We start from the raw sequence: 53,638 nt of genomic DNA, 5'->3' as shown, positions 1-53,638 counted from the left end.
TCACCGACACCGCCACTGGCATTACCTTGCTGCCCGGCTGTTGCAACGGGCTGGAGCAGCGGCGCGACTGGCTAGAGGTCGTCGAAGGCGACGGCGGGGCCTTCTTTGGCCATGCCCCCTCCCCGCTCGCCGAACGCCTCGGCGACACGCTCCGATTGACCGTCGACGCCGAGCAGGACGACAGCCCGGTGATCGAGCTACGCGTCGCCGAGCTGCGCCACCTGCTCGTCGGAGCGGAGCGCGACCTGGCCGACTTCCTCGGGCTGGCTGCCGATTGGGCCGCACAGCACCTGCCCAACCACGCCACCTCGGTCACCGTCGCGCTCGCCCGCGCCTTGGACCTGCCCGCGCCGGTCGTACCGTCGAAGCCGTAGGGCGACGGACCTCGTCGGACACTCAACTCGCAGGTGGGCCGCATCTGGACCGAACACCCGGCCCCAAGCTGCGTGATCGAGCCACTGCGGGACGGCAGGAGACCCGTGCGGTCGCGCCTACGCAGAGGGCGAGTTCACCGAGCGCCACCGCCGTCGAGTACGACTCTGTGGCCGGGCAGATCGACCGCACCACCCAGGGCGCGGGGTTCAGCTGTCCGCGGTGCCATTGGCGCGCAGTTGCTCGGCTGCTTCCCGGTAGGCCTGGGCTGCGCGGGCGAAGTAGTCGAAAAGGACGTCGAGCTGCTCGGGCGAGTACCCGCCGAGGATCTCGCCGATCTTCTGCCGGGCGGGGGCCATGACGTGGTCGAGGTCGGCGGGCCGGCTGACCGGCTCAACGATGACCTTGCGCCGGTCGCCGCGATCGGGCGCGCGGCGGACGTAGCCCGCCCGCTCCAGTCGGTCGATCAGGCGGGTGGTCGGCCCGGTCGTCAGGCCGGTGCGAGCGCCTAGCTCACCGGGGGTCATCGCCCCCGCCAGCTGCAGGATGTTCAGCGCGTAGAGGTCGGTGGCGCCCAGGTCACAGGCTCGGGCGCTCGCGTGGCCGTGCAGCATCACCGCACTCAGGTACTGGCGGTAGATCTGGCTCGCGTCGGGTCGCATGGCTGGCGTTGACACGGACTCCCCCACTCCCTAATCTCTTCCTCAAAGAAGAGAAATCTTCGAAGAAGTAACTTCTCTGGAGAAGTTACCACGAGGGGAACCATGACTGCCATCAGCACCATGTCGCCCGATCCGATCACCGGCCCGGCACCGTCCCGCACGCCTCACCGCCGCCGCGTCAAGATCGTCCTGGGCGCCACCGCACTGACACTGGTCGCGGCCGCCGGCGCCGGATACCTGTGGCTCGACGCCACGGCCGACGTGCAGAACCTCGGGGTGAGCGACTGCACCGCACTCACACCCGTCGTCACAGCCTCGGCAGCCGGGACATCGACCGCCGAGGACCACCGGGCCGTCTGCCGCACGCTGCGCTCGCTGACCGACTCATGGGCCAAGGGCGACGCCACCGCGTACGGCGAGCACTTCACCCCGGACGCCACCTACACCAGCTACGTGGGCACCCACTACCAGGGACGGCGCGACATCACGGAGGGCCACCGCGCCCTGTTCGGCGGGTTCCTCAAGGACACCAAGCTCGCCGACTCGTTCCTCGGCATCCGCTTCTACGGCCCCGACACCGCCGTGGTCACCAGTCGCGGCGACACCTACACCTGCGCCCGCAAGAAGCCGACTGACCTGTCCAAGACCCAGACCTACACACTGATCCGCCAAGCCGACCACCAGTGGCGGATCGCCGCCTTCCACAACACCCAGCGCCAGCGCGTCATGGAGCGCATCTCGTTCCTGTTCTCCCCCAAGACCAAGCCGGAGGCCGAGAAGTGACCACGAACACCCCCGCGGACCACAGCCGCGGCCCCGACCACAGCGCGATCCGTGCGCTCCTCGAGCAAAGCTGCGCCGCCTGGAACCGCGGCGACGGAGCCGCCTACGGCGAACAGTTCACCGGGGACGCCACCGATGTGACCTTCGCCGGCACGGTGTACCACGGGGGCCAGGACATCGGCCGCGCCCACCAGGCCCTGTTCGACAGCTTCCTGAAAGGAACGCGGCTGACCGTCGAGATCATCGACATCCGCCTCTACGGCTCCGACACCGCCGTTGTCGTCACCCGCGGCGACGTGCACAAGGGCCGACCGAAGAAGCTCGGCAAACTCGCGACGTACACCGTCGTCCGTGGGGAGGACGGCCGCTGGCGGATCGCCGCCGTCCAGAAGACCCGGCGCAGGCGCCTGATGGAGGCCGTCTCGTTCAGGCTCCAGCCCGCGACCAGGCCTGCCGCGCAGTGAACTGCGCCCCGCACCCATCCAGCAAGAGGACTACCGTCATGGCCGACCCAAGGCCGCAGAGGAGGGCGGACCGGCCGAGGCCGCAGCAACGGACCGCGCTGGTGACCGGAGCGAGCGCGGGGATCGGCCGGGAGTTCGCCCGTCAACTGGCAGCGACCGGGTACCGGGTGATCGCCGTGGCCCGCGACCCGGACAGGCTGCGGTTACTGACAGGCGAACTGGGTCCGGACCACGAACACTTGGCAGCGGACCTCGCGACCGCCGTCGGCCGGCAGCAGGTCGTCGACGTACTCGCGAACCAACGCGTCCACCTGCTCGTCAACAACGCCGGCACCGCGGTGACGGGCGCCTTCGCAGCAGGCCCGCTCCCTCGGACTCTCGCGATGATGCACCTGAACTGCGAGGCGCTGGTCACCCTCGCGCACCTCTTCCTGTCTCAGGCCGAACCAGGCGACGCACTGCTGAACGTGTCCTCCACCCTGGCGTTCGCGCCTGTGCCGAATCTGAGCGTCTACAGCGCCACCAAGGCGTTCGTGACCTCGTTCTCCGAGTCACTTTGGTACGAACACAAGGACCGGGGCGTCTACGTGATGAGCCTGTGCCCCGGCATGACAGCCACGGAATCCCAGCCGCACACCGGCGAGGACGTACCCGCCGGCTTGGTGCAGACCCCGGAACAGGTCGTGGCAGCAGCCCTGACCGCTCTACGGCACCGCAAACGGCCCACCGTCATCTCCGGAAAGAAGAACGCACTCTTCGCCACGGCAGCGCGCAACCTGCCGCGCAGAGTCGTCCTCGGCATGCTCGGCAACGGCCGGAAACCCAGCCACGACGCGCACCCGCACTGACCCGGAGCGTGGATCAGCGCCTCACCTCGCACACCACATTTCGTCGGTGAGCCCTATTGCCCAACAAGGGCAATCAGCTGCCAGGCCAGCACGGCGTGCAGAAGAATGCACGTGCCCCATGCCGCGGGCCCGCGCGTCCCGTGACGGAAGGCCGTTGTCCATCCGGCTGCCACCAAAAGGGCGGACAGGGCGCAGAGGACCCAGGAAATAGCCAGCCACGGTGTGGAAGGCTCCGTGGTGAGTCTGATCGCCGCCAGCGGCGCAAGCACCAGAAGAGGCAGGGCCCACGTGCCTTCGGTGGCGGTGCGGGGGGACTTGGTATCGGTCATCCGGGACGCTCCGTGTCTCTCTGACCGCGGGCGGCCCCGACAAGGGCCTGCCCGACTTCGGCGCCGCGAGCATCGTCATCGGCCTCCAGCGTTTCCAGCACGCCGATCTGATCGCTCCACTGCCAGGCGGCCCCTGGGGCGTCGAGGACACGCAGCACTGTGGTCAGGGGCTCCCGCAGCCATTCAACGTACTGCCCACGCCGCAGACGCCGGGGCTCCTCGGAAGAGCCCACAGCATCCAACTCCCCAAGATGTGGCGCCTTTTGACTGTGATGCGCCAGCAACTGCCCCCAGAGATCTTCCAAACGGTCGACTTCAGAAGCTGCCAGGACATCAATCACAGGATTCACGCTGCTACCGGATCTCGTACTGATCATGCGGGATAGCTCGCTCCCAAACCACTTCGAAGGCGTCCGAGCACTGCCTGACAATGGCTGGCTCGGTGCGTAGTTCGAGCGGCGGTGAGGCCCAATCCCCTCGGCCTGTGAAGTGGTTGAACAGCACCTGTTCCCCATCGAAGATCCAAAGATCGCAACCTGGAAGCATCAGGTCGACAGCCCCGTGGCGTGGCAGCCAGCGCACCTGCTCGCCCGCATACACGTTGACCTGAGTCCCAGCGTGCTCGTATCGGATGTAGTCGGTGACCGGTTCGGACACGATGCGTACCCGTCGCACCGCGACACCACGGCCCCTCGCGCGGGAGATCAGGTCGACCCACGGTGCCCAATAGGCGGAGCTGGGGTCTCCGTCCCGCTTTCCGGTCTCTCGCCACTGCGTGAAGTCGTCTGCCTCGTCGCCAACTCCGTACTCGTCGCGCATTTCCAAGTGGACAGCGGAGTGCTGCGCGGCTTCAAGTAGGTCGTTGAAGCGCAGCTCGTTCTGTGGCATCACTTGCCTCCTCGAACATGGGGCTAGCGGATCTCGTACTGATCATGCGGGATAGCTCGCTCCCAGATGCGTTCGAAACCGGAGACGCACAACCCAATCAACTTTGGATCGCTGAGGATCTCGTCCTCGATGGAGTCACCGTTGCCGGAGAAGTGGTGGATCTTCACCACGGTGTCGTCGAAGACCCAGAAGTCGTTGCCCGGCAGCAGCAGATCCGACGCATTCCGGCGCGGCAGCCAGCGCACCTGCTCGCCTGCGGTCACGTTGGCGTGGGTGACGTTGTGCTCCCAGCGGATGTACTCAGTTACCGGCTCGGAGACAACCCGGGCTCGCCGGACCGTCACCCCGCGGGCGACCGCGTCGGCGATGTTCTCGTGGAAGGGGCTCCACCACGAGGCGCGGTCGTTCCAGTCGACGCGGTGCCCCTCTCGCCAGGCCTCGAAGCGAGGATTGCTGTAGTAGGTGTCGCGCATCTCCAGATGAACGGCCGACCTCTTGGCTCCGGCCAGTAGGTCGTCGAATGTCGGGGATTTCGACGGCATCGCTTGCCTCCTTCGGGATGTGCGCCATGCGCGGGGGACGCGTTCCTGCGTCCCCGAGTCAATTCAGAGCGTCGATAGCCTTCACGATCAGCGCCCGTGCCGCCTGCCCGTAAACGGCCATCCTCCGCAGCTCCTCGAACGCCTTCAGATACAGGGCGACCTCAGAAGGCTGCGTGACCGTGACACGGGCGGAGAGCAGCTCCACCGACACGAGCCTGTCGTCGTACACGTGAAACGTTTCGATCGGCCAGTGCTTCCGTTCCGCGGTGGTCATCGGGATCACTCCGAGCGACACGGCTGGCAGTGCGCCGGCCGTCAGGAGGTAGCCCAGTTGGGCGGCCATCGCTTCCGACTCCCCGAGGCGGTAGTACAGCGCGGCTTCTTCGACGAGGAGGACGAACCGATGGCCCGGCTCGTGGATGACCCGGGACCGATGGACCCGGGCAGACGCCGCCTCGGCCCCATCGTTGGGGATCTCGCGGAATTCGGCGATGTTGCTCAGCAGTGCAGCCGCGTAGCCCTCGGTCTGCAACAGCCCCGGAACGAGCGTCGAGGAGTAGACACGAAACAGCTGGGTCTCGTGGAAGAACTGAACCCGTGTGTCCTGCAGCTGCTTCAGCCCGCTCCGGACCTGGTGGCGCCACTCGCTGTACATAGACTCTGCGTTGAGGGACTGGGCAATGAGATCGTCCGCCTGATCGACGTCACCGCAAGCACCGCACCACAGCCGTATGTCTTTGGCTGATGGTGCAGTGCGAGCGTTCTCGATGCGGGACGTCTTCGCGTGGTGCCAGCCGCACCGGTCGGCCAGCTCCGTGACCGTCAAACCTGAGGCCTTGCGCAGATCACGCAATCGCCGCGCGACCAATTCGCGGGCAGCCTGCGCGGACGACGACGGTGAGATGGGCATGAGCCGGACTGTCAGATGCTTCCTGCTAGTGGATCTCGTACTGAACGTGTGGGACGGCGCGCGACCATACGGCCTCGAAGGCGTCGGCGCACAGCTTCGCAGCGGCCGGGTCTTCGCTGATCTCCGGCCCCATGGATGAGCCGTCGCCAGCGAAGTGGTTCCAGTGGATCCAGTGTTCGTCGAAGAGCCAGAAGTCATTTCCCGGGAGGGCAATATCCGACGCCTGACGGCGTGGTAGCCAGCGGACCTGTTCCCCGGCCGCCACGTTGGTGAACGTGCCAGAGTGTTCGTAGCGGATGTACTCGGTCACCGGCTCGGAGACGATGCGGGCTCGTCGCACGACGACACCGCGTGACACCGTCTCGGACATGAGGTCGAGCCACGGCCGCCACCACGACGCACGATCCGCCGGATCATGGCGAAACCCGTCCTTCCACGCGGCGATCCGCCCCTTTTCGTTGTCGACTGCGTATGAGTCACGCATCTCCAGGTGCACGGCGGAACGGGTGCAGCTGTGGATCAGCTCATCGAATGTCGGAACGCTCGACGACATCGCACGCCTCCCTGATCATGTTCACCATCCTGGCGGGGATCCGGATAACTGCCTCATGGTCCGGGATGCCTTTCGCGTGTCCGGGGATTTCCGCGGCCGCGCACTCCGCTTCAAGTTCCGGACTCGGCTTCCAGCCCTGGAAGACGAGTTCCTGCTTCTCCTCGTCGACCCAGACCGTGGGGCTCTCCAGGTCGTCGGTGTTGGGATCGATCCCGATGAACACTAATGCCATGTCAGCCTCCGTCAATGGCTGTGCAGTTGTGTGCACCACCTTCGCTGTGGCGGAGTATCGGGTCAAGGGCGCGAAGTAGTCACTGCGCTGCACAGGTGGGCGCGCATGCACACATCTGCACATCCGTAGAGGATGGGCACGCCGGATCCCTACGGTCGAAGCATCGCCGCTTAACGACTCGACGGGGGACTGCCCGTGATGACCATCAAGGTGTACCGGGTGGACGCAACCTCACTCCGTCGGTGGGAGGTCCGGAGGCTGTCGGTCCCGATAGGCAACCCCGAACGCCTCCCCGATTCGCTCGCCTTCCCGCCGTGCGCCTGCCCCCGCTGCCAGGCCGCCCGGTGACCGCGCCCACAACCGACGCGCGCCCGCTGCCCGCAGCCGGAGATCTGAGCTGGGAGCAGTACGCGGGGCGTGCCTGCGTCTGGTGCGGCGAGCCGCTGACCGTCGGCGCACGCAGTGTCGGCACAGCGCGCGGCCGGGAAGGCGTCCACGTCCTCGACATCGAGGTGTACGCGGGTCCGTGCTGCCCGTAGGCCTCGACCGATGAGCCCCGCCTCGGCCGACGACTCCGGCCAGGAAACCCCGACCGAGGCGGTGACGGGCCCCGAGGGGCCCGAGTGCACGACGGCGCGAGGGAAGGCCTCGCGCCGAGGAAGCACCCAAGGAGCATCGTATGACCGCTCTCGCGACAGAACAGACCGCCGGGCGCAGGCTCGTCGACGCCGAACTCTTCGAACGGCTCGTCACCTTCCTCGAGTTCGAGGAAGAGATGGACCGGCCGGAGGCCGAACGCGTGATGGACCAGGCCCTCGCCTTCATCGACATGGCCGGGCACCGGAACGACGTGCCGCTGTCTCCGTCCCGCAGGGTCGATCCCGGCTGGCACGCCTTCCTCCTGCACAGCCGCGAGTACGCCGACTTCTGCCGGCGCCGCTTCGGCACGTTCCTGCACCACAGCCCGCTCAGGGGACAGCGCCTGCGCGACGGCATCACCATCACGCGCACTGTCCAGGCCATCGAGGAGATGGGCTACGCCGTCGACCACGACCTGTGGGGCACGGCCGCGGAGTGCAACCCGCCGGCCTGCTGCGGCGACGGCGACGGCTGCTGACCCGGAACTCTCCCGCGCGGCCGTCGACCAGGCGGCCGCGCACCACCCCCACGGAACGGAACTGCCGCTGTGGCCAAGGCCCTTCACTCCGCCCGCAGCCGCCTCACCGTCTTCCCGCTGGAAGGCCTGACCGTCGCCTACACCACACAGTCCAGCGACTCCCGCGGCCTCGGCGACATCGCCGTCGTCGGAGTCGTCGAGCCGGACAACGCGACCGGCGATCACCTGTGGCGGCTGGCCGCGAGCATGTACGCCAACCCGCCCACCGGACAGGTGCAGGCGCGGTGGATCCTCACGCAGTGCACCCGGGCCCGCATGGTCAGGGCACCCGCCTACCGCGATCTTCCCGGCGCCGAGTGGACCGCCGACCTCAACCGCGAGTTCCACCTGGACGAGCTCTTCGCCAACCACGCCATCCTGCGAACGGGTCGTATCGCCATCTAGCAACGGCTCGGGCAAGCAATCCGTCCGTCCCGCCCGGGTTGCGCGTCCCTCATGCAGCGGGACGGCAGATCCCGAACCGGTCTGCGACCTGCTGTGTCACCGTCGTGTCACAGACGCTCAAGCAACTCAACCCAGGAAGCCGGAGGTGCTCTCTCAGGCCACGAGTGTCGGTGAGGTACCGGCACCCGAACTTCTACTTCGGGGGGCTTCATGCAGTACGGGACAGGTATCCGCAGAGCCGCGATGGCGATGGTCACCGCGTCGGCAGCCACACTGCTCATGACCGGGTGTCAGCCGGGCGGGGACGCGGCAGGGGCGGCCGGTTCGCCGTCGGGTGTGCCGACCAAGGCGGGAGGGTCCTCCTCCAGCGCGCCGACTTCTGCCGCTTCGCGACCTGCGGGGAGCGCCTCTGCGACGGCCCAGGACCCGTCAGCCGGGTCATCGTCCCCCACTGCGAAGACGTGTGCTGCGACGGACCTCAAAGCGTCCATGTACCAGGCCGCCGTCCGGCCCCCGGGCACCGGAATCGGAGCGGTGGTCGTCGAGTTCACCAATGTGTCCGGCAAGCCGTGCGTCGTCCAGGGCCATCCCACCGTGGCGGGTGCGGGCAATGGTTCGCCGCAGCGTAACCGTCCCCTCAAGGTGACCCCCACGGGCTCCGCGTCCGCGGTACGCGTTGCGCCGGCCGGGAAGGCATGGACGAAGCTGACGTTCGTCCAGGTCCAGGGTGAGGCCGACGGCTACTGCGCATCCGGATCCGAGCCCGTCACCTACCCGACACTGGTATTGGGCATCCCGGGTGCCGGAGCACACCAAGTCGCCCTGGAGGACGGCGCTCTGGCCGAGTGCGACAACAAGGTGACCGTCACCGCCGTATCCGCGACGAAGCCCTCCTGACCACGCGGCATGCGGCACGTCGCGTGCCGCATGCCGCGTGCCGCCGCAGGGACGTTCAGGAACGGCTGCGCTGCCCAGCCCGCCGGTAGTGAGTCAGAGGGCCTCGCCCCACGCAGCCTGGATCTCGGCGAACTGTTCAGCGCTCAGCGGCGGGGTGAAGCCCGCTGGGAACAGCATCATGCCGGGCTGAGGCCACATGGTCTCCAGGCCGTGAACCGTGCACTCCAGCGCGATGAGGTGCGGACCGGCCCCGCACGCCCCGCGCCTGTAGGGCTGCTCGTGGGAAAGGCAGGCGTACGAGAACACCGTGCAGTCATCGTCATCGCGCGGCTCATGGAACGCGGGATCGCAGATGACTGTGACCGGCTCCTGTGGGTCGAGGCGAGGGATCGGGCGCGGGTCTCGCCAGAGCAGGCGTGGGGGCAGCACGCGCTCATGCTGCCAGGCCGGCCCCACCTCTCCTCCGAGCGATCGTTCAGGGCGGGTGGGACCGGCGGCATGCTGGGCGGATGCGCAGATCGGTGGCCGCGTTGGGCAGTTCCGTGTTGATGGTGCTCGTGAACTGGGCGAATATGGCCGGCCGGAGCTCATCCGGAGGCTCCCGACAGGGCAGGCCGCCTACGAGTTGACACGCACGGTGGGCGACAATGGCGCCGTGGAGCCAACCAGTCGCGTCATCGTTGCCTTGGATTTCGACAACCGTCGAGCGGCTGCCGAGATCGTCGACCGCCTTGGTGATGACTGCCGTTTCTACAAGGTCGGGATGGAACTGCTCACTGCGGCCGGGCCTGACCTCGTCGAGCACCTCGTTGCCCAGGGCAAGGACGTGTTTCTGGACCTGAAGCTCTTCGAGATTCCCAACTCCGTCGCCGGTGCTGTCCGTGCTGCAGGAGCGCTGGGCGCGTCCATGGTGACCGTGCACAGCATGGGCGGCAGCGGCATCATGGGCGCCGCTGTCGCAGCGGCCCGCGACTTTCCACACCTTCGCGTTCTTGCCCTGACCGTTGTCACCAGCATGACCAACTCCGACCTCGCCGACATCGGCGTCAACGATTCGGCCGAGGCGCAGGTGCTGCGGCTGGCCCGGCTGGCGCAGCACGCCGGTTGCCACGGCGTGATCGCATCGCCGCAGGAGGCCGGGCCGCTGCGTGAGGCGCTGGGTCCCCGCACTCTGATCGTCACGCCGGGAGTCACGCTTCCCGGAGAATCGCCGACCGAGCACGCCCGGCCGGGCACGCCGCGTGCTGCCATCGCCGCTGGTGCGTCACATGTCGTCGTGGGCCGAGCGGTCACCCGCGCCGCGGATCCCGTAGCCGCGCTGCGACTTGTCCACGCCAACCTCGGTATCTGACCGCAAGCGATCGCCAGTTTGGGCGATCGGGCGGCGCCAACCTCGACGAAGGCCGCGATGCTCTGCATGTCCGTGACAGGGATCGGTGTCGACGACGACCGCTGCGGCCAGGGTCACCTGCGCCCGAGATAGACCCCCAACGCCCGCTGCAGCACCTTGCCCTGGCTGCCCACCGGCAGTTCCCACTCCCCGAGGTACTCCACGGCCCGGCCGCCGGTCCCCGTCTTGAAGCTGAGTCGGCCGAGCAGGCGGTCCTCGGTGAGGGCGGGAGTGATGGAGCGCAGGTCGTAAGTCTCCGCGCCCGCCGCCCGTGCGTCACACAGCATGCGCCACAACAGCGCGCTGCTGGGCCGCAGTTGACGCCCTTGGCGGCCGGATGCGGCGTACGAGTGCCAGACTCGGGAGCCGACGCTGATCATGAGGGCGGCGGAGAGCACCTCGCCGTCGTACTGGGCGAGGTAGAGGCGGAGCCGGTCGTCGTCCTCGGCGTTCAGGGCCTTCCACATGCGCCGGAAGTAGTCCAACGGGCGGGCCTTGAAGCCGTCGTGGGCAGCGGTCGCGGTGTACAGGCGGTAGAACTCGGGCAGGTCGGAGGCCGAGCCCCACGAGACACGGACGCCTGCCGTCTCGGCCGTGCGCAAGGACTGTTCCCAATGCGGTGCGAGGGCGCCGCGAAGGTCGTCCACCGAGCGCCCCGCCAACGGGATATGGCAGCCGTAGCGCGGCTGACCGAGGCCGAAACCGCTGCCGTCGTCCTCCTCGCACGGCCGCCACCCGAGCCGCCGCAGCCGCTCTGCGGCGTCGAGCGCGAATCCGTCGATGCCGGCCGCAGGCAGATCGTGCAGATGACGTACGTCGGGGGCGGCGATGCCCGCCGTCACGGTGGCCGCGTCCCAGTGACGTACGACCAGGGGCGGCCCGATCCGTACCGAGAACGCCCCGATCCGCTCCAGATGGGCGACGAGCGGGTCCAGCCATCGCTCCAGACGAGGGGTCCGCCAGTCGATCGCGGGTCCGTCGGGAAGATACGCGAGGAAGCGCCGCGTCCCGGGCAGCGGCCGGTACAGGACGAGCGCCGCCGCAACCATCGCCTCGCCCTCGAACCAGCCGACGCTCTCCGGCAGCCAGTCGGGCTTCACGCCGCCCCACTCGGGGATCTGGAGATGGCTCGCGTCGGGAGACAGCCGCAGGTGGGCCAGATGCTCCTCGCGCGTGATCTCCCGCACGTACAGGCTGGTCATGGGTAGGGTGCTCCTGCTCGGGGCGGCCACCCTAAGCCCGGGATCACCGGACGGGTCAAGAGTTCACGGCAGTGAACTGTGCCCACACCCGCTTGCCGCCGTTCCTGGGCGTGACGTCCCACAGGTCCGCCACAAACGCGATCAGGAAGATGCCCCGCCCGCTCTCCGTATCCCAGTCGGGCTCGGTGTACCAGACCGGCCGTACAGGCGAACGGCCGCCGACGTACACCTGAACTCCGCCTTCCGGCAGCTTGCGCGGTCCCGGCTGCTTCACCGCCGTCGGCGAGCATCACCGCCACGTCCACCGCGATCCTGCCCGGGTTGGCGTGGCAGCGGGCGGCGCAGCGCGTCGGTGAACGCGGCGGTCGGGCGCCGGTGGCGTCGGGTCCCGGGGCGGCGCGAGGCTGTCTCCCGTTGAGCAGTTCGTAGCATTCTTCGACCGTGGTCGATCGGTTAGGCGCGTACTCCGGTCAGTTCCGACCGGAGTACGCACATCTTCATCACAAGTGCGATACAGGATTCCGCAATCGCCTCGGCCGACCAAACCGGAATGTCATGCTCAGCACCCTCGGTTCGGATCCATATGCCTTGGGGGGCACATGTCAGGGATAGGTAGTACAGGCGCAGACAGGCGCTTCGCGTTAGTCGCCGGAGCGGTGGTCATGGCCATGGGGGTCGTGGGGTGCGGGGGCGACAGCCAGGGGGCGGCGAAACCCCTCGCGGCCACGACCACCTCCGCGGCGCCCACGCCGTCCGTCCAGGCCGCCCTCGGGCTCGTCGACGATCAGGAGAGCGCCGACGCGGGGAAGGCGATCGAGGTGAAGGTGCTGGGCAACGACAGCGTCACCCTCAAGGACGGTACGACCGGGAAGGTTGAAACCGCCCTGACCGCAGGACAGTTCACCGTCTCCGTGGACACCGCGCCCACGCACGGGAGCGCCACGGTCGACGGGCACACCATCACGTACACCTCCGGCCCGGGGTACGGCGGCGACGACGAGTTCACCTACCGCGTCGACGTGGCCGGGCAGAGCCTGACCGGAACCGCCGTCGTGCGGATCACCGTGGCCAAGCCCACGCCGACGCCGAGGCCCAAGCCCCCGAAGCCCGCGGTCTCGTACGCCAATTGCGATGCCGTACGGGCCGCCGGCGCCGATCCCATTCACGAGGGGGAGCCGGGCTACGGGCCGCACCTCGACCGGGACGGGGACGGGGTCGGCTGCGAGTCCTGGAGCGGGGGCAGCGGGGGAAGCGGCGGTTCCACCGGAGGGAGCACCGGGGGCAGCACCGGAGGTGGCGGCGGGAGTACGTACTACGACAACTGCGCCGCCGTACGCGCCGCGGGCGCCGCGCCCATCCATGCCGGGGAACCCGGGTACGGGCGGCATCTCGACCGCGACGGTGACGGCGTCGGCTGCGAGTGACATCCGGCAGAACAAGGAGAGCAACACGACTGCGGCGGCCGGGAAGTGGACACGGCCGCCGCAGGTTTATCGGTGGGGCAAGCGAAGAGGTTGAGGAACGGAAATCGATAAGGGAGAGAGACCCTTTTATGAAGGACGCGTGAATTCCTCAAACCGTAAGAACTTCACGCCGCCTTCTTGATCAGCTTGCCGTCCGCCGCGATCACGAACCACTCGCCGTCCAGGCCCTGCCCGTTCACGTCACCGGGCGTCGCGTCGCCCACGTAGTAGTACAGCGGCCAGTCCCCGTACACGGCCTGTTCCGCGCCCTCGCCGAGCTTCGTCTCCTTCAGCAGGGCGGCCTCCGTACCCGACCCGGACTTGACGTCCTTCGACGACGTGAGCGCGGGCCAGACTGCGATGCAGTCGGCGTCGCACTTGCTGGCGCCGGGCTTGTCCTTGGTGAATCCGTACAGCGTACGGCCCGAATCGTCGACCAGGATCTTGCCGAGTTCCGAGTCCGCCGTCTTGACCGAGACGGTCTTCGCGGGCTTGGCCGCAGGCTTCGCGCCGCCGTCGTCCGACGAGTCGGTGGAGCCGCCGCAGGCTGCCAGGGTCAGCAGTGCCGCCGAGACGAGCGGTGCCGCGAGCAGGGCCTTGGGTCGGGTGGTGCGCATGGTTGTTCCCCCGGTTGTTGTGTGGGTGTGAGTAGGTGGTGCCTACGCCGGGTTGTACGGCGGCAACTGACCGGCGGTTCAAGCGAATTAAAAGAAATTTCCCATTGAACAAGGCAAGCGGGAGGCGCGTACTTCATCGCGACCGGCCCAAGAAGGTGCCGGGTCCAACGGGAGGACGAAAACAATGCAGAAGCGTTATCTCGCTGTTACCGCAGCCGCAATTGTGCTTGGTGTTGCCGGTGTTACTCCGGCGGTCGCGCACGGCGGACATGGCGGCCACGACGGCGGCTCCAGCAGCAACGCCGGCGGCAGCGCCGGCACCTTCACCAAGCCCTCCAGCGGGCGCGCCCTCACCTTCGCCGCCCAGCTCTCCGGCACCAACGAGGTGCCCGTCCAGGGTGGCCCCGCCGTGAACGACCCCGACGGCAAGGCCGTCGCCCTCGTCAAGGTGAAGGGTGACCGCGTCACCTTCGCCCTGCAGTGGAAGGGGTTCACTCCGAGCCTCGGGCACATCCACGAGGGCGCCGCCGGGAAGAACGGCGCCGTGAAGGTTCCGCTCTTCACTACCGCGATGCCCGACTCCGTGAACTCGGCGGCCGGGCAGGTCGCCCTGACCGACGCCAAGCTGGCCGACAGCATCCGTCACAACCCCGGCGGGTTCTACGTGAATCTGCACAGCGCCGAGTTCCCGGGCGGAGCCGTACGAGGGCAGCTGAAGCCGCTGCACAAGAACATCAACCCGCTCGACATCATCAAGGGCGGCAAGCTGCGGGCCCTGTCCAACGGCGACCAGGAAGTCCCGAAGAACGACACGTCCAAGGTCGGCGACCCGGACGGGCACGCCATCACCTTCCTGCAGCCCAAGGGCACGTCCGTCGGCTACTCGCTGGCCTGGGTCAACATCAAGGCCCCCGCCAAGGGCCATATCCACAAGGGTGCGTTCGGCAAGAACGGTGACGTCGTCTTCGACCTCCTCAACCGGCCCGTGCCGGACGGGATCTTGGCCGTCTCCGGGAAGATCGAGGGCCAGAACCCCGAGGTCGTGAAGCGCGTCCGCGCCAACCCCAGCAACTACTACTCCAACATCCACACCTCCGAGTTCCCCGACGGCGCGGTGCGCGGGCAGCTCTTCCACTGAGCCGCTGCCCCCGCTGAACACGTGCGCCCTGCCGTACGTACTCCTCAGCACCTCCCCCAGGTCGCTGAGCGCGTGGCCGTACGGCAGGGATCGGTCACGCGCCCAGCGCGTGTGCCACGGTGTAGATGAGGAGCCCGGCCAGCGCGCCGACCACCGTGCCGTTGATCCGGATGAACTGCAGGTCGCGGCCGATGTGCGCCTCGATCTTGCGCGAGGTGTGCTCAGCGTCCCAGCCGGCGACGGTCTCGGAGATCAGCGAGGTGATCTCGGCGCGGTACGTGGTCACCACATACACGGCCGCGTCCTCCATCCAGCCGTCCACCTTCGACTGCAGGCGGCCGTCCGTCGCGAGCCGCGCGCCCAGCGACAGCAGGGAGGCGCGGGCGCGCAGCCGCAGCTCGCTGCGGTCGTCCTCGGCCGCCGAGATGATCATGGTGCGTACGGAGGACCAGGCCGACGCGATCACGTCCTGTACCTCCGAACGCGAGAGCAGATCCGACTTCATCCGCTCCACCCGCGTCCGGGTGTCCGTGTCCGACTGGAGGTCCGCCGCGAAGTCGGTCAGGAAGCGGTCGATCGCGCCGCGAGCGGGGTGGGCGGGCATGTCCCGCATCTCCGTGACGAAGCGCAGCAACTCCTTGTAGACCCGCTCGCCGACCTTCCGGTCCACGAAACGCGGGGTCCAGCCCGGCGCTCCGCCCTCGACCGCGTCCATCACCGAGTCCGAGTGGAGGACCAGCCAGTCGTGGGCGCGGGCGCAGATCAGGTCGACGGCGCGGTGGTGGGCGCCGTCGGCGACGACCTTCTCCAACGTCTTGCCGATGCCGGGGGCGACCTCCGCGCTGTCGGCGCGGCGGGTGATCGCCTCGCCGACGACGGCCTGGACGTCGGAGTCGCGCAGCACGGTGAGCGCACCGCGCAGTGCGGTGGACAGCTCGGCGGTGACCCGGTCGGCGTGGGCGGGCTCGGCCAGCCAGGCTCCGAAGCGGCGCCCGATGCCGAGGGCGTGCAGGCGCTCCCGTACGACGCCCGCGGAGAGGAAGTTCTCGCCTACGAAGGATCCGAGCGTGGTACCGAGCTGGTCCTTCTTGTTCGGGATGATCGCGGTGTGCGGAATGGGCAGGCCCAGCGGATACCGGAAGAGCGCGGTGACCGCGAACCAGTCGGCCATGGCGCCGACCATGCCCGCCTCGGCCGCGGCGGCGACATATCCGGCCCAGGGGCCCGCGCCGGAGTTCTTCGCCCAGGTGGCGAGGGCGAAGATCAGCGCGACGAACACGAGCGCGCCGGTCGCCGTCGTCTTCATCCGGCGGACGCCGCGCATCTTCTCCGCGTCGGCAGCGGTGTACGCGAAGGAGGGGAGCGGCGTGCGGGGGCGGGGGCGGTCCCCGCCAGGCCCGGCGCCTTCTATAGCCTTCGGTTCCGTGCGTTCCGGATCTGAACGTCCCGGATCTGTACGTTCCGGCTCTGTGCGTTCCATACGCTCCACCCGTCCGCGCGCGCCCCGTACGCAATGTCCCTACCTCAGGTACTCCCGGGACGCATTTCGAGTTCCCGCGACATGTCCCATGATGTGCTCATGCACAAGCGACGCGGGTATGCGAGCCTCGCAGCCCTCACCGCCGTGGTCCTCCTGATCAGCGGCGCGATATACGTCGGCGTCGGAGCCCTGCAGGGTCGCGCCGCGGCCCGGACGCCCTCCGCCGCCCGGGCCGCGGTCTGGGTCGGGACGTGGTCGGCGCCGCCCGTCGAGGCCGCGGCGGGGGCCGACCAGAGAGAGCGCGGGGCCCGCTCCGTACGCAATGTGGTGCACACCAGCATCGGCGGGACCGCCGCCCGCCTCACCCTCTCCAACCTCCTGGGGCGCCGCCCGCTCACCGTCGCGCAGGTCTCGCTCGCCCTGCGCGCGGGCAGTGGCGCGGACGCCGTGCCCGGCAGCCTGCGGCAGGTGACCTTCCACGGTCTGCGCGGGGTCACCATCGCGCCCGGCGGGCAGTCCGTCAGCGATCCCGTCGTGCTGGAGATCCCGTACGACGGGGACCTCCTCGTCAGCATCGCCACGCCCGGCGGGCCCGTCACCGTCCATCCGCGGGCGCGGCAGACGTCGTACGTCGCGGAAGGCGACCGTACGCGGGACGTCGGCGGGGAGGCGTACACCTCGCGGATCCACGCCTGGCAGCACGTCACCGCGGTTGACGTGCTGACCCGGGAGGCGGACGGCGCGGTCATCGCGATCGGCGACTCGATCACCGACGGGGCCACGGCGACGGCCGACGCGAACCGGCGCTGGCCGGACGTCCTCGCCGACCGGCTGGGCCGGCGGGGCGCGCCCCGCTACGGCGTGCTCAACGCCGGTATCAGCGGCAACCGCCTTCTCGAAGGGGGCCGCGGTCCCACTGCGCTCGCCCGCTTCGACCGCGATGTGCTCGCGCGGCCGGGGGTGAAGACGGTGATCGTCGCGATCGGCATCAACGACCTGATGCACGCGCCGCGCACGGCGACAGCCGACCGGATCACGGCGGGGCTCGCCGAACTCACGCGCCGGGCGCACGCGCGCGGGCTGAGGGTCCTCGGGGCGACGCTGCTGCCGTGCGGCGGGTACCGGGGGTGTACGCACTCGGTCCAGGCCGTACGGGACGAGGTCAACGCGTTGGTGCGTGGGGGTGGGGTCTTCGACGGGGTCGTGGACTTCGACCGGGTGATGCGGGATCCGTACGCGCGGGGGCGGCTGCGGGCCGTGTATGACAGCGGGGATCATGTGCATCCGAGCGATGCGGGGTATGCGCGGATGGGCGGCGCGGTGGATTTGGCGGGGCTGTGACGGGGGCCTCGCGGGGTGGCACTTCTGGCGGGGGTGCGCCTGTGGCTCGGGCGGTCCCGCGCACCGCTGGGGTTTCCCCCACCCCGCCCCTTCCCGTAACTGGGGCTCCGCCCCAGACCCCGCGCCTCAAACGCCGGCGAGGCTGAAGAAGCTCAGCCCAGTTCCTTGCGGTCGCCCTTCTCGTCCTTCTCCAGGCGGGCCCGCTTTTCCTCTTCCCGTTCCAGCTTGAGCCGCTGCTTCTCCGCCTTCGTGCGCTTGCGCTCGACCCCCACGCCGCCCATCAGCGCGAAGCCCGAGATGACCACGCGGGGCGCCGACGGGTCCGGGTTGCCCTCACCCTCTTCGGCGAAGCCGCCCATGAAGCCGATGCCGTTGACCTCGACGTTCAGGTCGGGCGGTACGACGATGCTGACCCCGCCCATGATCGCGAAGCAGCGGATCACGGTCACCCGGTCCTCGAAGCGGGCCTCGCGCAGGTCGAGTTCGCCGCCGCCCATCATCGCGAAGGTGGTGAACTTCCGGGCCACCGTCCAGGTGCCCTTGCGCCCGAAGCCGCCCCAGAAGGCGAACGCACCCTTTGACGTGGGCGGGCCGCCCACGCGCTGGGCCCAGTTGCCCGAGCCGGTGGCCGCCAACGGTGCGGCCGGGGTCGTGCCCGTCAGCGGGAGGTCACTGACCAGGGGCTCCAGCTCACCGTGCGTACGTGCCGTGTAGGCCGCGTCCAGGCGCTGCCCGAACTCCTCCATGTCGAGCCTGCCCTCCGCCACCGCCTCTCGCAGCCGCTCGGCAATCCGCTCACGCTCGGCGTCTGAGGCGCGCATCTCAGGGAGTTCGCTCATGCGGGAAGAATATCCAGCACCGGCCCCCGGTCGCAGCGCCGGGGCCAAGGGGTGTCTTTTGGATCAGGCCGGATCAGGGAGCGTGCCAGGGCACGCGAGCCCGGCAAGATCCGAAGACACCCCCTAGAGCCCGGAGCGCTCCGCGTACATCTTGGCGATCACGGCCTCGATGTCCGGCTCCCGTACCGACAGATCCACCAGCGGATACTTGTCGGCGAGCGCGGCCACCAGCGGGGCCGCGGACTGGGACGCGGGGAACGCGAGCCACTGCCGGGGGCCCTCGATCTTCACCGTACGGGCCAAGTCCGTGACGATCGGCGGCAGTTCGCGTTCCAGGTCCACCACCAGCGTGCGCTCGCTCTCCCCCACCTCGTGGAGTCCGGCGAGCGCCCCGTCATACATCAGCCGCCCGTGGTCGATGACCATCACACGCTTGCACAGCTGCTCGATGTCGGTGAAGTCGTGCGTCGTGAGCAGCACCGTCGTCTCCCGCTCGGCGTTGAGGTCGCGCAGGAAGTCGCGGACCTTCGCCTTGGAGATCACGTCGAGCCCGATGGTCGGCTCGTCCAGATACAGCACCTCGGGGTCGTGCAGCAGAGCCGCCGCGATGTCGCCGCGCATCCGCTGGCCGAGCGAGAGCTGCCGTACGGGCACGTCCAACAGCTCGGCCAGATCGAGGAGTTCGACACAGCGGTCGAGGTTCTCGCGGAAGCGCTTGTCGGGGATCCGGTACATCCGGTGCACCAGGCGGTACGAGTCCTTGAGCGGCAGGTCCCACCACAGGGTCGTGCGCTGCCCGAAGACCACGCCGATGCGCTGCGCGAGGCGCGTGCGCTCGCGGGACGGGTCAATGCCCGCGACCCGCAGCCGCCCGCCGCTGGGGGTCAGGATGCCCGTCAGCATCTTGATGGTGGTGGACTTTCCGGCGCCGTTGGGGCCGATGTAGCCGACCATCTCGCCGCGCGGCACCCGGAAGCTGATCCCGTCGACCGCGCGCACCTGGTGCTTCTCGCGCCGCAGCCTGCCCGCCTTGCGGCGTACGTCGAAGACCTTCTCGACGCCGTCCAGCTCGATGAAGTCCATGCGCTCTCAGCTCCCCGTGCTGCGGTACGAACGAAGGGCCGTCCGCCATGCGAGTGCGGCGAGCAGACAGCAGGCCGCGGCGACGAACGGTGACACGAAGGCCGTCCAGCCCGGCACACCGGCCGGAGCGTCGCGGCCCAGGACGTACAGCGCGGGCAGCCAGTTGACGAAGGCCAGCGGTACGACGTAGACGACCCCGCGCACCAGGTCCTGCGCGAATATCGTCGGCGGGTACTGCAGCAGCGTATTGCCGCCGTACGTGAAGGAGTTGGTGACCTCCGACGCGTCCTGCGCCCAGAACTGGAAGGACGCACCCGCCACCATCACCGCCGAGAAGATCAGCGAGCCGCAGACCACCATCAGCGGCATCATCGCCACCTTCACGGCCGTCCACTCCACGTCGAGGATCACCAGCGACCAGATCAGCACAAGCAGCCCCTGGCTGATCCGTCCGAGGCGGCGCAGCGCGAACCGGTCCGCCGCCACCTGCGCAAGCACCGGCACCGGCCGTACGAGGAGCGTGTCGAGCGTCCCGTCCCGCACCCGCCTCCCCAGCCTGTTGACCTGCCCCATCGCCAGGTCAGCGAGACCGAAGGCGGTGCTGGTGGTGCCGTACAGGAAGGCCACCTCGGCGAAGGAGAAGCCCCCGAGGCCGTCCACCTGGCTGAACATCAGCACGATGACCACGAAGTCGAAGATCGTCGCGGTGAAGTTGGAGAAGAGGGTCATCACGAAGGAGAAGCGGTACGTCATCGTGGAGCGCATCCACATCGCCGCGATCATCCGGTACGTACGCCAGGACTCACCCACCCTGCACCACCACCCTCCGGGTTGCCGTGGACTGCACGAGCCGCCCCGCGGCCAGCAGGACGACCGCCCAGCCGAGCTGGAACGTGTATGCCTGCACCAGCCCCCACCCCGTGCGCTTCTCCAGGAAGACATCCGCCGGGACCTGGAGCATCGACGCCCAGGGCAGCGCACGCGCGACCTCGCCCAGAGCGCCGGGGAAGACGGTCAGCGGCAGCAGCATCCCGGAGAAGAACATGCCCGCGAGCCATGCGATCTGGGCCGTACCGGCACCGTCCATCGTCCAGAACGCGCTCAGCGCCACCAGGTACCAGACCGCGAAGCTGACGGTCACGCCCAGCGCCACCGACAGGAGAAAGGCCGGCCAGGTGAGCAGCCTGGACGGCAGCGCGAGGTCGAAGGCGAGCGCGCCGACGATCATCGGCACCACGCCGCGCCCGAGCAGATGGAAGGCGGCGCGCCCCAAGTTGGCCGAGAACCACCACAGTTGGAGGTCGACTGGCCGGTAGAGGTCGATGGCGATGTCGCCCGTCTTGATCCGCTCGATCAGCTCGTCCTCGAAGCCGCCGCCCATCAGCCCCGCGGTGGCCAGCAGCGCCTGGCCGATCCACACATAGGCGAGCGCCTCGGGCATGTCGTAACCACCCAGGTGGGGCCGCTCGTCCCAGAGGGCTTGATAGGTGTACGCCAGGATGAAGCCGAAGACGGTGTTCGTGAACACCCCCGCCGCCGTGGCCATCCGGTACGTCGCATGGCGCCGGAAGCCGCCCGCCGCAACGGCCGCGTACAGCCGCACCTGGACTCCCTCCGCGTGAAGGCACCAAAGCGCACGACCCTAGCCCAGCGCCGTGGCCGCCGCGACGGCTTTTACGCCGGAGGTCCGGGCTGCGATGGATAACCCACCCAAAAGGGCAGTATGGGCCTATGAGTGACGAGCCGCAGCAGCAGGGCTGGACACCCCGGGACGCGACCGTCGCCGGACCGGGTCCCGGTCCCGCGCCGGAGAAGAAGGGATCCAAGACCCGTCCCGGGCGCACCGGCTGGCGCCGCGTCATCCCCACCTGGCGGATGGTGCTCGGCGCGGTCCTGCTCGTCGCGCTGCTGCTGATCGGCGGCTTCCTGGCCGGCTACATGCTCGTCGACATCCCGTCCGCCAACGCCACAGCCACCGCCCAGTCCAATGTGTATCTCTACAAGGACGGCACGCAGATCGTCCGCGACGGCGAGGTCAACCGCGAGAACGTGAGCCTCGCGCAGGTCCCGCTGACCGCGCAGCGGGCCGTACTGGCCGCCGAGGACCGGGACTTCTACTCCGAGCGCGCCGTCGACCCCAAGGCGATGGTCCGCGCCGCCTGGAACACCCTGACCGGCAAGGGCAGGCAGTCCGGCTCCACCATCACCCAGCAGTACGTCAAGAACTACTACCTGGGCCAGGAGCAGACGATCTCGCGGAAGTGGAAGGAGTTCTTCATCGCGATCAAGCTGGGGCGCGAGGAGAGCAAGGGCGACATCCTCGAGGGCTATCTCAACACCAGTTACTTCGGACGCAACGCGTATGGCATCCAGGCCGCCGCCCAGGCGTACTACGGCAAGGACATCGCGGACATCGACACGGCGGAGGGCGCCTATCTCGCATCTCTGCTCAACGCCCCGAGCGTGTACGACGTCGCCACGCATCCGGAGAACCGGGCCGCCGCGCTCGCCCGCTGGAACTACACCCTCGACGGCATGGTCAAAAAGAAGTGGCTCAGCCCCGCCGAGCGCGCGGCCGTGAAGTTCCCGGTGCCGCAGACGGCGAAGCCCGCGACCGGGCTTTCGGGCCAGCGCGGCTATATCGTCCAGGCCGTCGAGGACTACCTCACCAACGCCAAGATCATCGATGAGAACACCCTGGCCACCGGCGGCTACCGGATCACCACCACGCTGGAGCGCGACAAGCAGAACGCCTTCAAGGAGGCGGTCGACGACCAGGTGATGTCCAAACTCGACCCGGACCGCAAGGCCGACCGCAATGTCCGGGTAGGCGGCGCCTCCATCGACCCGGCCACCGGCAAGGTCCTCGCCATGTACGGCGGCGTCGACTACACCAAGCAGTACGTCAACAACGCGACCCGCCGCGACTACCAAGTCGGCTCCACCTTCAAGCCGTTCGTCTTCACCTCCGCCGTCGCGCACGACTCCGACACCCAGGACGGCGGGCGCATCACCCCCAACACGGTCTACGACGGCACCAACAGGCGCCCCGTCCAGGGGTGGAGCGGAAAGCCGTACGCCCCCGCCAACGAGGACGACGTCTCGTACGGCCCCATCACCGTCCGCACCGCCACCGACAGGTCCGTCAACGCGGTGTACGCGCAGATGGCCATGGACGTCGGGCCCGCCAGGGTCAGGAAGACGGCGATCGCCCTGGGGATCCCCGCGACCACCCCGGACCTGAACGCCTCGCCCTCCATCGCGCTCGGTCCCGCGACCGCCAGCGTCCTCGACATGACCGAGGCGTACGCGACGCTCGCCAACCACGGCAGGCACGGCACGTACACCCTGGTCGAGAAGGTCACCAAGGACGGCGTCGACGTCCAGCTGCCCAAGGGGGAGCCCGAACAGGCCGTCAGCCGGGACGCCGCCGACACGACGACCTCGATCCTGCAGAGCGTGGTCGACGGCGGCACGGGCACCGAAGCCCAGTCCGCGGGCCGCCCGGCCGCCGGCAAGACCGGCACGGCGGAGGAGGACCAGGCTGCCTGGTTCGCGGGCTACACCCCGGACCTGGCGACGGTGGTCGCGGTGATGGGACAGGACCCGGCCACCGGGGCGCACAAGCCGCTGTACGGGGCGCTGGGTCTGCCACGGATCAACGGCGGCGGGGCGCCGGCGAAGATCTGGGGCCAGTTCACCGGGCTCGCGCTGGAGGACTCCGACATCGAGGAGTTCGACCTGGAGCTGCAGGAAGGCGCGGAGGAGGTCGAGCCCCCGGTGGACTCGGAGCCCCCGGCCGAGCCCTCGCAGGCGCCGAGCTCCAGCCCGCCGAGCCTGCCCCCCGGCGACACGCAGGGCCAGGACCAGGGCCAGACGCAAGGGCAGGACCAGGGGCAGACCGACGGCGGCCAGACGGACGGCGGCACGGACGACGGCGGCACCACGACCGGCGGGCAGACGGACGGCGGGACAGTGGACGGAGGAACCACCGACGGGGGCACGACCACCGGAGGGACGACGGACGGGGGCACGACGACCGGCGGAATCATCGGCGGGACCGACACGGGCGGCGGGACGGCGGACGGGGGCGGGGCCGGGGCCGGGGGCAGCAAACCCACGCCCAGCCGTCAGTGACCCGACGTCGCCTTGAGGCCGACCACCGCGACCAGCAGCAGACAGACGAAGAAGATCCGGGCCGCGGTCGCGGGCTCGTTCATCGCGACCATGCCGACCACGGCGGCACCGGCCGCGCCGATGCCGACCCAGACGCCGTACGCCGTGCCGATCGGCAGGCTCCTGGCGGCGTGCGACAGCAGCATCATGCTGGCGATGATCCCGAGACCGGTGAACACGCTCGGCCACAGCCGGGTGAACCCCTCGGTGAACTTCATTCCGATCGACCAGCCGACCTCGAGCAGACCGGCGACAACAAGCAGGACCCAGGCCATGACGGCACCTCCGAGACGCGGAACTTCGGGCGGTGCGTCGTCTTTGCGGCAACCCGGTACGGCGCGTCTCGTCGGGTGCTCCCACGGTAGCAAAGGGCAGACAGAAGGGCTGGTGACCTGTGCCACCAGCCCTTCGCTCTACGTACAGCTGCCGCTCAGAGATACAGCCCGGTGGAGTCCTCGGAGCCCTGGAAACGGTCCGCGGCCACGGCGTGCAGATCGCGCTCGCGCATCAGCACGTACGCGACGCCCCGCACCTCGACCTCGGCGCGGTCCTCGGGGTCGTACAGCACCCGGTCGCCCGGCTCCACGGTGCGGACGTTCTGCCCGACGGCGACCACCTCGGCCCAGGCCAGTCGCCGGCCGACCGCCGCGGTCGCCGGAATGACGATGCCGCCGCTGGAACGCCGCTCCCCCTCCGGAATGTCGGTCCTGACCAGCACGCGGTCGTGCAGCATCCGGATCGGCAGCTTGTCATGGGTGGTGCTGGGGTCATGGCTCTTGGCGCTCACGAGTCGAACCTACCTGCCCGGGAGCGTTCCGTACGCCCGAGGGTCACCCCCGGCGCCTTCTCGCCGACACCGCGAGCAGCCCCACGATTCCCACGGCCACCAGTGCCACCGGCACCAGGCGCTCCAGCCGCGGGGCCCCGTCCTCCTTGACGAACTGTGCCTTGATGTCGGACACCGTGCGGTTCACCGCGACGACGGCGCGGCCCGCCGTCTGGTCCACGGTCGATGCAAGCCTGGCCCTGGCATCGCCGATGACCGTCTTCGGGTGCACCCGTACGCCGATCTCGTCGAGCATCTCGGCGAGCTGCTCGCGCCGGCGGACGATGTCCGCCTCGATCTGCGCAGGGGTCCTGGCATCCGACACCGCGCTGCCTCCGTCGTCGTTTCCGTTGGTCCTTCGTCGACAGTCTGTCAGCTCGGCAGCCCCCGCACCCCACGGCACCCCTATTACGCTCGACGGCGTACACCCTCACCTCACCCCGAGCACGTCTTTCGAGGAGAACCATGAGCGAGCGACTCCAGCCCGGCGACACCGCCCCCGACTTCACGCTGCCCGACGCGGACGGCAACGAGGTCTCGCTCGCGGACCACAAGGGCCGCAAGGTCATCGTCTACTTCTACCCGGCCGCCCTGACCCCCGGCTGCACCAAGCAGGCCTGCGATTTCACGGACAACCTGGAGCTGCTGGCGGGTGCGGGCTACGACGTGATCGGCGTGTCCCCGGACAAGCCGGAGAAGCTGGCGAAGTTCCGTGAGAAGGAGTCCCTGAAGGTCACGCTGGTCGGCGACCCGTCCAAGGAGACGCTGGAGGCGTACGGCGCCTTCGGCGAGAAGAAGCTGTACGGCAAGACGGTGACCGGCGTCATCCGATCGACGGTGATCGTCGACGAGGAGGGCAAGGTCGAGCGCGCCCTGTACAACGTCAAGGCGACCGGCCACGTCGCCAAGATCATCAAGGACCTCGGCATCTAGGACTCGCGGCTCCCCGAACGGCTCGCATCGATGGCGGTGCGGGCCGTTCCGTATTTCGGACGTGACCATCCGATAAGCCCATTCGCGGCGTGGCCCGCGAACTCGGCGTACCCGACGACAGTCGGTCGCGCGCGGCGCTCGGCAGGATGCTGAGGGAACGGGGCATCAACACCGCTCATTTCCGCAATGCGCGGCTGACAATCCCAGAGGCAGCCTTGCGCGAGGCAGTGCCCGTAGCCGCCAGTTACGCCGACGTCATGCGCACCCTCGGCCTTCCCGTGAACGACACAAACCACCGTCGCATACGCCGGAGAGTGACTCAACTCGGCCTCGACACAGGCCACTTCAAGCGACGCACATGGGGAACGATACGGACGCACGAACCGAAGCCGGTCGCGACGGACACCCTCATCGTTCTGCCCGAGGGTTCGCCTCGCACAAATCGCTCCCGTCTCCACCGGGCGCTCCAAGAGTCCGGCGTCCCATACCGGTGCACGTCGTGTGGGAACACGGGCGAATGGCTCGGTCAGCCGATCACGCTTCAGATCGACCACGTGAGCGGCGACTGGCTCGACAATCGGGCCGAAAACCTCCGCTACCTCTGCCCCAACTGCCACGCCTTGACCGACACGTGGTGTCGAAACCGCACGAAGGAGCGTCCTGTCCCATAGAGGCAGGGCACCCTCCGCCACATCCGGCAGCCCGGTACGATGGCTGTCGGCCGGCGGCCGTGTCGGAACTGGCGAGACGAGCTGGGTTTAGGTCCCAGTGGGTTTATACCCGTGTGGGTTCGAGTCCCACCGGCCGCACACCTTTAGCCGAAGGCCCAGACTCAGAGTCCGGGCCTTCGGCATACCCCGTCGCGGGGTGTCAGCCCAAGAGCTCCCGCACCACCGGGACCAGCGCCCGAAACGCCTGTCCCCGGTGGCTGATCGCGTTCTTCTCCTCAGGGGTCAGTTCGGCGCAGGTGCGCGTGTCGCCCTCCGGCTGCAGGATCGGGTCGTAGCCGAAGCCGCCCGAGCCCTCGGGGGCGTAGCGCAGGGTGCCGCGCAGGCGGCCCTCGACGACACGTTCCGTACCGTCGGGCAGAGCAAGGGCCGCCGCGCACGCGAAGTGGGCGCCGCGGTGAAGTTCGTCGATGTCGGAGAGCTGGTCCAGGAGCAGGGTGAGATTTGCTCGGTCGTCGCCGTGGCGGCCGGCCCAGCGGGCGGAGAAGATGCCGGGCGCGCCGCCGAGGACGTCGACGCAGAGGCCGGAGTCGTCGGCGACGGCCGCAAAGCCGGTGGCCTGGGCGAGGGTGTGCGCCTTGAGCAGCGCGTTCTCGACGAAGGTGACGCCCGTTTCCTTGACGTCGGGAATTTCGGGATAGGCGTCCGCGCCGACGAGTTCGTGGGTGAGGCCCGCGTCGGCGAGGATGGCCTTGAGTTCGGTGATTTTCCCGGTGTTGCGAGTGGCGAGGATCAGTCGGGTCATGCTCCTGATTATCCGGGCTCGCGGACCCTTTATCAGGATGTGCAGACCTTGCCGATCTCGCCCGCCGCGTCGGTGACGGGCTTGATGTCCGGGGTGCTGTCGCCGTTCTCGATCGACTTGCGGACGTTGTCGACGCCTGTGCCCAGATTGTCGACGGCCTTGCTCAGGTCGGCGTTGTCGGTCTTGTCGCTGAGGTTCTTCAGTTCCCGGTCGATGTCGTCGAGCGCTTCCTTGGCCTGCGTCGGGTCGTCGGCTGCGGTCGAGACTGCCTGCTGGAGCTTGTCGACGCTGGTGGCGATGGCGTCGGCGGTCTCGACGCAGTCGAGTGCCTTGTCGATGGCGCTGCAGCCGACCGTGATCGGTACCAGCAGTGCGGCTGTGGCGAGCGTGATTGCTATGCGGCGGCGCGCAGGCATGGAACGGTCCTCCCGGATACGGACGGGCGCACGGTTCGGCCCGTGCGCCCGTAAGTCTGATGACGCCCGGCGGGGCGTACTTGGTTGCTTCTTTACCCTTCGAGTGCCCGCTCGAGGGCATCGCGCTGGAGCGCCGCGAGGTCGGCGCAGCCGCCGGTCGCCAGGTCAAGGAGCGCGCCCAGCTCCTTGCGGTCGAAGGGCTCGGCCTCGGCGGTGCCCTGCACCTCGACGAAGCGGCCGTCGCCGGTGCAGACGACGTTCATGTCGGTCTCGGCGCGTACGTCTTCCTCGTAGCAGAGGTCGAGCAGCGGAGTGCCGTCGACGATGCCGACGCTGACGGCGGCGACGGTCCCGGTGAGGGGCCGGCGGCCGACCTTGACGAGCTTCTTGCGCTGGGCCCAGGCGACGGCGTCGGCCAGCGCGACATAGGCACCGGTGATCGCGGCGGTGCGGGTGCCGCCGTCGGCCTGCAGGACGTCGCAGTCCAGGACGATGGTGTTCTCGCCGAGGGCCTTGTAGTCGATGACCGCGCGCAGTGAGCGGCCGATGAGGCGGGAGATCTCGTGCGTACGTCCGCCGATCTTGCCGCGTACGGATTCGCGGTCTCCGCGGGTGTTGGTGGAGCGCGGCAGCATGGAGTACTCGGCGGTGACCCAGCCTTCGCCGCTGCCCTTGCGCCAGCGCGGGACGCCTTCGGTGACCGAGGCGGTGCAGAAGACCTTGGTGTCGCCGAAGGCGATGAGGACGGAGCCCTCGGCGTGCTTGCTCCATCCGCGTTCGATGGTGACCGGGCGGAGCTGTTCGGGGGTGCGGCCGTCGATTCGAGACATGGCGTCGAGCCTAGCGGCCTGAACTCGGGCGGGGACTCCGCCCCTCAGGACCGGCGGGGGTCCGGGGCGGAGTCCCGGGGGGAGTGCGCTACATCATGTCTTCGATGTCCGCGGCGATCGGGTCGGCGTCCGTGCCGATGACGACCTGGATCGCGGTGCCCATCTTCACGACGCCGTGCGCGCCGGCGGCCTTCAGGGCGGCTTCGTCGACCTTGCTCGGGTCGACGACTTCGGTGCGGAGGCGGGTGATGCAGCCTTCGATCTCCTCGATGTTGTCGATTCCGCCGAGCCCGGCGACGATCTTCTCAGCCTTGCTGGCCATGTCTTTCTCCCTGCGTATCAAGAGCGCCCGTACGGGGCGCTCAGCGCTGCCTCGGCCCACCATTGGTCTGCTTCGTCACGGTAACGCACGGTTGGCCCACCTTCGCGGGCGAGTAACCGCCTCGTACCGAATGATGACGATCACCGGTGTCTGTCCCGCGACCGGGCGCGGGGACCGTACCGCGACTGGTCTACACCAGTCTGCAACACCTGCCAAACCACGGCATGTTCCGGGAGGACGCCGATGAGCTCCGACAGCGTCGCCGCGCCGCAGAAGAAGTGGTGGAGCGGCGCCTTCCAAGGGCTGCAGAAGATGGGCCGCAGCCTCCAGCTGCCCATCGCCGTCCTCCCCGCCGCCGGCATCCTCAACCGCCTCGGCCAGCCCGATGTGTTCGGCGCGGACGGACTGGGCTGGGACAACGTCGCCAAGGTGATGGCGGGCGCGGGCGGCGCGCTGCTGGACGGCAACCTCGGCCTGCCGCTGCTGTTCTGCGTCGGCGTCGCGATCGGCATGGCCAAGAAGTCCGACGGCTCCACCGCGCTCGCGGCCGTGGTCGGCTTCCTCGTCTACTACAACGTCCTGCGCCAGTTCCCCGAGGACTGCGTGGGCGGGGCAAAGGCCGCAGCCCTCGGCTGCCAGGCGCCAGACGGATCGGTCGAGGCGTTCACGTACCAGAATCCGGGCGTCTTCGGCGGCATCGTCATCGGCCTGCTGACCGCCTACTTCTGGCAGCGCTTCCACCGCACCAAGCTCGTGGACTGGCTCGGCTTCTTCAACGGCCGACGGCTCGTCCCGATCATCATGTCCTTCGTCGCGATCGGGGTCGCGGTCCTCTCCCTGTGGGCCTGGCCGCCCCTTGGCGACGCTCTCGAGAATTTCAGCGACTGGCTGGTGGGTCTGGGCGCCTGGGGTGCGGGCCTCTTCGGCCTCACGAACCGGGCGCTGCTGGTGATCGGCCTGCACCAGTTCCTGAACGTGCCGATCTTCTTCCAGTTCGGCAGCTACACCACGCCGGACGGCACGGTCGTGCACGGCGACATCACCATGTTCCTGGCGGGCGACCCGAACGCGGGCCAGTTCACCACGGGCTTCTTCCCGATCATGATGTTCGCGCTCCCCGCCGCCGCGCTGGCCATCACCCACTGCGCCAAGCCGCACCGCCGCAAGGAGATCGGCGGCCTGATGCTCTCGGTCGCCCTGACGTCGTTCGTCACCGGGATCACCGAGCCGATCGAGTACTCGTTCCTGTTCGTCGCCCCGCTGCTGTACGCGGTCCACGCGCTGCTGACCGGTGTCTCGATGGCGGTGAGCTGGGGACTCGGCGTCCATGACGGCTTCAGCTTCTCGGCCGGCCTGATCGACTACGTCATCAACTGGGGCCTGGCGACCAAACCCTGGCTGATCATTCCGATCGGGCTCTGCTTCGCGGTGGTGTACTACGCGATCTTCCGGTTCGCGATCACCAAGTTCAATATCCAGACGCCGGGGCGCGAACCGGATCAGATCGGGGACGAGCTGGAGCGGGAGAACATCAAGTAGCTGCGTCACACGTAACACCCCATAAGGCCCTTGGACCCACGGTCCGAGGGCCTTATGTCGTGCATTTCGCGCTCTGGCCCGGCCCACAGAAATCAGAGGTTCCTTATCCGCCACTCACATGCTAAAACTGGTCTACACCACTGAGTGGTGTAGACCACGCGGGTCTGACCGCGTTCCCCATGAGACGCCGCCCTCCCCCGTTTTCTGTCCCCGGCGGCGCCTTGCCCACTTGGAGGAAGTTGATGACCACGGCAAGCGCCGCCCCCGAGGCGGACAAGAAGAAGACGGGCGCCGGCGTGATGGCTGTCATGCAGCGCATCGGCCGCAGCCTCATGCTGCCGGTCGCGGTGCTGCCCGCCGCCGCGCTCCTGGTCCGTTTCGGCCAGCCCGACATGCTCGGCAAGGAGTCCTACCCGGGCTTCGTCACCAAGCTCGCCCGCTACATGGCGGCCGGCGGCGACGCGATCCTCGCCAACATGGCGCTGCTGTTCGCCGTCGGTATCGCGATCGGCTTCGCGAAGAAGTCCGACGGCTCGACCGCGCTCGCGGCCGTCGCCGGCTATCTGGTCTTCAAGAACGTGCTGGCCACGTTCACCGACCCGAATCTGGACAAGGTCGCGAAGGTCATCGACGGCAAGATCGTCATGACCGAGGCCCCCGTCGACGCCAAGGTCCTCGGCGGCGTCGTGATGGGCATCGTCGTCGCCCTGCTGTACCAGAAGTTCTACCGGACCAAGCTGCCGGACTGGGCGGGCTTCTTCGGCGGCCGCCGTCTCGTCCCGATCCTCTCCGCCTTCGCGGGCCTGGTCATCGGCATCGTCTTCGGCCTGATCTGGCCGGTCCTCGGCACCGGTCTGCACAACTTCGGTGAGTGGCTGGTGGGCTCCGGCGCCGCGGGCGCGGGCATCTTCGGTATCGCCAACCGCGCGCTGATCCCGATCGGCATGCACCACCTGCTCAACTCGTTCCCGTGGTTCCAGGCCGGTACGTACCAGGGCAAGAGCGGCGACATCGGCCGCTTCCTCGCCGGTGACCCGACCGCCGGACAGTTCATGACCGGCTTCTTCCCGATCATGATGTTCGCCCTCCCGGCGGCCTGCCTCGCGATCGTCCACTGTGCCCGCCCGGAGCGCCGCAAGGTCATCGGCGGCATGATGTTCTCGCTCGCGCTGACGTCCTTCGTCACCGGTGTGACCGAGCCGATCGAGTTCACCTTCATGTTCATCGCTCCGGCGCTGTACGCGATCCACGCGGTGCTCACCGGTGTCTCCATGGCGCTGACCTGGTCGCTCGGAATGAAGGACGGCTTCGGCTTCTCGGCCGGCGCGGTGGACTTCTTCCTGAACCTGGGCATCGCGTCCAACCCGTGGGGGCTCGCGCTGGTCGGCCTGTGTTTCGCGGCCGTCTACTACGCGGTCTTCCGCTTCGCGATCATCAGGTTCAACCTCCCGACGCCGGGCCGCGAGTCCGACGAGGAGCTGGCGGAACTGCAGAAGGCCGAGGCGAAGTAGGCCTCACGCTTTCCCAGGGCATTCGGACCGAAGCCCCTGCTTCCCGGCGGAAGCAGGGGCTTCGGCTTTTCTCAAATCAGCCGGAGATCGGCTGGAGATCAGACGTGGTAGACCGCGCCGGGGGCGGCCAGTTCGGCGGGGCCGCCGTAGACCGCGCGGGCGTCGGCAAGGTTCTGTGCGCCGTCCGTCCACGGAGGGATGTGCGTCAGCACGAGCCGCCCCACGTTCGCGCGCCGGGCGTGGGCACCGGCCTCGCGCCCGTTGAGGTGGAGGTCCGGGATGTCCTCCTTGCCGTAGGTGAAGGACGCCTCGCACAGGAACAGATCGGCGCCGTCGGCGAGTTCGTGCAGGGGCTCGCAGACGCCGGTGTCGCCGGAGTACGTCAGCGTCCTGCCGGCGTGCTCCAGACGGATGGCGTACGCCTCGACGGGATGGGCCACCCGCTCCGTACGGATGGAGAACGGACCTATGTCGAAGCTGCCGGACTTCAGGGTGTGGAAGTCGAAGACCTCGCTCATGGAGGTGGGCGAGGGGGTGTCCGCGTACGCGGTGGTCAGGCGCTGCTCGGTGCCCTCCGGTCCGTAGACCGGCAAGGGACCGCAGCGGCCCTCCTGGCGGTAGTAGCGGGCGACGAAGTATCCGCACATGTCGATGCAGTGGTCCGCGTGGAGATGACTGAGAAAAACGGCATCGAGGTCGTAGAGACCGATGTGGCGCTGCAGCTCGCCGAGGGCGCCGTTGCCCATGTCGAGAAGCAGCCGGAAGCCGTCGGCCTCTACGAGGTAGCTCGAACAGGCCGATTCCGCGGACGGGAACGACCCCGAGCAGCCGACGACGGTGAGCTTCATGGAGCTTGAACCTCCGTTGACTGGGAGGGCTGGGGAAGGTCGTGCGGTTTGTTGAGCGTAAGGCGCGAAACGGCTGGTCGCTCCTCGGTGACGGGCCGTTGTGGGGGAACTCACCTGCGCTGTCACTGGTTCGGACGGAGCGCGCGCGTCCGGCAGTGCGCCGGTACCGTCTGCGGTATGGACACGTCATGGTGGCTCGCGGTGCTCGCCGTGGTGGTGATCGCGCTGGTCGCCGCGGTGATGGACGGGCGCGGGCGATCGGACGCCCGCCGCCCCGGCGGCCGGGCCCGCCCGCCGGGCCGCCCGACCGGCCCTCGCCGCGTCCCGAAGCGACGCCCGCAACCGGGCGAAATCTGGTGGGCGGAGGTCCCCTACGAGGACCGCCCGCGGGCGAAGGACAGGCCGTGCCTGGTGCTTTCGGTACGGGGCGACACGGCGCTGGTCGCGAAGATCACGAGCAAGTACCACGACGAGAGGCCGGGCGTGATCTGCCTGCCGCCGGGGACGGTGGGGGACGCGCAGGGGAGGCCGAGCTTTCTGGAGACGGGTGAGCTGAGGGACGTGGGGGTGTGGGGGTTCAGGAGACGGGTGGGGGTGGTGGACCCGACGGTGTGGGACCAGGTCCGCCACTTGGCGGTGTGAGGGGGGTGCTCCCCACCCCGCCCCTTCCCTGAACCGGGGGCAAGCCCCCGGACCCCGGGGGTGGGGTTTCTTGTGGGGCTGATGCCCCACACCCTTGGATGCGCCCGCTTCGCGGCGCAACGGCCGAGGGAACCCGACGCACGACTCGCGTCGCGAGGGGTCTGTGGCCTGCGGGCCCACCGTGCGGGCCGCGCGGCGGCGCTGTGCCGCGTGCTGACATCGCACCGCGGGGAGCTCCGGGTACGCGGGGCACCCCGGGGGGAGGAGTTCTGTGGGGCTGTCGCCCCACACCCTGGGAGACGCCGGCTGCGCGGCGCGACGACCGGGGGAACCCGACGCATGATTTGCGTCGTGAGGGCTTCGACGCCTCGCGGACTCGCGGCCCACGCCGAGGCGCCGGCCCGGGGCGCTCGGGACAGCCAGACATGACTCGCATCGCGAGGACTTTTGAGGCGGCTCCGCACGAGCGCCCGCTTCGCGGCGCGAGGGCTCCGGGCCCGCAGGCCCGCGGGGCCGCGGGGCCGCGGGGCCCACCATGGCGCCCGCGCCAAGACCCGCGCGCGGCTCGCGGCGGCGCGGTGCTGAGGTTCCGGTGGCTCGGACTCGTCACAACGTGCTGCCCCACGCCCTGGGAGGCATCGGCTTCGCGGCAGCGGCCGGGAGAAGCCGACGCATGACTCGCGTCGTGGGGCTTCGGGCCCCACGGGCTCGCATCGCGAGGACCTTTGACGCGGCTCCGCACGAGCGCCCGCTTCGCGGCGCGAGGGGTCTGTGGCCTGCGGGCCCACCGTGCAGCCCGCGCACCGCTGCGCGGCGGCGGGGTGCTGCGTGCTGACACCGCACCGCGGGGAGCTCCGAGTACGCGGGGCACCCGGAGGGGTCTGTGGGGCTGACGCCCCACACGCTGGGAGGCGTCGGCTTCGCGGCGCAGCGGTCGGGCTCCCGGCCTCGCGGGCCCGTCATCGGGCCGCGCCGCGGCGCCGCCTTCGCAACGGGCGCTCGGGACAGCACGCCGCGCGGCTCGCTTCGCAAGGCTTTGTTGCCTGCGGGCCCGCCATGGCGCCCGTGCCGAAAGCCGGCGCGCCGCCTCTCGGCGGCGCGTCCCCGCCGCACCGCGGGGAACTGGGGCCGCGCGGCGCGAGCCGCTACGCCCAGAGCTGGCCCTGCAGCGCCGCGATGGCCTCTTCCGTCGTGGGGGCCGTGTAGACGCCCGTCGACAAGTACTTCCACCCGCCGTCCGCGACCACGAACACGATGTCCGCCTGTTCGCCCGCCGCTACCGCCTTCTTGCCGACGCCGATCGCCGCGTGCAACGCCGCACCCGTCGAGACGCCCGCGAAGATGCCCTCCTGCTGGAGCAGTTCACGGGTACGCGTGACCGCGTCCGCCGAGCCCACCGAGAAGCGGGTCGTCAGGACCGAGGCGTCGTACAGCTCGGGGACGAAGCCCTCGTCCAGGTTGCGCAGGCCGTAGACCAGGTCGTCGTACCGCGGCTCCGCGGCGACGATCTTGATGTCGGGCTTGTGTTCGCGCAGGAAGCGGCCGACTCCCATGAGCGTGCCCGTCGTGCCCAGGCCGGCCACGAAGTGGGTGACCGAGGGCAGGTCGGCCAGGATCTCCGGGCCGGTCGTGGCGTAGTGCGCGCCCGCGTTGTGCGGGTTGCCGTACTGGTAGAGCATCACCCAGGTGGGGTTCTGTGCCGCCAGTTCCTTGGCGACGCGGACCGCCGTGTTCGAACCTCCCGCCGCCGGGGACGAGATGATCTCCGCGCCCCACATCGCGAGCAGGTCGCGCCGCTCCTGGGACGTGTTCTCCGGCATCACGCAGACAATGCGGTAGCCCTTGAGCTTCGCCGCCATGGCGAGCGAGATACCCGTGTTCCCCGACGTCGGCTCCAGGATCGTGCAGCCCGGCGTCAGGCGGCCGTCCTTCTCCGCCTGCTCGATCATGTGGAGCGCCGGGCGGTCCTTGATCGAGCCGGTCGGGTTGCGGTCCTCGAGCTTGGCCCAGATGCGGACCTCCTCCGAGGGGGACAGCCGTGGCAGGCGCACCAGCGGGGTGTTCCCGACCGCCGCCAGCGGGGAGTCGTACCGCATCAGCGCATGCCACCCGCGACCGCAGGAAGGATCGTGACGCTGTCGCCGTGGGCGAGCTTGGTGGAGATGCCGTCCAGGAAACGGACGTCCTCGTCGTTCAGGTACACGTTCACGAAGCGGCGCAGCTTGTCGCCGTCCACGATGCGCTCCTGGATGCCGCTGTGCCGGGTCTCGAGGTCGGCGAGGAGGTCGGCGAGCGTGTCACCGCTGCCCTCGACGGCCTTGGCGCCGTCGGTGTACGTACGGAGGATGGTCGGGATGCGGACCTCGATGGCCATGACATGGGCTCCTGTCGGGAGTGTGCGGGGTGCGTAAGGGGCGCGCGGCTCTGTCCCCCCGCGCAGGGGGTGGTGCAGTGGATGCGCGCTCAGAGCGCAGCGCGGGCCGTACACATCGCGCTTGCGAGGCGGCACAGGTCGACGTGCAGCCGCGCAACGAGCATCGGCGTGCCCGGCGTCCTGTCGCTCACGTCATGGGGAACCATGCGGTCATCGTATCGATTCCCGGTCCGGGTTCCGGTATGTGATCTCGCATGCTGGACGAATTCCGCTCAGCATGCGGAAGGGGCCTTGCTCCGCAGGCTCAGTACGCCTCGACGACCTTGATGTCTTCCTCGGTGACCTCGCCGTCCACGATGCGGAAAGAGCGGAACTGGAACGGCCCCGCGCCGTCGGTGTCGGCGGTGGAGACCAGGACGTAGTGCGCGCCCGGCTCGTTCGCGTAGCTGATGTCCGTACGCGAGGGGTACGCCTCGGTCGCGGTGTGCGAGTGGTAGATGATCACCGGCTCTTCGTCACGCTCGTCCAGCTCACGGTAGAGCTTCAGCAGATCAGCCGAGTCGAATTCGTAGAACGTGGGCGAGCGCGCGGCGTTCAGCATCGGGATGAAGCGCTCGGGGCGGCCGCCGCCCTCGGGTCCCGCGACCACGCCGCAGGCCTCGTCGGGGTGGTCGGCGCGGGCGTGCGCGACGATCTGGTCGTACAGGGCCTCGGTGATGGTCAGCATGACCGACAGGATAAACAGACGGCGGGCCCGTACCGGAGACTGGTACGGGCCCGCCCGAATGCTGGACGTCAGGGACGCCGCGCAAGGAGTTTCAGCGCTTGATGAAGGCCGCGCCCTGCGGGTTCCGCCTGCGCAGCACCACGTAGGAGACGCCGAGGATCAGGCCCCACAGTGGTGCGCAGTACAGCGAGATCCGCGCGTCCTTGTCGATGCCCATCATCACGATGACCATGCCGATGAACAGCAGCGCGAACCAGCTGGTGTACGGGGCACCGGGCGCCCGGAACGTGGACTGCGGCACCTCGCCGCGGTCCGCCTTGGCGCGGTAGCGGATCTGGCAGACCAGGATCATGATCCAGGCCCACATACCGGAGATGGTCGCGAAGGAGACGACGTAGTTGAACGCGTCGCCCGGCCACTGGTAGTTGATCCAGACGCCGACCAGCATCAGCGCCGCGGAGAAGGTGGTGCCGGCCAGCGGCGTGCCGCTCTTGGTCAGCTTGGTGAAGGCCTTGGGGCCCTGTCCGTTGAGCGCCAGGTCGCGCAGCATGCGGCCGGTGGAGTACATGCCGGAGTTGCAGGACGAGAGCGCCGCTGTGAGGACGACGAAGTTGACGATCGCCGCTCCGACGCCGAGGCCCATCTGCTCGAAGGCTGCGACGAAGGGCGAGATGCCCGGCTGGAAGTGGGTCCACGGGACCACCGACAGGATCATGATCAGCGCGCCGACGTAGAAGACGGCGATACGCCACGGCACGGTGTTGATGGCCTTGGGGAGGGTCTTCTCGGGGTCCTTGGACTCACCGGCGGTGACACCGACCAGCTCGACCGCGAGGAAGGCGAACATCACGATCTGCAGGGTCATCAGCGTGCCGCCGATGCCCTTGGGGAAGAAGCCGCCGTCGGACCACAGGTGGGTCACGGACGCGGTGTCTCCGGCGTCGGAGAAGCCGAGCGTGAGCACCCCGGCGCAGATCAGGATCATGCCGATGATGGCGGTCACCTTGACCATCGAGAACCAGAACTCCAGCTCACCGAAGAGCTTCACGGAGATGAGGTTCGCGGTGTACAGGATGATCGTGAAGACGAGTGCGGACAGCCACTGCGGAATGTTCCACCAGTACGTCATATAGGTGGCTGCCGCGGTGACTTCGGTGATGCCGGTGACGACCCAGAAGAGCCAGTACGTCCATCCGGTCACGAAGCCCGCGAAGGGGCCCACGAATTCGCGCGCGTACTCGGAGAAGGACCCCGAGACCGGGCGGTACATGAGCAGTTCGCCCAGGGCCCGCATGATGAAGAAGATGACCAGGCCCGCGATGGCGTAGGCCAGGATGAGGCTGGGTCCGGCCTTGGAAATGGCCTTGCCCGCGCCGAGGAACAGACCGGTGCCGATGGCCCCGCCGATCGCGATCATCTGGATCTGACGAGCACCCAGTCCGCGCTGATAGCCCTCGTCCGTGCCCGCCGCGGACCCTGCGGCCTCATTGCGATCGTTCTTGTCGACCTGCAGTGAGGTCATGGTGATGCGCCCTTTCTCCATGCTGATCCGCGCGCCGCGACTGCATCGCGACTGCGGACCAGGTCCTGATCCCCCCGGATGTGGATGGAGTGCTACCGGCGGTCGGCCGGCCCAAGCGCCCCCGGGGACATGGGTGTCGTCCCTCGGGCGGTCGTGAAGATTTATCACGGCTGTAACAGCGATCAGCCCCGGGCATTGTGGCGCACACCACAGAAAGAAGCGGACATAACTCCCTCACCGCGGCAAAGTGTGCCGATGCGGTGACGGGATCGTTATCCGGATTTGAGTGTCCGTTGAGCGAACGGCGCGGGACCTCGGAGCGTCAGGACAGCAACGTCTCGACGAGCGTCTCCTGGAGCGCGCCGAGCCAGAGATACGCCATCACCATCGGCTTGCGCGGGTCGGTGTCCGGCAGCCGGTACAGCTCGCCGTTCTCGTCCTCGTCGGTCACTTCGAGCCGGGTGCCGATGGTCAGGCGCAGGTCGTTGAGGGCGCCGAGCCAGTGCTGACAGTCGTCTGCCGTCAGCTTCAGTACGGCGCCGCCGTCGCCGGCGGCGGTCAGCGAGTCGAGGGTGCGCACGACCGTGAGTGCGTCGTCGCGCTTGCGGGAGCGCAGATCGTTCTCGGTGAAGCGCCTGAACTCCGCTGAGAGCGAGCGCAGTTCCTCGTCCTGCTCGTCGGCGTCGGGTCCGGCGTACGCCTCCGGGAAGAGGCGGGCCAGCGCCGGGTCCGCGGGCGGCTCGCTCGGTCCCTCGGAGAAGAGGGCGGCCAGCGGGTCCTCGCCCTCGACCGGCTCGTCACCGGGCCCGATCAGCTCGAGGAGCTGCACGGCCAGCGAGCGCAGGATGGAGATCTCGACCTCGTCGAGCGCGACGGCGGCGCCACCGCCGGGGATGGGCTCGAAGTGTGATGCCATCAGCCGCGGTCCTGGGAGAGGGTCGCCCACAGGCCGTAACCGTGCATGGCCTGCACGTCGCGCTCCATTTCCTCGCGGCTGCCGCTGGAGACGACGGCGCGTCCCTTGTGATGGACGTCGAGCATCAGCTTGTGCGCCTTGTCCTTGGAGTAGCCGAAGTAGGCCTGGAAGACGTAGGTGACGTAGCTCATCAGGTTCACCGGGTCGTTGTGGACGAGCGTCACCCACGGCACGTCGGGCTCGGGTACGACGAAGGACTCTTCCGCCGACTCAGGGCGTTCGATCTCTGTGGGAGCAACACTCACCTGGTCCATGCTGCCACCCGGGAGGGCTCATCGCACAAACGACTCCCACATCTCGTCACTCTGACGAGATGTGCGGTAGCATCCGCCGTATGAACCCTGCGGACCTTGGGCTGCCGGTGGACGTGCCGTCGACAGCGCTCTTCACAGACCAGTACGAGCTCACGATGCTTCAGGCGGCCCTCAAGGCGGGCACGGCCGACCGCCGCTCCGTCTTCGAAGTGTTCACCCGCCGGCTGCCCGAAGGCCGCCGCTACGGCGTCGTCGCGGGCACCGGACGGGTCCTCGACGCCGTCGAGAACTTCCGCTTCGACGCGGGCGTGCTGCGCTTTCTGCGCGAACAGAACATCGTCGACGAGCCGACGCTGCAGTGGCTCGCCTCGTACCGCTTCGGCGGCGACATCTGGGGCTACCCGGAGGGCGAGGTCTACTTCCCGGGCTCGCCGATCCTGCGGGTCGAGGGCTCCTTCGCCGAGTGCGTACTGCTGGAGACCGTGATCCTCTCGATCCTCAACCACGACTCGGCCATCGCGGCCGCGGCGTCAAGGATGTCGGTGGCCGCGGGCAGACGCGGGCTGATCGAGATGGGCGCACGGCGTACGCACGAGCTCGCCGCGGTCGCATCGTCCCGGGCCGCCTACGTCGGCGGCTTCAACTCCACCTCCGACCTGGCGGCGGGCTTCCGCTACGCCATTCCGACGGTCGGCACCAGCGCGCACGCCTTCACGCTGCTGCACGACAGCGAGCGCGACGCCTTCCGGGCGCAGGTCGCCTCACTCGGCCGGGGCACCACCCTGCTGGTCGACACCTACGACGTGGCCGAGGCCGTCCGCACCGCCGTGGACATCGCGGGACCCGAGCTCGGGGCCGTACGCATCGACTCCGGGGACCTGCTGCTGGTCGCGCACCGGGTGCGGCAGCAGCTGGACGAGCTCGGCGCCGTCAACACCAGGATCGTGGTCACCTCCGACCTGGACGAGTACGCCATCGCCTCGCTGGCCGCCGCGCCCGTGGACGCGTACGGCGTGGGAACGCAGCTGGTCACCGGCAGCGGGCACCCGACCTGCTCGATGGTCTACAAGCTCGTCGCCCGTGCCCGTTCGGGCGATGCGAAGGCACCGCTGGAGCCGGTGGCGAAGAAGTCGCTGGGCGGAAAGCTGTCCATCGGCGGCCGCAAGTGGGCCGCGCGGCGCCTCGACGCGGAAGGGGTCGCCGAGACCGAGGTGATCGGGACCGGCGAGGTGCCGTCCGAGCTCATGGACCAGCAGCTGCTGGTCGAGCTGGTCAAGGGCGGCGACATCGTGGCCCGCGAGCCGCTGGACGCGGCACGCGAGCGGCACATCGCGGTACGGGCGGGGCTGCCGCTGTCCGCAATGCAGCTGTCCAAGGGAGAGCCGGTCCTGCCCACGGAGTACGTCTGAACACCGCGTGAAGCCTCTCCCGCCGGGCCTCCCGAGTCTCTAGGCTCAGTAACTTCCCGTACCTTCCCGCCTCACCCCATCGAAGGACACCCGTCATGCACCGCGCCTTGATCGTCGTGGACGTTCAGAACGACTTCTGCGAGGGCGGCAGCCTCGCGGTGGCGGGGGGTGCCGATGTCGCTGCCGCGATCACTGATCTGGTCGGTCAGGCCCAGCCGGGCTACCGCCATGTCGTGGCCACCCGCGACCATCACATCGAGCCGGGCGACCACTTCTCCGACCACCCCGACTACGTGCGCACCTGGCCGCCCCACTGCGTCGCCGGCACGGAAGGGGTGGGCTTCCACCCGAACTTCGCTCCGGCGGTCGCCTCGGGCGCGATCGACACGGTCTTCGACAAGGGGGCGTACGCGGCGGCGTACAGCGGCTTCGAGGGCACCGACGAGAACGGCACGACGCTGGCGCAGTGGCTGCGGGCGCGGGAGGTCAGCGAGGTCGACGTGGTCGGCATCGCGACGGACCACTGCGTACGGGCCACGGCGCTGGACGCGGTCCGGGAGGGCTTCACGACGCACGTGCTCCTGGACCTGACGGCGGGCGTCGCGGAGGCGACGACGGACAGGGCGCTGGAGGAGCTGCGGGCGGCGGGCGTGGAACTGTCCGGCAAGCCGGTGGTGTGACGGGGGGTTTGTTCCCCTACCCGTCCTCCCCCAGACTCCGTCCGGGGGGACCCCCAACCTCCCCGCGCCTCAAAACGCCGGCGGGGCTGAATGTGCGGCCCTGCCGCACATTCAGCCCGTCCGGCGTTTGAGGACACGCGCGAAGCGCGTACGGGGGTCTGGGGGCTTGCCCCCAGTTACGGGAAGGGGCGGGGTGGGGTGAAGGCCCGCCGCAGGCGTCAGCCGCGGCGGAGGCACCTCACGCGCTTCCGGCGATGGGCGCGCGGGGTTCGGGGCGGCGCACCGGATCGGGCTGGGGCAGCGTCAGCCTCGGCGGCGCCTGGGGCGCGGGGTCAGGGGCTTTCGGGGCCTCCGTGGCGGCGCCCCAGCTCCTCGGGCTCAGCAGCGCCCGTATGGGGTGCCACAGCTCCTTGTGGTCGGCCGGCGTCGTCCGCCACAGCAGGCCGTCCGGGTGGTGCAGCACCGCCGTGATCTCGTCCGGGGTCGGCGGTTCCGCGTTGCCCCGCAGATACACCGCCCGCAGGCCCAGATTCCGCAGCCGTGTCAGCGCCCTGGCGCGGTTCGCCGCGTGGACGAGAAAGCGGACCGTGCTGCCGTCGCCCGCCGGACTGGGCAGGCTGAGCGCGACCACCACACTGCCGTTCGGCAGCTTGCTGAAACCTCCGCCGGGCACGCTGGACCACTCCCCCGTTAGATGCCGTGTCAATAGGAACCTCGTAGGACGCACCTAAACACGATCGGCCGCCGCCCGCTAGAGGGCGACGGCCGATCATGCTCTGACCAGTGATTACGCGAAATTACCGGGTCGAAGGACCAACCCTGACCGTGATCGTCTGGCCGTTCAGCGGCTCGCGCAGGACCGAGATCTTGGTGTTGGTGTCAGTGACCTTGACACCCGCCGTCGGGTTCTCGGCGAACCAGTAGACACCCTTGCGGTCGTCGAAGACCGGGTTACCGGCCTGCGGCTTGACCCTCAGCGCGACGTCCGCCTTGTGCAGCGTGAAGCCGTCGGTCGGCCGCAGGCTGAAGGGCGAGTCGAACGACTGGATCTTGTTCCGCATCAGCGTGCCGTCCGCCCACTTCATGGCCTTCGGGTGCGCGTCCACCGGGAGGACCAGACCCTGGCCCGGGTGCTGGCTGGTGTTGTTGTCCTTCTGGGAGGTGTCCCAGTACCAGACCATCAGGCCGTTCTGGTACGGGTAGTGCTCGACCCAGGAGTCCTTGGGCGCCTTGAAACCGAAGTTGTACGGACCGACCTTGAGGGTCTTGTCGTACGACACGTACTGACGGTTCTCGGCCAGGTAGTACTGCTCGTACTCCTTGGTGAAGGACTCACCGATGCGCGAGAAGCCCTTCGCGGTCCAGCCCGCGTCGTCACCCTCGGCGTTGTCGGTGAACAGCGGCGTGCCGTCCGCCACCACGCTCAGCGCGTCGGCCGCGAAGCCCTTGCCGCCCGCGCCGCCGTCGGTCTGGTAGCGGAAGCGGACGTCGAACTTCTTGCCCGCGTAGGCGTCCAGCGAGTACGCCAGCTTCTTGTACGCGCCCGAAGCACCGGTCAGCGCCGGCTTGTCGGACGAGTCGCGGGTGATCGGCTTGCCGTCGGCCGTGCCGTCCACCGGCGTCCAGTTGGCGCCGCCGTCCGTCGACACCTCGGCGTAGAGGTAGTCGTAGTCGGCCTCGATGTCCCACCAGCCCGAGAGCTCAAGGGACGCCTTGGACTTGCCGGTGAGATCGACCGAGCGGGTCAGGGTGTTCTTGAGGTTGTCACCCATGTCGCTCCACCACTGCTTGGAGCCCTCGGCGGGCTTCACGACAGTCGTGGTGACGGCCTTCTTCGGAAGCTCGACGACAAGCGCCTGCGGCTTCTTGGTGTTGTACTCCGCCACACCCAGCGTGTGGGTGGACTTCGTCGCCGCCTTGGCCTTGGCGTAGTTGAGCCAGCCCAGCTGCAGCTTGTCCCAGGCGTTCATGTCGCCCGGCATGTCGCCGATGGAGTCCTTGCCGGTGCCGAGCCAGGAACCGCCGGACATCAGCGTCCAGAAGCCGGTGGAGTTCTCGGCCCCGCCGCCCGAGGTGTCGTAGTGGTCGGGCAGACCGAGGTCGTGACCGTACTCGTGGGCGAAGACACCGAGGCCGCCGTTCTCGGGCTGCATGGTGTAGTCGCCGACCCAGATACCGGTGGTGCCGATCTGGGTGCCGCCAGCCTTGTTGTCCGCCGGGCCGGTCTTGCCGGCGTCGGTGCCGTACGCGTACCAGCGGTGCGCCCACAGGGCGTTGGTGCCCTCGGCACCGCCGCCCGCCGACTCGTCCTCGCCCGCGTGGACGATCTGGAAGTGGTCGATGTAGCCGTCGGGCTCGTTGAAGTTGCCGTCGCCGTCGAAGTCGTAGCGGTCCCAGAGGTCGTACTTGGACAGGTCCGCCTTGATCTGCTCGTCGGTGCGGCCCTTGGCCTTCTGGTCCGCGGCCCAGGCGGTGACGCCGTCCTTGACCGTGTCCCAGACGTTGGAGCAGTTGGTCTGGCCGCAGTAGTTGGAGCCGTAGCGGCCCTCGTTGTAGTCGACCTTGACCCAGTCGGCGACCTCGCCGTCGACCGAGTATCGGCCCGATGAGGTCTTCTCGTAGTAGGTCTTCAGGGAGTGCTTCGGCTGCCCCTTCTTGTCCTTGCCTGTGCCGAAGTACAGGTCCTGGAAGTGCTGCTGGTTGTAGTCCGCCTGCCAGGCCGTGGAGTTGTCGACCTTGCGGTCCGGCTGGGCGATCTTGTTGTGCAGCGGACCCGGCGTGCCGCCGTACTTCTTGACGGGGGGCTTGGGCCCGTCCGGGCCGTCCGGGTCGAACATCGTGGTGTCGTCGACCTTGTCGCCGAACTCCACCAGGATCGTGAAGATCTTGTCCGTCCGCTCCCGGCCGAGCTCGACGTACTTCTTGTCGCCGAGCTTCACGACCTTGGACCCGCCGCGCTGCTGCACGGTCGCGTCGCCGGATATGACCTGCTCCAGAGCGGCTTCGCGCTGCTGGTCCTGCTGCTTGCTGAACGGGCCGTCGAGGTCGTGCTCGATCTGGCCCTGGCGCGGCGCCGGGTCATGGCGCTCGATCCCCGCAGAGCCCGACGGCCCCTTGTCGTCGGCATGGGCGCTGCTGAACGCCGAGGCCGACGCGGCAGTCGCGGCCAGAGCCACGAGTACCGCGGACGCTCTGATCGTCCGTCGCTTGGTGGTCACTTGATGTTGTCCTCCCCCGCGCCCCGTCGCAGCGGACCGGATGTGGGGTCGTCCGCGCGCGGTGTCGCGTCACAAGTGACGACATTCGACCGGAGTTGCGGGAGAAAAGACAGACCTTGACTTGCACAGGCCAACTGCACTATGCAGGAGCGCAGTTCCGGTATCCGGACGTCCGGCATATGGGACAACAGGCGCATGGGATTGAACACTTGGCCGAACGATGACTCCGTGCGCCCCCGATGCACCGGCACCGTGGGTTAGGTCACGCTTACCGCTGGTTCCTCCCGGGCATCCACCGTCGTAGAGTCACTTGACAGTGCGACCGCGTTGAGAGACACCCCCTGACCATGTCCCGAGGACGGATACTGTCATGCCGCGTCCGACTGCCGCACAGCTTGCCTACGGTTCGGCCACCGTTGTCTTCTCGACCCTCGCCTTGCTGCTGCTCACCCGGCCCAGCGCGGTCATGGGCGTCGCCGCCATAGGCGCCGGCTCGATGGCGCTCGGTCTGCTGGTCGCATGCGCCCTGCCGATGGGCAGGGCAGGAGCGAGGAGGGTGAAGGCGGTCCACACGGTCCGTACGAACCGTGCCGCGTCCGGCACCACCGCGTCGGCCGCCTCCGCCGAGGGTCTCACCACCCGGGTGCCCGTGCCCCGCGCGCGCGTGGGGGCCGAGGCAAGGATCGGCGAGCACTCACTGCGCCGCTGACACGACCACTGTCTTGCCCGCCTTGTCGTGCAGACCCTGTTTGTACGGCTTGTCGGTCAGGATCGTCAGGATGATGACGATCCACCAGAGACAGAAGCAGCAGATCAGCGCCGGCACCCAGAGCACAACGGCGCGCATCAGCGAGGAGGGCGTGTCGGGCACGCTTCCGTCGTTGAGCATCGCCACACGGAGGTTCATCACGGACTTGCCGATGGTCTGCCCGCTCCTCCTGCTGGTCATCACCGTGTCGTAACCGACGTACGCCACCAGGGAGATCAACGACCAGAGCCACTGTCTGCCAGAGTTCATCTCGTCGGTGAACTCGTCCCAGCCGTTGCCGTTGTCGGTCGAGAAGTCCCAGCCGCCGAAGACCAGCGAGAGCACCAGCAGCGGTACGAAGATGATCAGCGCGTCGATGACCCGGGCGATGAACCGCTTGCCGAAGTCCGCGAGCGGCGGCATCCCGGCGAGCGGGTCCACTCCGCCGGACGCCCCGCCGTAGGCACCCGGATCGTAGGGAGGGGGCTGGCCGCGCCCTCCGTCGTACGGAGAGCCCGGCGGCGGCGGTTCGGGCGGAGGCGGGGGCTCCTGAGGTCCACCCGCGGAGGGCGGCGGAGTCTCCGGTGGCTTCTTGCGGAACGGGTCGTCCTCGGGTGGCTGATCGGGCGGCGGCTGGTCGTTGCTCATGGGGGCAGTGCACCGCGCCGGGGGTGCCCCCGCAACGGCTCGCGCGCCGTTCGGGGGAACCCAGGGAGCTGTCAGCCAGTCACAAAGGTGTGGGCCGCCTTGTCGTGCCAGCACTGCCGCCACGGACGGTCGAACAGACACCACAGCACATTGAGCACTCCGACGGCGATCACCCCGAGCACGCCGTAGACCAGCCAGCGGCGCAGCGCGGCCCCGAAGGACGGCGGCTCGTGGGACTCGATGTCCCAGACCCTGATGCCGCACAGCTTCTTGCCGAGGGTGCGGCCCCACTTGGCCGTCGGCAGCGCCTCGTACAGCACACCGAGAACCAGCAGCGCGCCGAGGACGATGCCGAGCTGCCCCGCGACGGTGCCGTCGACGAGCCAGACGGTGACCGTCTCGCCCGACTGCTTGGCCGCCTCGATCTTCTCGTCGATATGAGTGCGCGCCTGGGACACGAACGGTACGGAGACCGCGCCGACCAGCGCGACGAGCAGCAGGGTGTCGATCAGCCGGGCGGTGAACCGCCTGCCGAGCCCGGCGGGACGGGCCGCGGCCTGGGCCTGGGCCGCCTGTAGGAAGGGGTCGTTGACCGGCGGCTTCCACGGCACGACCGGCTGCTCGGCCTCACCGGCGCCGTCGCCCGCCCGGGCGAGCTGATGGACCTGCTGCGCCCAGGAGGCCGAGCCGCCGCCGGGTCCGTTGGTCACAGGCGGCTGACTCTGCGCGGGCACCTGTGGCTGGGGGGTCTGCGGCTGTTGCGGCTGAGCCGGAGCCTGGGGCTGCGGCATGCGCTGGGCCGGAGTCTGCGGCTGGGCGGGCGCGGTCGGGGCCGATGCCGCGCCCGGGGTCATGGACCGCACGGACAGCCCTTCGGCCTCTGAGGCGGCCTGGTTGCCGCCTGCCCGCAGGGCGCGGATGGTGACCGTGCCGTCGGCAGGCGGCTGCGGCCCCTGCTGGCTACGGCGAACGGAATCACCCGGGTCCGCGGCGGCCGGATTCGCACCGGTGGGCGAACCCTGACCGGCACGCAGCGCACGGATCGCGACGGTGCCGTCGGCGGGAGGTTCACCGCCGGATGCCGGGCCGAGGGAGCGTACGCCGGGCAGGGAGCCGCCCGTCGGATCGGCCGAAGCTCCCGAGGCGGAGGGGCGGCGCGGGTCGCCGGACGCACCGGTGGCGCCGGACGTGCCCGGGTCGGCCGGAGTGCGCGGGTCCTGGGTGCCGGGGGCGCCGCCCCAGGAGACCCGGTTGTCGCGCTCGCCGCCGAAGCCGGTCTGGCGTGCCGTGTCGGCCTGCCACGCGGTGGCCGGCTCGGGACGCGAGGGTTCGTCGTTCGGTTCCTCGTCGAAGAAGACCGGACCGGTCTCCTCCAGCCGGGCCGGTGCGGGGGCGTGTGCCTGGGGCGCCGGGGGTTCGCCGGACGTAGCCGCGCCGGGGGCCGTGGGCATCGCCTCGCCCGTCCTCGGCGCGGGCCGGCTGGTACCGGGCACCCAGGCCGCTCCGTTCCAGTACCGGACATATCCGGGGATGGACGGATCGGGGTAGTAGCCGGGCGTGGGGCTGCCGTCGCCGGTGGCCGGGGTTGGGGCGCTCATCACCGTGGTCCCGTATCTCCTCGAGAGCCTCATTTCAAGGGTCCACATCTATCAGACCCTCGCCCGCGCCCGGGCCGGTCCTGCCGTATGGACCACTTTCCGGTCACTTTGCGGTCAGAGAAAGTTGTTCCCGAAAGTCGCGTCATAGCTGCCGTGGTACGTGCTCTCTCCTTGCAAAGGCCCCCTCACGAGGCCTCGTACAGGAAGGGAAGAGCACTCCTATGCACACCGTGGTGGAACGCGAGCTGGAGCTCAAACTCGTGCTGTCGCCGGAACTCAGCGTCCCCGTCCCGGCCCGGCTGACCTACCGCACTGACGATCCGTACGCCGTGCACATCACCTTTCACATCGGCTCCGACAACCCCGTCAACTGGAACTTCGCCCGTGAACTGCTGGTCGAGGGGGTGTTCAGGTCCTGCGGCCAGGGCGACGTCCGGATCTGGCCGACCAAGGTAGACGGCCGCAGCGTGGTGCTGATGGCCCTCAGCTCCCCCGACGGCGACGCGCTCCTGGAGGCGTCCGCCGCCATCGTCTCCGCCTGGCTGGAGCGGACCCTGCGGGTGGTCCCTCCGGGCTCTGAGTCCGAGCAGCTCGCAATAGACGACGGCCTCGCCGAGCTGCTCGCGCCCACCCCGGCCGACGATTTGTGGCTGCACGGCCGGCGGCCGTCGGACGAGTCCCAGGACGGCGACGCCTAATCGATGACGTAGGTGTGGGTGATGAACTCGAGCGAGTGACCGTCGGGGTCGTCGATGTAGACCCCACGGCCTCCGAAGTTGTGGTTGATCCGCTGGGGCCGGTCGTGCATCGGGTCGGCCCAGTAAGGGAGTTCGCGCTCGGTTATCCGGGCGAAGATCTCGTCGAACTCCTCCTCCGAGACCAGGAAGGCGAGGTGCTGGGGGACGATCGTGTCCCGTTCGTCGAGATAGTCGAGAGTGACGCCGCCCGCCAGCGGCAGGCTCGCGAAGGGGCCGAAGGGCTTGGGTTCGGGCTCGCCGATGAGCTCGGCGAGAAAGCGGGCCCCTGCGAAGCGGTCGCGGCTGTGGACGATGGTGTGGTCGAGGCGTGCCGGCACGGCTCCTCCTTCGTCGGACTCTTCTTCTTCGTCGCTCTTCTCACGCTATGCGGACAGCCTTGTCCGTTCCATCGGGCATTGGACCTGCGTCCCAAGCCTCAGAAGATCTTGCCCGGATTGAGGATGCCCAGCGGGTCGAAGGTGTGCTTGATGCCGCGCTGCATCTCCACGCCCACCGGGCCCAGTTCGCGCGCCAGCCACTCCTTCTTGAGTACGCCGACGCCGTGTTCGCCGGTGATGGTGCCGCCCAGTTCCAGGCCGAGCGCCATGATCTCGTCGAAGGACTCGCGGGCGCGCCGGGACTCGTCCGGATCGGCGTGGTCGAAGCAGACGACGGGGTGGGTGTTGCCGTCGCCCGCGTGCGCGCAGACGCCGATGGTGAGGTCGTACTTGTCGGCGATGGCGGCCGTGCCCTCGATCATCGCGCCCAGCTGCGAGCGCGGCACACAGACGTCGTCGATCATCGTCGCCGACTTGACGGTCTCCAGGGCGGTGAGCGACAACCTCCGTGCCTGCAGGAGGAGTTCGGACTCGGCGACGGTGTCGGCCGGGACGACCTGCGTGGCGCCCGCGGCGCTGCACAACTCCCCGACGGCGGCCAGGTCGGCGGCCGGGTCCGGGGTGTCGAAGGCGGCCAGCAGCAGCGCCTCGGTGGTGTCGGGCAGGCCCATGTTCGCCATGGCGTTGACTGCCCGGACGGTCGTACGGTCCATGAGCTCGAGCAGCGAGGGGGTGTGGCCGCGCTCCATGATCGCGCAGACCGCTTCGCAGGCGGCGGCCGCGGAGTCGAACTCGGCGGCGAGCACCAGCTGCGCGGGTGGCTGCGGCCGCAGCGCGAGGACTGCTTTGACAACGATGCCGAGGCTGCCCTCGGAGCCGACGAACAGCCTGGTCAGGTCGTATCCGGCCACGCCCTTGGCAGTGCGGCGGCCGGTGCTGAGCAGCCGCCCGTCGGCGAGGACGACCTCCAGGCCCAGTACGTACTCCGCGGTCACTCCGTACTTGACGCAGCACAGGCCGCCGGAGGCGGTGCCGATGTTCCCGCCGATGGTGCACATCTCCCAGCTGGAGGGGTCCGGCGGGTAGTACAGGCCGTGCTCGTTCACCGCCCGGGACAGGACGGCGTTGACGACACCCGGCTCGACGACGGCGATCCGGTCGACCGGGCTGATCTCCAGGATCCGGTCCATCTTGGTCAGGGACAGCACGATGCAGCCGTCGGAAGCGTTCGCGGCACCCGACAGGCCGGTACGGGCGCCCTGCGGGACGACGGGAACGCGCAGCGCGGTCGCGGTGCGCATGACGTGCTGGACCTGCTCGACGGTGCGCGGCAGCACGACGACGGCTGGGCTGCCCGCCTCGCAGAAGCTCGCCATGTCGTTCGCGTACGAGGCCGTGATGTCGGGGTCGCTGATGAGGGCCTCGGCGGGCAGACCGGAACGCAGCCGGTCGAGAAGATCGTCCATGGGACCAAGCCTCGCACCGGGGGCCATCGGTGTGAACCCGTTCGCGATCCGGTTCGCAGGGCCGGTCGCGTTCTTCGTATTGGCTGCCCGCTGTCGCACAGTGAGCCCCATGAAGAGTGAACTCGTGAAGAACGCCGCGATCAGCACGCTGATCGGCGCGACGCTGGTCTTCGGGGTGATCACGCTCGCGCCGGGGTGGGGCGAGGAGGGAACGCGGCGCGAGCCGGGAGCGGCCGAGCGGGCGCTGGCCGCGGCGGGCGCGGGCGCCCCCGCGGCGCTCGTCGATCTGACCGCGCTCATCGACGACCGGGAGCAATGGGTACGGGCCCACCCCCGGGACGAGGAATCGTGGGCGGTGCTCGGGTCGGCGTATGTGGAGCGGGGCTCCCGGCTGGCAGAAGCGGCGTACTACCGGAAGGCGGAGAGCGCGCTGCGGCGCTCGCTGGAGCTGCTGCCGGGCGAGAAGGGCAATGTGGCCGCGGTGGTGGGACTCGCGGCGCTGGCCAATGCCCGGCACGACTACGCCCAGGCCCGCACGCTGGGCGAGAGCGCGATGAAGCAGCAGCCGCAGCGGTGGACGGCGTATCCGGCGCTGATCGACGCGTACAGCGGGCTCGGCGACTACAAGGCCATGAGCAAGGCGATGGACAAGCTCACGGAGCTGCACCCGGGCGCCCAGACGCTGAGCCGGGCGGCCGGTGTCTACCGGGAGCGCGGCTGGCGCGAGGACGCGGCGGCGGCGGCGTACGACGCGGTGGGCAGCGCCCAGGCGCCCCAGGAGAAGGCCGCCGCGCGGCAGCGGCTGGGCGACCTGGCGTGGGAGTGGGGCGAGCCCGCGGAGGCGCTGAAGGAGTACGACACGGCGCTGCACCTGGCCCCGGACCACGACCCGTCGCTGGCGTCGCGGGCGCGGGCGCTGGCCGCGCTGGGGCGTACGGACGAGGCCTTCCGCGACTACCAGGCGGCCCTGGCCAGGGTCGAGCGGCCCGAATACTCCCTGGCGGCGGGCGAGTTGTACCAGTCGCTGGGGCTCGACGGGGACGCGGCCACGCAGTACGAGCAGCTGCGGACGAAGGCGGCGCGGGCGGGGGCGGACCGCGTGGTCGACGATGTCGTGCTCGGCCTCTTCGAGGCGGACCACGGTGACCCGGAGGCGGCCGTGCGCCGGCTGAAAGCCGAATGGGCGCGGGGCCACCTGAACGTGTACACCGCGGACGCGCTGGGCTGGGCGCTGTACCGGGCGGGCAGGCCGGGGGAGGCGCTGCCGTACGCGAAGAGGGCGTCGGAGCAGGGGCTGCGCGGCGCGCTGTTCACCTACCACCGCGGCGAGATCGAGCGCGCGCTCAAGCAGGACGGCCCGGCCCGCAGGCATCTGGCCGAGGCGCTGCGGATCAACCCGTACTTCTCGCCGCTGCTGGCCCCGGCGGCGCGGCAGGCTCTGGAGGCGCTCGGGGAGCCGCCGCCGGGCGGGCCGAAGGAGCTCACGGGCCTGGAGGGGGAGGCGTCGACTGAGGCGGACACGGCGACGGAGGCGGAGGTGGGGCCGGAAACGGAGGTGGGGCCCGAGACCGAGGTGGGCCCCGAGACGGAGGTGGGGACGCCGTCGCCGACGCGCACGCTGTCGCCACCTCCGACCCCGACGCTTTCGCCGACGCCGCAACGGTCGCGGGCCGGTGCCGGTGCGAGTACCAGTGCCAGTGCCGGTGCCGTGGAGTGACCGGCCGCCGGACGGCCCTCGTCAGATCGCCGCGGTGCCGATCAGCGCGTTGCGCGACACCAGCGCAGCCAGTTCCGCCTCCGTCAGCGACTCGGTGTGCTCCGGGCGGCGAGGCAGCACCATGTACCGGGTCTCCGAGGTCGAGTCCCACACCGTGATCTCCGTGTCGGGCGGCAGGTGCAGCCCGAACTCCTCCAGTACCGCGCGCGGTTCGCGCACCACGCGCGAGCGATAGGCCTCGCTCTTGTACCAGCTCGGGGACGGTCCGAGGAGCCGGATGGGGTAGCAGGAGCAGAGCGTGCAGACGATGACGTTGTGCGTGTGCTCGGTGTTCTCGACGACGCGCAGGCGCTGCGGCTGCACTCCCCCGGCCGTCAGGCCGAGTTCGGCGACGGCCGCGGTCCCGTCGGCGAGCAGACGGGCGCGGAAGGCGGGATCGGTCCAGGCCCGGGCCGTCACCTTGGCCCCGTTCGCCGGGGACGCGCTGCTCAGGAAGGCGTCGAGGGCTTCGTCGAGCCCCGCGCCCGCGACGATGCCGCGCTCCTCCAGGAGCGTTTCGAGACGACGTACGCGGCGGGAGATCTGGGCGTCCGCGTGGGTTCCGGTCACGGCTGGTCGTCCTCCAAGTAGCTCTCGGACAGATCGAGTACGACGTGGTGGTCGCCGTCGCCCCACAGATCGCGGGCCGCGAAGCGCACGGCGTAGACCTGCTCGACGGGGGCGTCGTCGCGCCCCTGGGAACGGATGTCGGGAAGCGGCGTGCGGCCCTCGGGCTCGACGACGGTGCCGTGCTTGCCGCGGGCGTACCGGGGCAGCCGGGTGTGGTGCGGCGGGTCGTGGTGGACGGTCCGCACCCGGGCGCCCGGCGCGAAGCGGTCGGCGGTGGCGTCAGTCATCGAGCTCACCCGCCGCGATGACGCCCTTGCGCTCCAGGAGGCCGACGATGGCGTGGAACCAGCGCTCGTAGTACGAGGCCGCGAGGTACTCGGCGGGCGGCATGGACTCGATCGCGTCGCGGAACTCGTCGAGGTTGAAGACCTTGCCGGCGATGAGGGCGCGGTTCAGGGCGAAGACCCTGGCTTCCCAGTCGGCGTGGAAGGGCTCGGTGTCGTCGGTGGTGTCGATGGGCCCGAAGCCCTGCATGCCGCCGACGTCATTCATCCTGGCCATGCGTCCAGCGTAGGCGGTGCGGGGCCGCTGCGCGGGGCCTGTTCCCCACCCCGCACTCCCCCAGACTCCGTCCGGGGGGACCCCCAACCTCCCCGTATGCGACCTCCGGCCGCATGTCCTCAAACGCCGGACGGGCTGAACAATCAGCCCCTCCGGCGATTGAGGCGCAGGGGGTCCGCGGGCAGCGCCCCCGCAAGGGGTCCGGGCGGAGCCCCGGTCAGAGGTTGCCCCGCTTCTCCTGCTCGCGCTCGATCGCTTCGAAGAGCGCCTTGAAGTTGCCCTTGCCGAAGCCCATCGACCCGTGCCGCTCGATCATCTCGAAGAAGACCGTCGGCCGGTCCTGGACCGGCTTGGTGAAGATCTGCAGCAGATAGCCGTCCTCGTCGCGGTCGACGAGGATCTTCAGCTCGCGCAGCGTCTCGACGGGCACGCGCGTCTCGCCCGCCCACTCGCCGAGCGTGTCGTAGTACGAGTCGGGGGTGTCCAGGAACTTGACTCCCGCCGCCCGCATGGACCGTACGGTCGCGACGATGTCGTTCGTGGCGAGCGCGATGTGCTGGACCCCGGCCCCGCCGTAGAACTCCAGGTACTCGTCGATCTGCGACTTCTTCTTCGCGATCGCGGGCTCGTTGATCGGGAACTTCACCTTCAGCGTGCCGTCGGCGACGACCTTCGACATCAGGGCGGAGTACTCGGTGGCGATGTCGTCGCCCACGAACTCCTTCATGTTGGTGAAGCCCATGACCTTGTTGTAGAAGGCCACCCACTCGTTCATCTTGCCGAGCTCGACGTTGCCGACGCAGTGGTCGATGGCCTGGAAGGTGCGCTTGGCGGGCGGCTCGACGATCGGGTCGGCGGACACGAAGCCGGGCAGGTAGGGGCCGTCGTAGCCGGAGCGGTCGACCAGCGTGTGACGGGTCTTGCCGTACGTGGCGATCGAGGCGAG

At 69.2% G+C, this 53,638-nt stretch carries 63 protein-coding genes, 1 tRNA gene, 1 pseudogene and 1 riboswitch (2 of these 66 cut by a window edge); of the genes and pseudogenes, 23 read left to right on the top strand and 42 right to left on the bottom strand.

All coding sequences use genetic code 11. The features are described from left to right. Positions 1-374 carry the 3' portion of a hypothetical protein gene (locus tag OG905_RS25495; protein ID WP_328677536.1) on the top strand. 34 nt of this gene lie to the left of the window's left edge, so 374 of the gene's 408 nt are visible here — the last part of the coding sequence; its start codon lies beyond the left edge, outside the window; its stop codon occupies positions 372-374. 207 nt (positions 375-581) lie between these two features. Here OG905_RS25495 and OG905_RS25490 read toward each other — a convergent pair whose 3' ends face one another. Beyond that, complete coding sequence (locus OG905_RS25490; RefSeq protein WP_443043987.1) at positions 582-1,049, bottom strand: MarR family winged helix-turn-helix transcriptional regulator; 468 nt, start codon at positions 1,047-1,049, stop codon at positions 582-584. 87 nt (positions 1,050-1,136) lie between these two features. Here OG905_RS25490 and OG905_RS25485 point away from each other — a divergent pair, with 87 nt between their 5' ends. Genes OG905_RS25485 through OG905_RS25475 form a run of 3 tightly spaced genes read left to right on the top strand, consistent with a single transcriptional unit; the run spans position 1,137 to position 3,129 of the window. Next, complete coding sequence (locus tag OG905_RS25485; RefSeq protein WP_328677535.1) at positions 1,137-1,817, top strand: SgcJ/EcaC family oxidoreductase; 681 nt, start codon at positions 1,137-1,139, stop codon at positions 1,815-1,817. Then, positions 1,814-2,281 carry an SgcJ/EcaC family oxidoreductase gene (locus OG905_RS25480; RefSeq protein ID WP_328677534.1) on the top strand — a complete coding sequence of 156 codons (468 nt, stop codon included), beginning with the start codon at positions 1,814-1,816 and terminating at the stop codon, positions 2,279-2,281. The genes OG905_RS25485 and OG905_RS25480 overlap by 4 nt, the downstream gene beginning before the upstream one ends. Before the next feature lie 38 nt (positions 2,282-2,319). Beyond that, entirely contained in the window at positions 2,320-3,129 is an 810-nt protein-coding gene (locus OG905_RS25475; protein WP_328677532.1) for an SDR family NAD(P)-dependent oxidoreductase, read from the top strand. A gap of 53 nt (positions 3,130-3,182) precedes the next feature. Here the strand turns inward: OG905_RS25475 and OG905_RS25470 are convergent, their stop codons facing one another. From OG905_RS25470 to OG905_RS25440, 7 genes are read right to left on the bottom strand one after another with little or no spacing between them, the layout of a single operon-like run. After that, positions 3,183-3,458, bottom strand: a complete 276-nt coding sequence (locus OG905_RS25470) for a hypothetical protein (protein WP_328677531.1) — start codon at positions 3,456-3,458, stop codon at positions 3,183-3,185. Beyond that, entirely contained in the window at positions 3,455-3,808 is a 354-nt protein-coding gene (locus tag OG905_RS25465; RefSeq protein WP_328677530.1) for a hypothetical protein, read from the bottom strand. The genes OG905_RS25470 and OG905_RS25465 overlap by 4 nt, the downstream gene beginning before the upstream one ends. Before the next feature lie 4 nt (positions 3,809-3,812). Then, positions 3,813-4,346, bottom strand: coding sequence for a DUF6879 family protein (locus OG905_RS25460; protein WP_328677529.1), 534 nt, complete (start codon positions 4,344-4,346; stop codon positions 3,813-3,815). 23 nt (positions 4,347-4,369) lie between these two features. Beyond that, on the bottom strand, positions 4,370-4,888 hold the full coding sequence (locus tag OG905_RS25455; RefSeq protein ID WP_328677528.1) for a DUF6879 family protein: 519 nt from the start codon (positions 4,886-4,888) through the stop codon (positions 4,370-4,372). A gap of 58 nt (positions 4,889-4,946) precedes the next feature. Then, positions 4,947-5,798, bottom strand: coding sequence for a helix-turn-helix domain-containing protein (locus OG905_RS25450; RefSeq protein ID WP_328677527.1), 852 nt, complete (start codon positions 5,796-5,798; stop codon positions 4,947-4,949). A 25-nt stretch (positions 5,799-5,823) separates the two neighbouring features. Continuing rightward, positions 5,824-6,351 (bottom strand): DUF6879 family protein, encoded by a 528-nt coding sequence (locus OG905_RS25445; protein WP_328677526.1) that lies wholly within the window; start codon positions 6,349-6,351, stop codon positions 5,824-5,826. Further along, the gene (locus OG905_RS25440; protein ID WP_328677524.1) at positions 6,323-6,583 is read right to left on the bottom strand and encodes a hypothetical protein; all 261 of its coding nucleotides are present in this window, start codon (positions 6,581-6,583) and stop codon (positions 6,323-6,325) included. Before OG905_RS25440 ends, OG905_RS25445 begins: the two co-directional genes overlap by 29 nt. Before the next feature lie 344 nt (positions 6,584-6,927). Between OG905_RS25440 and OG905_RS25435 the strand changes: the two genes are divergently transcribed. From OG905_RS25435 to OG905_RS25420, 4 genes are all read left to right on the top strand, one after another. Next, on the top strand, positions 6,928-7,122 hold the full coding sequence (locus OG905_RS25435; RefSeq protein WP_328677522.1) for a hypothetical protein: 195 nt from the start codon (positions 6,928-6,930) through the stop codon (positions 7,120-7,122). Between the two features lie 140 nt (positions 7,123-7,262). Beyond that, complete coding sequence (locus tag OG905_RS25430) at positions 7,263-7,700, top strand: glycine-rich domain-containing protein (protein ID WP_328677521.1); 438 nt, start codon at positions 7,263-7,265, stop codon at positions 7,698-7,700. 69 nt (positions 7,701-7,769) lie between these two features. Then, a complete protein-coding gene (locus OG905_RS25425; protein ID WP_328677518.1) occupies positions 7,770-8,144 on the top strand; it encodes a hypothetical protein in 375 nt (124 codons plus the stop codon). Between the two features lie 210 nt (positions 8,145-8,354). Continuing rightward, the gene (locus tag OG905_RS25420; RefSeq protein WP_328677515.1) at positions 8,355-9,041 is read left to right on the top strand and encodes a DUF4232 domain-containing protein; all 687 of its coding nucleotides are present in this window, start codon (positions 8,355-8,357) and stop codon (positions 9,039-9,041) included. A 93-nt stretch (positions 9,042-9,134) separates the two neighbouring features. Here OG905_RS25420 and OG905_RS25415 read toward each other — a convergent pair whose 3' ends face one another. After that, the gene (locus OG905_RS25415) at positions 9,135-9,470 is read right to left on the bottom strand and encodes a hypothetical protein (protein WP_328677513.1); all 336 of its coding nucleotides are present in this window, start codon (positions 9,468-9,470) and stop codon (positions 9,135-9,137) included. 55 nt (positions 9,471-9,525) lie between these two features. Between OG905_RS25415 and pyrF the strand changes: the two genes are divergently transcribed. Then, positions 9,526-10,392: an orotidine-5'-phosphate decarboxylase gene (gene pyrF, locus OG905_RS25410; protein WP_328677511.1), complete on the top strand. Its 867-nt coding sequence runs from the start codon at positions 9,526-9,528 to the stop codon at positions 10,390-10,392. Between the two features lie 113 nt (positions 10,393-10,505). Here pyrF and OG905_RS25405 read toward each other — a convergent pair whose 3' ends face one another. Beyond that, positions 10,506-11,633 (bottom strand): lipid II:glycine glycyltransferase FemX, encoded by a 1,128-nt coding sequence (locus OG905_RS25405; protein ID WP_328677509.1) that lies wholly within the window; start codon positions 11,631-11,633, stop codon positions 10,506-10,508. Between the two features lie 55 nt (positions 11,634-11,688). After that, positions 11,689-11,907 (bottom strand): ATP-binding protein, encoded by a 219-nt coding sequence (locus tag OG905_RS25400; protein ID WP_328677507.1) that lies wholly within the window; start codon positions 11,905-11,907, stop codon positions 11,689-11,691. A 388-nt stretch (positions 11,908-12,295) separates the two neighbouring features. Between OG905_RS25400 and OG905_RS25395 the strand changes: the two genes are divergently transcribed. Beyond that, positions 12,296-13,057 (top strand): excalibur calcium-binding domain-containing protein, encoded by a 762-nt coding sequence (locus tag OG905_RS25395; protein ID WP_328677505.1) that lies wholly within the window; start codon positions 12,296-12,298, stop codon positions 13,055-13,057. Between the two features lie 164 nt (positions 13,058-13,221). Here OG905_RS25395 and OG905_RS25390 read toward each other — a convergent pair whose 3' ends face one another. Then, complete coding sequence (locus tag OG905_RS25390; protein WP_328677503.1) at positions 13,222-13,713, bottom strand: COG4315 family predicted lipoprotein; 492 nt, start codon at positions 13,711-13,713, stop codon at positions 13,222-13,224. A gap of 184 nt (positions 13,714-13,897) precedes the next feature. Here OG905_RS25390 and OG905_RS25385 point away from each other — a divergent pair, with 184 nt between their 5' ends. Beyond that, positions 13,898-14,851, top strand: a complete 954-nt coding sequence (locus OG905_RS25385; protein ID WP_328677501.1) for a CHRD domain-containing protein — start codon at positions 13,898-13,900, stop codon at positions 14,849-14,851. Between the two features lie 94 nt (positions 14,852-14,945). On the opposite strand, the gene OG905_RS25380 is transcribed toward OG905_RS25385, so the two are convergent. Further along, positions 14,946-16,331: a DUF445 domain-containing protein gene (locus OG905_RS25380; protein ID WP_328677500.1), complete on the bottom strand. Its 1,386-nt coding sequence runs from the start codon at positions 16,329-16,331 to the stop codon at positions 14,946-14,948. A gap of 99 nt (positions 16,332-16,430) precedes the next feature. Between OG905_RS25380 and OG905_RS25375 the strand changes: the two genes are divergently transcribed. Then, on the top strand, positions 16,431-17,672 hold the full coding sequence (locus OG905_RS25375) for an SGNH/GDSL hydrolase family protein (protein ID WP_328677498.1): 1,242 nt from the start codon (positions 16,431-16,433) through the stop codon (positions 17,670-17,672). Positions 17,673-17,824: 152 nt separating this feature from the next. On the opposite strand, the gene OG905_RS25370 is transcribed toward OG905_RS25375, so the two are convergent. The 4 genes from OG905_RS25370 to OG905_RS25355 form a co-directional block, all read right to left on the bottom strand. After that, the gene (locus OG905_RS25370; RefSeq protein ID WP_328682594.1) at positions 17,825-18,493 is read right to left on the bottom strand and encodes a DUF1707 SHOCT-like domain-containing protein; all 669 of its coding nucleotides are present in this window, start codon (positions 18,491-18,493) and stop codon (positions 17,825-17,827) included. Between the two features lie 141 nt (positions 18,494-18,634). Continuing rightward, positions 18,635-19,594: an ABC transporter ATP-binding protein gene (locus OG905_RS25365; RefSeq protein ID WP_328677496.1), complete on the bottom strand. Its 960-nt coding sequence runs from the start codon at positions 19,592-19,594 to the stop codon at positions 18,635-18,637. Positions 19,595-19,600: 6 nt separating this feature from the next. Then, entirely contained in the window at positions 19,601-20,377 is a 777-nt protein-coding gene (locus tag OG905_RS25360; protein WP_328682592.1) for an ABC transporter permease, read from the bottom strand. Positions 20,378-20,396: 19 nt separating this feature from the next. Beyond that, positions 20,397-21,197, bottom strand: a complete 801-nt coding sequence (locus OG905_RS25355; RefSeq protein ID WP_328677494.1) for an ABC transporter permease — start codon at positions 21,195-21,197, stop codon at positions 20,397-20,399. A 128-nt stretch (positions 21,198-21,325) separates the two neighbouring features. On the opposite strand from OG905_RS25355, the gene OG905_RS25350 reads away from it, so the two are divergent. Next, on the top strand, positions 21,326-23,731 hold the full coding sequence (locus tag OG905_RS25350; RefSeq protein ID WP_328677492.1) for a transglycosylase domain-containing protein: 2,406 nt from the start codon (positions 21,326-21,328) through the stop codon (positions 23,729-23,731). Here the strand turns inward: OG905_RS25350 and OG905_RS25345 are convergent. From OG905_RS25345 to OG905_RS25335, 3 genes are all read right to left on the bottom strand, one after another. Continuing rightward, on the bottom strand, positions 23,725-24,045 hold the full coding sequence (locus tag OG905_RS25345) for a DMT family transporter (protein WP_328677490.1): 321 nt from the start codon (positions 24,043-24,045) through the stop codon (positions 23,725-23,727). The genes OG905_RS25350 and OG905_RS25345 overlap by 7 nt on opposite strands. A gap of 31 nt (positions 24,046-24,076) precedes the next feature. Then, positions 24,077-24,141, bottom strand: a riboswitch (guanidine-III (ykkC-III) riboswitch). Positions 24,142-24,200: 59 nt separating this feature from the next. Beyond that, positions 24,201-24,557 carry a GroES family chaperonin gene (locus OG905_RS25340; protein ID WP_324978127.1) on the bottom strand — a complete coding sequence of 119 codons (357 nt, stop codon included), beginning with the start codon at positions 24,555-24,557 and terminating at the stop codon, positions 24,201-24,203. 43 nt (positions 24,558-24,600) lie between these two features. After that, a complete protein-coding gene (locus tag OG905_RS25335) occupies positions 24,601-24,921 on the bottom strand; it encodes a DUF3618 domain-containing protein (RefSeq protein WP_328677487.1) in 321 nt (106 codons plus the stop codon). Between the two features lie 140 nt (positions 24,922-25,061). Here OG905_RS25335 and bcp point away from each other — a divergent pair, with 140 nt between their 5' ends. Next, complete coding sequence (gene bcp, locus OG905_RS25330) at positions 25,062-25,529, top strand: thioredoxin-dependent thiol peroxidase (RefSeq protein ID WP_324978129.1); 468 nt, start codon at positions 25,062-25,064, stop codon at positions 25,527-25,529. A gap of 724 nt (positions 25,530-26,253) precedes the next feature. Beyond that, positions 26,254-26,338: transfer RNA gene (locus OG905_RS25325), tRNA-Leu, on the top strand. A gap of 61 nt (positions 26,339-26,399) precedes the next feature. Here the strand turns inward: OG905_RS25325 and rdgB are convergent. From rdgB to OG905_RS25305, 4 genes are all read right to left on the bottom strand, one after another. Next, positions 26,400-27,002, bottom strand: coding sequence for an RdgB/HAM1 family non-canonical purine NTP pyrophosphatase (gene rdgB, locus OG905_RS25320; RefSeq protein WP_328677483.1), 603 nt, complete (start codon positions 27,000-27,002; stop codon positions 26,400-26,402). Between the two features lie 32 nt (positions 27,003-27,034). Continuing rightward, on the bottom strand, positions 27,035-27,418 hold the full coding sequence (locus tag OG905_RS25315; RefSeq protein ID WP_328677481.1) for a hypothetical protein: 384 nt from the start codon (positions 27,416-27,418) through the stop codon (positions 27,035-27,037). A 92-nt stretch (positions 27,419-27,510) separates the two neighbouring features. After that, entirely contained in the window at positions 27,511-28,248 is a 738-nt protein-coding gene (gene rph / locus OG905_RS25310) for a ribonuclease PH (protein ID WP_328677478.1), read from the bottom strand. 88 nt (positions 28,249-28,336) lie between these two features. Further along, positions 28,337-28,570, bottom strand: coding sequence for a glucose PTS transporter subunit EIIB (locus OG905_RS25305; protein WP_142217368.1), 234 nt, complete (start codon positions 28,568-28,570; stop codon positions 28,337-28,339). Positions 28,571-28,813: 243 nt separating this feature from the next. On the opposite strand from OG905_RS25305, the gene OG905_RS25300 reads away from it, so the two are divergent. After that, positions 28,814-30,109, top strand: a complete 1,296-nt coding sequence (locus tag OG905_RS25300) for a PTS transporter subunit EIIC (protein ID WP_328677475.1) — start codon at positions 28,814-28,816, stop codon at positions 30,107-30,109. Positions 30,110-30,351: 242 nt separating this feature from the next. Next, a complete protein-coding gene (locus OG905_RS25295) occupies positions 30,352-31,620 on the top strand; it encodes a PTS transporter subunit EIIC (protein ID WP_328677473.1) in 1,269 nt (422 codons plus the stop codon). Between the two features lie 98 nt (positions 31,621-31,718). On the opposite strand, the gene OG905_RS25290 is transcribed toward OG905_RS25295, so the two are convergent. Then, complete coding sequence (locus tag OG905_RS25290; protein WP_328677471.1) at positions 31,719-32,468, bottom strand: MBL fold metallo-hydrolase; 750 nt, start codon at positions 32,466-32,468, stop codon at positions 31,719-31,721. A 177-nt stretch (positions 32,469-32,645) separates the two neighbouring features. On the opposite strand from OG905_RS25290, the gene OG905_RS25285 reads away from it, so the two are divergent. Further along, the gene (locus tag OG905_RS25285; protein WP_328677470.1) at positions 32,646-33,110 is read left to right on the top strand and encodes a type II toxin-antitoxin system PemK/MazF family toxin; all 465 of its coding nucleotides are present in this window, start codon (positions 32,646-32,648) and stop codon (positions 33,108-33,110) included. 1,145 nt (positions 33,111-34,255) lie between these two features. On the opposite strand, the gene OG905_RS25280 is transcribed toward OG905_RS25285, so the two are convergent. From OG905_RS25280 to clpS, 7 genes are all read right to left on the bottom strand, one after another. Beyond that, complete coding sequence (locus OG905_RS25280; RefSeq protein WP_328677468.1) at positions 34,256-35,206, bottom strand: PLP-dependent cysteine synthase family protein; 951 nt, start codon at positions 35,204-35,206, stop codon at positions 34,256-34,258. Beyond that, positions 35,206-35,484, bottom strand: coding sequence for a MoaD/ThiS family protein (locus OG905_RS25275; protein ID WP_328677466.1), 279 nt, complete (start codon positions 35,482-35,484; stop codon positions 35,206-35,208). Before OG905_RS25275 ends, OG905_RS25280 begins: the two co-directional genes overlap by 1 nt. Positions 35,485-35,573: 89 nt before the next feature. Beyond that, positions 35,574-35,690, bottom strand: a complete 117-nt coding sequence (locus OG905_RS25270) for a putative leader peptide (protein ID WP_328677464.1) — start codon at positions 35,688-35,690, stop codon at positions 35,574-35,576. A gap of 98 nt (positions 35,691-35,788) precedes the next feature. Beyond that, a complete protein-coding gene (locus tag OG905_RS25265) occupies positions 35,789-36,211 on the bottom strand; it encodes a M67 family metallopeptidase (protein ID WP_328677462.1) in 423 nt (140 codons plus the stop codon). 91 nt (positions 36,212-36,302) lie between these two features. After that, a complete protein-coding gene (locus OG905_RS25260; RefSeq protein ID WP_328677460.1) occupies positions 36,303-37,733 on the bottom strand; it encodes an amino acid permease in 1,431 nt (476 codons plus the stop codon). Between the two features lie 322 nt (positions 37,734-38,055). Continuing rightward, positions 38,056-38,649: a DUF2017 domain-containing protein gene (locus OG905_RS25255; RefSeq protein WP_328677459.1), complete on the bottom strand. Its 594-nt coding sequence runs from the start codon at positions 38,647-38,649 to the stop codon at positions 38,056-38,058. Further along, positions 38,649-38,963 carry an ATP-dependent Clp protease adapter ClpS gene (gene clpS, locus OG905_RS25250; RefSeq protein ID WP_266476014.1) on the bottom strand — a complete coding sequence of 105 codons (315 nt, stop codon included), beginning with the start codon at positions 38,961-38,963 and terminating at the stop codon, positions 38,649-38,651. Before clpS ends, OG905_RS25255 begins: the two co-directional genes overlap by 1 nt. 80 nt (positions 38,964-39,043) lie before the next feature. Here clpS and OG905_RS25245 point away from each other — a divergent pair, with 80 nt between their 5' ends. Both OG905_RS25245 and OG905_RS25240 read left to right on the top strand, forming a co-directional pair. Next, positions 39,044-40,372, top strand: a complete 1,329-nt coding sequence (locus tag OG905_RS25245) for a nicotinate phosphoribosyltransferase (protein WP_328677457.1) — start codon at positions 39,044-39,046, stop codon at positions 40,370-40,372. A 95-nt stretch (positions 40,373-40,467) separates the two neighbouring features. Continuing rightward, entirely contained in the window at positions 40,468-41,052 is a 585-nt protein-coding gene (locus OG905_RS25240; protein ID WP_328677455.1) for an isochorismatase family protein, read from the top strand. Positions 41,053-41,431: 379 nt separating this feature from the next. Here the strand turns inward: OG905_RS25240 and OG905_RS25235 are convergent. Beyond that, positions 41,432-41,725: pseudogene (locus tag OG905_RS25235) on the bottom strand (hypothetical protein); the annotation flags it as partial. 124 nt (positions 41,726-41,849) lie between these two features. Next, positions 41,850-44,270, bottom strand: a complete 2,421-nt coding sequence (locus OG905_RS25230; RefSeq protein ID WP_328677453.1) for an immune inhibitor A domain-containing protein — start codon at positions 44,268-44,270, stop codon at positions 41,850-41,852. Between the two features lie 370 nt (positions 44,271-44,640). Between OG905_RS25230 and OG905_RS25225 the strand changes: the two genes are divergently transcribed. After that, positions 44,641-44,979 carry a hypothetical protein gene (locus OG905_RS25225; RefSeq protein WP_328677451.1) on the top strand — a complete coding sequence of 113 codons (339 nt, stop codon included), beginning with the start codon at positions 44,641-44,643 and terminating at the stop codon, positions 44,977-44,979. Here the strand turns inward: OG905_RS25225 and OG905_RS25220 are convergent. Both OG905_RS25220 and OG905_RS25215 read right to left on the bottom strand, forming a co-directional pair. Further along, positions 44,965-45,666 (bottom strand): RDD family protein, encoded by a 702-nt coding sequence (locus OG905_RS25220; protein WP_328677449.1) that lies wholly within the window; start codon positions 45,664-45,666, stop codon positions 44,965-44,967. The two genes, OG905_RS25225 and OG905_RS25220, sit on opposite strands and share 15 nt — an antisense overlap. A gap of 71 nt (positions 45,667-45,737) precedes the next feature. Further along, positions 45,738-47,264 (bottom strand): RDD family protein, encoded by a 1,527-nt coding sequence (locus OG905_RS25215; RefSeq protein WP_328677447.1) that lies wholly within the window; start codon positions 47,262-47,264, stop codon positions 45,738-45,740. A 221-nt stretch (positions 47,265-47,485) separates the two neighbouring features. Between OG905_RS25215 and OG905_RS25210 the strand changes: the two genes are divergently transcribed. After that, the gene (locus tag OG905_RS25210) at positions 47,486-47,962 is read left to right on the top strand and encodes an SsgA family sporulation/cell division regulator (protein WP_328677445.1); all 477 of its coding nucleotides are present in this window, start codon (positions 47,486-47,488) and stop codon (positions 47,960-47,962) included. On the opposite strand, the gene OG905_RS25205 is transcribed toward OG905_RS25210, so the two are convergent. Together OG905_RS25205 and OG905_RS25200 are read right to left on the bottom strand one after the other, a co-directional pair. Further along, on the bottom strand, positions 47,959-48,339 hold the full coding sequence (locus OG905_RS25205; RefSeq protein ID WP_266476006.1) for a VOC family protein: 381 nt from the start codon (positions 48,337-48,339) through the stop codon (positions 47,959-47,961). The genes OG905_RS25210 and OG905_RS25205 overlap by 4 nt on opposite strands. Positions 48,340-48,437: 98 nt before the next feature. Further along, a complete protein-coding gene (locus OG905_RS25200; RefSeq protein ID WP_328677440.1) occupies positions 48,438-49,805 on the bottom strand; it encodes an FAD-binding oxidoreductase in 1,368 nt (455 codons plus the stop codon). 109 nt (positions 49,806-49,914) lie between these two features. Between OG905_RS25200 and OG905_RS25195 the strand changes: the two genes are divergently transcribed. After that, the gene (locus tag OG905_RS25195) at positions 49,915-51,522 is read left to right on the top strand and encodes a tetratricopeptide repeat protein (RefSeq protein WP_328677438.1); all 1,608 of its coding nucleotides are present in this window, start codon (positions 49,915-49,917) and stop codon (positions 51,520-51,522) included. Positions 51,523-51,543: 21 nt separating this feature from the next. Here the strand turns inward: OG905_RS25195 and nthA are convergent, their stop codons facing one another. The 4 genes from nthA to hppD all read right to left on the bottom strand — a co-directional run. After that, positions 51,544-52,131, bottom strand: coding sequence for a nitrile hydratase subunit alpha (gene nthA, locus OG905_RS25190; RefSeq protein ID WP_328677437.1), 588 nt, complete (start codon positions 52,129-52,131; stop codon positions 51,544-51,546). After that, a complete protein-coding gene (locus tag OG905_RS25185; RefSeq protein ID WP_328677434.1) occupies positions 52,128-52,418 on the bottom strand; it encodes an SH3-like domain-containing protein in 291 nt (96 codons plus the stop codon). The genes nthA and OG905_RS25185 overlap by 4 nt, the downstream gene beginning before the upstream one ends. Then, positions 52,411-52,692 (bottom strand): hypothetical protein, encoded by a 282-nt coding sequence (locus tag OG905_RS25180; protein ID WP_328677432.1) that lies wholly within the window; start codon positions 52,690-52,692, stop codon positions 52,411-52,413. Before OG905_RS25180 ends, OG905_RS25185 begins: the two co-directional genes overlap by 8 nt. Positions 52,693-52,909: 217 nt before the next feature. Next, positions 52,910-53,638, bottom strand: the 3' portion of a protein-coding gene (gene hppD, locus OG905_RS25175; protein ID WP_328677430.1) for a 4-hydroxyphenylpyruvate dioxygenase. 417 nt of this gene lie beyond the right edge of the window; 729 of the gene's 1,146 nt are visible here — the last part of the coding sequence; its start codon lies beyond the right edge, outside the window; it ends in the stop codon at positions 52,910-52,912.

It is taken from the genome of Streptomyces sp. NBC_00322 (assembly GCF_036147535.1).
Lineage (GTDB): Bacteria > Actinomycetota > Actinomycetes > Streptomycetales > Streptomycetaceae > Streptomyces.
This window is presented reverse-complemented; position numbering and strand designations above follow the sequence as displayed.

Excerpts from the sequence above, each read along its gene's own strand:
- rph (WP_328677478.1), bottom strand. The coding sequence starts at position 28,248 with ATGTCTCGAATCGACGGCCGCACCCCCGAACAGCTCCGCCCGGTCACC.
- OG905_RS25380 (WP_328677500.1), bottom strand. The coding sequence starts at position 16,331 with ATGGAACGCACAGAGCCGGAACGTACAGATCCGGGACGTTCAGATCCG.
- rdgB (WP_328677483.1), bottom strand. The coding sequence starts at position 27,002 with ATGACCCGACTGATCCTCGCCACTCGCAACACCGGGAAAATCACCGAA.
- OG905_RS25305 (WP_142217368.1), bottom strand. The coding sequence starts at position 28,570 with ATGGCCAGCAAGGCTGAGAAGATCGTCGCCGGGCTCGGCGGAATCGAC.
- OG905_RS25345 (WP_328677490.1), bottom strand. The coding sequence starts at position 24,045 with ATGGCCTGGGTCCTGCTTGTTGTCGCCGGTCTGCTCGAGGTCGGCTGG.
- OG905_RS25215 (WP_328677447.1), bottom strand. The coding sequence starts at position 47,264 with ATGAGCGCCCCAACCCCGGCCACCGGCGACGGCAGCCCCACGCCCGGC.
- OG905_RS25390 (WP_328677503.1), bottom strand. The coding sequence starts at position 13,713 with ATGCGCACCACCCGACCCAAGGCCCTGCTCGCGGCACCGCTCGTCTCG.
- bcp (WP_324978129.1), top strand. The coding sequence starts at position 25,062 with ATGAGCGAGCGACTCCAGCCCGGCGACACCGCCCCCGACTTCACGCTG.
- OG905_RS25260 (WP_328677460.1), bottom strand. The coding sequence starts at position 37,733 with ATGACCTCACTGCAGGTCGACAAGAACGATCGCAATGAGGCCGCAGGG.
- OG905_RS25370 (WP_328682594.1), bottom strand. The coding sequence starts at position 18,493 with ATGCGCGCCTCAGACGCCGAGCGTGAGCGGATTGCCGAGCGGCTGCGA.
- OG905_RS25455 (WP_328677528.1), bottom strand. The coding sequence starts at position 4,888 with ATGCCGTCGAAATCCCCGACATTCGACGACCTACTGGCCGGAGCCAAG.
- OG905_RS25275 (WP_328677466.1), bottom strand. The coding sequence starts at position 35,484 with ATGGCCATCGAGGTCCGCATCCCGACCATCCTCCGTACGTACACCGAC.
- OG905_RS25300 (WP_328677475.1), top strand. The coding sequence starts at position 28,814 with ATGAGCTCCGACAGCGTCGCCGCGCCGCAGAAGAAGTGGTGGAGCGGC.
- OG905_RS25180 (WP_328677432.1), bottom strand. The coding sequence starts at position 52,692 with ATGGCCAGGATGAATGACGTCGGCGGCATGCAGGGCTTCGGGCCCATC.
- clpS (WP_266476014.1), bottom strand. The coding sequence starts at position 38,963 with ATGGACCAGGTGAGTGTTGCTCCCACAGAGATCGAACGCCCTGAGTCG.
- OG905_RS25240 (WP_328677455.1), top strand. The coding sequence starts at position 40,468 with ATGCACCGCGCCTTGATCGTCGTGGACGTTCAGAACGACTTCTGCGAG.
- OG905_RS25430 (WP_328677521.1), top strand. The coding sequence starts at position 7,263 with ATGACCGCTCTCGCGACAGAACAGACCGCCGGGCGCAGGCTCGTCGAC.
- OG905_RS25485 (WP_328677535.1), top strand. The coding sequence starts at position 1,137 with ATGACTGCCATCAGCACCATGTCGCCCGATCCGATCACCGGCCCGGCA.
- OG905_RS25220 (WP_328677449.1), bottom strand. The coding sequence starts at position 45,666 with ATGAGCAACGACCAGCCGCCGCCCGATCAGCCACCCGAGGACGACCCG.
- OG905_RS25445 (WP_328677526.1), bottom strand. The coding sequence starts at position 6,351 with ATGTCGTCGAGCGTTCCGACATTCGATGAGCTGATCCACAGCTGCACC.
- OG905_RS25385 (WP_328677501.1), top strand. The coding sequence starts at position 13,898 with ATGCAGAAGCGTTATCTCGCTGTTACCGCAGCCGCAATTGTGCTTGGT.
- OG905_RS25440 (WP_328677524.1), bottom strand. The coding sequence starts at position 6,583 with ATGGCATTAGTGTTCATCGGGATCGATCCCAACACCGACGACCTGGAG.
- OG905_RS25360 (WP_328682592.1), bottom strand. The coding sequence starts at position 20,377 with ATGATCGCGGCGATGTGGATGCGCTCCACGATGACGTACCGCTTCTCC.
- OG905_RS25350 (WP_328677492.1), top strand. The coding sequence starts at position 21,326 with ATGAGTGACGAGCCGCAGCAGCAGGGCTGGACACCCCGGGACGCGACC.
- OG905_RS25365 (WP_328677496.1), bottom strand. The coding sequence starts at position 19,594 with ATGGACTTCATCGAGCTGGACGGCGTCGAGAAGGTCTTCGACGTACGC.
- OG905_RS25460 (WP_328677529.1), bottom strand. The coding sequence starts at position 4,346 with ATGCCACAGAACGAGCTGCGCTTCAACGACCTACTTGAAGCCGCGCAG.
- OG905_RS25200 (WP_328677440.1), bottom strand. The coding sequence starts at position 49,805 with ATGGACGATCTTCTCGACCGGCTGCGTTCCGGTCTGCCCGCCGAGGCC.
- OG905_RS25185 (WP_328677434.1), bottom strand. The coding sequence starts at position 52,418 with ATGACTGACGCCACCGCCGACCGCTTCGCGCCGGGCGCCCGGGTGCGG.
- OG905_RS25285 (WP_328677470.1), top strand. The coding sequence starts at position 32,646 with ATGGACACGTCATGGTGGCTCGCGGTGCTCGCCGTGGTGGTGATCGCG.
- OG905_RS25295 (WP_328677473.1), top strand. The coding sequence starts at position 30,352 with ATGACCACGGCAAGCGCCGCCCCCGAGGCGGACAAGAAGAAGACGGGC.
- OG905_RS25375 (WP_328677498.1), top strand. The coding sequence starts at position 16,431 with ATGCACAAGCGACGCGGGTATGCGAGCCTCGCAGCCCTCACCGCCGTG.
- OG905_RS25210 (WP_328677445.1), top strand. The coding sequence starts at position 47,486 with ATGCACACCGTGGTGGAACGCGAGCTGGAGCTCAAACTCGTGCTGTCG.
- OG905_RS25395 (WP_328677505.1), top strand. The coding sequence starts at position 12,296 with ATGGCCATGGGGGTCGTGGGGTGCGGGGGCGACAGCCAGGGGGCGGCG.
- OG905_RS25225 (WP_328677451.1), top strand. The coding sequence starts at position 44,641 with ATGCCGCGTCCGACTGCCGCACAGCTTGCCTACGGTTCGGCCACCGTT.
- OG905_RS25470 (WP_328677531.1), bottom strand. The coding sequence starts at position 3,458 with ATGACCGATACCAAGTCCCCCCGCACCGCCACCGAAGGCACGTGGGCC.
- OG905_RS25245 (WP_328677457.1), top strand. The coding sequence starts at position 39,044 with ATGAACCCTGCGGACCTTGGGCTGCCGGTGGACGTGCCGTCGACAGCG.
- OG905_RS25290 (WP_328677471.1), bottom strand. The coding sequence starts at position 32,468 with ATGAAGCTCACCGTCGTCGGCTGCTCGGGGTCGTTCCCGTCCGCGGAA.
- OG905_RS25280 (WP_328677468.1), bottom strand. The coding sequence starts at position 35,206 with ATGCGGTACGACTCCCCGCTGGCGGCGGTCGGGAACACCCCGCTGGTG.
- OG905_RS25475 (WP_328677532.1), top strand. The coding sequence starts at position 2,320 with ATGGCCGACCCAAGGCCGCAGAGGAGGGCGGACCGGCCGAGGCCGCAG.
- OG905_RS25195 (WP_328677438.1), top strand. The coding sequence starts at position 49,915 with ATGAAGAGTGAACTCGTGAAGAACGCCGCGATCAGCACGCTGATCGGC.
- OG905_RS25420 (WP_328677515.1), top strand. The coding sequence starts at position 8,355 with ATGCAGTACGGGACAGGTATCCGCAGAGCCGCGATGGCGATGGTCACC.
- OG905_RS25450 (WP_328677527.1), bottom strand. The coding sequence starts at position 5,798 with ATGCCCATCTCACCGTCGTCGTCCGCGCAGGCTGCCCGCGAATTGGTC.
- OG905_RS25255 (WP_328677459.1), bottom strand. The coding sequence starts at position 38,649 with ATGGCATCACACTTCGAGCCCATCCCCGGCGGTGGCGCCGCCGTCGCG.
- OG905_RS25265 (WP_328677462.1), bottom strand. The coding sequence starts at position 36,211 with ATGCTGACCATCACCGAGGCCCTGTACGACCAGATCGTCGCGCACGCC.
- OG905_RS25270 (WP_328677464.1), bottom strand. The coding sequence starts at position 35,690 with ATGGTTCCCCATGACGTGAGCGACAGGACGCCGGGCACGCCGATGCTC.
- OG905_RS25405 (WP_328677509.1), bottom strand. The coding sequence starts at position 11,633 with ATGACCAGCCTGTACGTGCGGGAGATCACGCGCGAGGAGCATCTGGCC.
- OG905_RS25315 (WP_328677481.1), bottom strand. The coding sequence starts at position 27,418 with ATGCCTGCGCGCCGCCGCATAGCAATCACGCTCGCCACAGCCGCACTG.